At 65.1% G+C, this 57,671-nt stretch carries 47 protein-coding genes and 1 riboswitch; of the genes, 27 read left to right on the top strand and 20 right to left on the bottom strand.

Annotated elements, in window-relative coordinates; all coding sequences use genetic code 11:
• Window positions 1-70: 70 nt before the first annotated feature.
• Together JKG68_RS17875 and JKG68_RS17870 are read right to left on the bottom strand one after the other, a co-directional pair.
• Window positions 71-721, bottom strand: coding sequence for a class I SAM-dependent methyltransferase (locus tag JKG68_RS17875; RefSeq protein WP_202062248.1), 651 nt, complete (start codon window positions 719-721; stop codon window positions 71-73).
• Window positions 718-1,869 carry a glycosyltransferase family 4 protein gene (locus tag JKG68_RS17870; protein WP_246515557.1) on the bottom strand — a complete coding sequence of 384 codons (1,152 nt, stop codon included), beginning with the start codon at window positions 1,867-1,869 and terminating at the stop codon, window positions 718-720. The genes JKG68_RS17875 and JKG68_RS17870 overlap by 4 nt, the downstream gene beginning before the upstream one ends.
• 109 nt (window positions 1,870-1,978) lie before the next feature.
• On the opposite strand from JKG68_RS17870, the gene JKG68_RS17865 reads away from it, so the two are divergent.
• From JKG68_RS17865 to JKG68_RS17840, 6 genes are all read left to right on the top strand, one after another.
• Window positions 1,979-2,308 (top strand): SWEET family sugar transporter, encoded by a 330-nt coding sequence (locus JKG68_RS17865; RefSeq protein WP_202062243.1) that lies wholly within the window; start codon window positions 1,979-1,981, stop codon window positions 2,306-2,308.
• Between the two features lie 27 nt (window positions 2,309-2,335).
• Window positions 2,336-3,493, top strand: coding sequence for a DNA topoisomerase IB (locus tag JKG68_RS17860; RefSeq protein WP_202062242.1), 1,158 nt, complete (start codon window positions 2,336-2,338; stop codon window positions 3,491-3,493).
• A 65-nt stretch (window positions 3,494-3,558) separates the two neighbouring features.
• A complete protein-coding gene (locus JKG68_RS17855) occupies window positions 3,559-4,437 on the top strand; it encodes an MBL fold metallo-hydrolase (protein WP_202062240.1) in 879 nt (292 codons plus the stop codon).
• A 71-nt stretch (window positions 4,438-4,508) separates the two neighbouring features.
• Window positions 4,509-5,945, top strand: coding sequence for a cytochrome ubiquinol oxidase subunit I (locus JKG68_RS17850; protein WP_202062238.1), 1,437 nt, complete (start codon window positions 4,509-4,511; stop codon window positions 5,943-5,945).
• 11 nt (window positions 5,946-5,956) lie between these two features.
• On the top strand, window positions 5,957-7,006 hold the full coding sequence (gene cydB / locus JKG68_RS17845) for a cytochrome d ubiquinol oxidase subunit II (RefSeq protein ID WP_202062236.1): 1,050 nt from the start codon (window positions 5,957-5,959) through the stop codon (window positions 7,004-7,006).
• The gene (locus tag JKG68_RS17840) at window positions 7,006-7,155 is read left to right on the top strand and encodes a hypothetical protein (protein WP_202062234.1); all 150 of its coding nucleotides are present in this window, start codon (window positions 7,006-7,008) and stop codon (window positions 7,153-7,155) included. The genes cydB and JKG68_RS17840 overlap by 1 nt, the downstream gene beginning before the upstream one ends.
• Window positions 7,156-7,237: 82 nt before the next feature.
• Here JKG68_RS17840 and JKG68_RS17835 read toward each other — a convergent pair whose 3' ends face one another.
• Window positions 7,238-8,119 (bottom strand): hypothetical protein, encoded by an 882-nt coding sequence (locus JKG68_RS17835; RefSeq protein WP_202062232.1) that lies wholly within the window; start codon window positions 8,117-8,119, stop codon window positions 7,238-7,240.
• Between the two features lie 395 nt (window positions 8,120-8,514).
• Here JKG68_RS17835 and JKG68_RS17830 point away from each other — a divergent pair, with 395 nt between their 5' ends.
• The 8 genes from JKG68_RS17830 to JKG68_RS17795 all read left to right on the top strand — a co-directional run bounded on the left by JKG68_RS17830 (window position 8,515) and on the right by JKG68_RS17795 (window position 20,772).
• Window positions 8,515-10,284, top strand: coding sequence for a type I secretion system permease/ATPase (locus tag JKG68_RS17830; RefSeq protein ID WP_202062230.1), 1,770 nt, complete (start codon window positions 8,515-8,517; stop codon window positions 10,282-10,284).
• Window positions 10,285-11,610, top strand: coding sequence for an HlyD family type I secretion periplasmic adaptor subunit (locus JKG68_RS17825; protein ID WP_202062228.1), 1,326 nt, complete (start codon window positions 10,285-10,287; stop codon window positions 11,608-11,610).
• A gap of 286 nt (window positions 11,611-11,896) precedes the next feature.
• Window positions 11,897-14,098 (top strand): alpha,alpha-trehalose-phosphate synthase (UDP-forming), encoded by a 2,202-nt coding sequence (locus JKG68_RS17820; protein ID WP_246515561.1) that lies wholly within the window; start codon window positions 11,897-11,899, stop codon window positions 14,096-14,098.
• A 22-nt stretch (window positions 14,099-14,120) separates the two neighbouring features.
• The gene (gene otsB / locus JKG68_RS17815; protein ID WP_246515555.1) at window positions 14,121-14,873 is read left to right on the top strand and encodes a trehalose-phosphatase; all 753 of its coding nucleotides are present in this window, start codon (window positions 14,121-14,123) and stop codon (window positions 14,871-14,873) included.
• A 1-nt stretch (window position 14,874) separates the two neighbouring features.
• Window positions 14,875-16,683 (top strand): glycoside hydrolase family 15 protein, encoded by a 1,809-nt coding sequence (locus tag JKG68_RS17810; RefSeq protein WP_202062225.1) that lies wholly within the window; start codon window positions 14,875-14,877, stop codon window positions 16,681-16,683.
• A 62-nt stretch (window positions 16,684-16,745) separates the two neighbouring features.
• Window positions 16,746-17,726 (top strand): glucokinase, encoded by a 981-nt coding sequence (locus tag JKG68_RS17805; protein WP_376773168.1) that lies wholly within the window; start codon window positions 16,746-16,748, stop codon window positions 17,724-17,726.
• A 73-nt stretch (window positions 17,727-17,799) separates the two neighbouring features.
• The gene (locus JKG68_RS17800) at window positions 17,800-18,915 is read left to right on the top strand and encodes a succinylglutamate desuccinylase/aspartoacylase family protein (RefSeq protein ID WP_202062221.1); all 1,116 of its coding nucleotides are present in this window, start codon (window positions 17,800-17,802) and stop codon (window positions 18,913-18,915) included.
• Between the two features lie 285 nt (window positions 18,916-19,200).
• Window positions 19,201-20,772, top strand: coding sequence for a peptide chain release factor 3 (locus JKG68_RS17795; RefSeq protein ID WP_202062219.1), 1,572 nt, complete (start codon window positions 19,201-19,203; stop codon window positions 20,770-20,772).
• A 352-nt stretch (window positions 20,773-21,124) separates the two neighbouring features.
• On the opposite strand, the gene JKG68_RS17790 is transcribed toward JKG68_RS17795, so the two are convergent.
• The 6 genes from JKG68_RS17790 to JKG68_RS17765 form a co-directional block, all read right to left on the bottom strand.
• Complete coding sequence (locus JKG68_RS17790; RefSeq protein WP_202062217.1) at window positions 21,125-22,591, bottom strand: PAS domain S-box protein; 1,467 nt, start codon at window positions 22,589-22,591, stop codon at window positions 21,125-21,127.
• Window positions 22,592-22,657: 66 nt separating this feature from the next.
• Window positions 22,658-23,599 (bottom strand): sugar kinase, encoded by a 942-nt coding sequence (locus tag JKG68_RS17785; RefSeq protein WP_202062215.1) that lies wholly within the window; start codon window positions 23,597-23,599, stop codon window positions 22,658-22,660.
• A gap of 113 nt (window positions 23,600-23,712) precedes the next feature.
• A complete protein-coding gene (locus tag JKG68_RS17780) occupies window positions 23,713-24,621 on the bottom strand; it encodes an N-acetylglucosamine kinase (protein WP_202062213.1) in 909 nt (302 codons plus the stop codon).
• A gap of 45 nt (window positions 24,622-24,666) precedes the next feature.
• The gene (locus JKG68_RS17775) at window positions 24,667-25,557 is read right to left on the bottom strand and encodes an N-acetylmuramic acid 6-phosphate etherase (protein WP_202062211.1); all 891 of its coding nucleotides are present in this window, start codon (window positions 25,555-25,557) and stop codon (window positions 24,667-24,669) included.
• Window positions 25,558-25,659: 102 nt separating this feature from the next.
• Complete coding sequence (locus JKG68_RS17770) at window positions 25,660-26,685, bottom strand: serine hydrolase domain-containing protein (RefSeq protein WP_202062209.1); 1,026 nt, start codon at window positions 26,683-26,685, stop codon at window positions 25,660-25,662.
• Between the two features lie 7 nt (window positions 26,686-26,692).
• Window positions 26,693-27,790 carry an anhydro-N-acetylmuramic acid kinase gene (locus JKG68_RS17765; RefSeq protein ID WP_202062207.1) on the bottom strand — a complete coding sequence of 366 codons (1,098 nt, stop codon included), beginning with the start codon at window positions 27,788-27,790 and terminating at the stop codon, window positions 26,693-26,695.
• Between the two features lie 141 nt (window positions 27,791-27,931).
• Between JKG68_RS17765 and JKG68_RS17760 the strand changes: the two genes are divergently transcribed.
• The 4 genes from JKG68_RS17760 (at window position 27,932) to JKG68_RS34275 (ending at window position 31,709) form a co-directional block, all read left to right on the top strand.
• On the top strand, window positions 27,932-29,431 hold the full coding sequence (locus JKG68_RS17760; RefSeq protein ID WP_202062205.1) for an ABC transporter substrate-binding protein: 1,500 nt from the start codon (window positions 27,932-27,934) through the stop codon (window positions 29,429-29,431).
• Window positions 29,432-29,499: 68 nt separating this feature from the next.
• Window positions 29,500-30,447, top strand: a complete 948-nt coding sequence (locus JKG68_RS17755; protein WP_202062203.1) for an ABC transporter permease — start codon at window positions 29,500-29,502, stop codon at window positions 30,445-30,447.
• 3 nt (window positions 30,448-30,450) lie between these two features.
• Window positions 30,451-31,275, top strand: a complete 825-nt coding sequence (locus tag JKG68_RS17750; RefSeq protein WP_202062201.1) for an ABC transporter permease — start codon at window positions 30,451-30,453, stop codon at window positions 31,273-31,275.
• The gene (locus JKG68_RS34275) at window positions 31,272-31,709 is read left to right on the top strand and encodes a GNAT family N-acetyltransferase (protein WP_202062199.1); all 438 of its coding nucleotides are present in this window, start codon (window positions 31,272-31,274) and stop codon (window positions 31,707-31,709) included. The genes JKG68_RS17750 and JKG68_RS34275 overlap by 4 nt, the downstream gene beginning before the upstream one ends.
• 4 nt (window positions 31,710-31,713) lie before the next feature.
• Here JKG68_RS34275 and JKG68_RS17740 read toward each other — a convergent pair whose 3' ends face one another.
• The 5 genes from JKG68_RS17740 to JKG68_RS17720 are packed head-to-tail and all read right to left on the bottom strand — an operon-like array spanning window position 31,714 to window position 36,637.
• Window positions 31,714-32,781 (bottom strand): Gfo/Idh/MocA family oxidoreductase, encoded by a 1,068-nt coding sequence (locus tag JKG68_RS17740; protein ID WP_202062197.1) that lies wholly within the window; start codon window positions 32,779-32,781, stop codon window positions 31,714-31,716.
• 14 nt (window positions 32,782-32,795) lie between these two features.
• Window positions 32,796-33,929, bottom strand: a complete 1,134-nt coding sequence (nagA, locus tag JKG68_RS17735) for an N-acetylglucosamine-6-phosphate deacetylase (RefSeq protein ID WP_202062195.1) — start codon at window positions 33,927-33,929, stop codon at window positions 32,796-32,798.
• Window positions 33,929-34,987, bottom strand: coding sequence for an SIS domain-containing protein (locus tag JKG68_RS17730; protein WP_202062193.1), 1,059 nt, complete (start codon window positions 34,985-34,987; stop codon window positions 33,929-33,931). Before JKG68_RS17730 ends, nagA begins: the two co-directional genes overlap by 1 nt.
• Window positions 34,974-35,759, bottom strand: a complete 786-nt coding sequence (locus JKG68_RS17725; protein ID WP_202062191.1) for a GntR family transcriptional regulator — start codon at window positions 35,757-35,759, stop codon at window positions 34,974-34,976. Before JKG68_RS17725 ends, JKG68_RS17730 begins: the two co-directional genes overlap by 14 nt.
• The gene (locus JKG68_RS17720) at window positions 35,756-36,637 is read right to left on the bottom strand and encodes a glucosamine kinase nucleotide-binding domain-containing protein (protein ID WP_202062189.1); all 882 of its coding nucleotides are present in this window, start codon (window positions 36,635-36,637) and stop codon (window positions 35,756-35,758) included. The genes JKG68_RS17725 and JKG68_RS17720 overlap by 4 nt, the downstream gene beginning before the upstream one ends.
• A gap of 367 nt (window positions 36,638-37,004) precedes the next feature.
• Between JKG68_RS17720 and JKG68_RS17715 the strand changes: the two genes are divergently transcribed.
• The 4 genes from JKG68_RS17715 to JKG68_RS17700 all read left to right on the top strand — a co-directional run bounded on the left by JKG68_RS17715 (window position 37,005) and on the right by JKG68_RS17700 (window position 41,290).
• Window positions 37,005-38,294, top strand: coding sequence for an ABC transporter substrate-binding protein (locus tag JKG68_RS17715; protein ID WP_202062188.1), 1,290 nt, complete (start codon window positions 37,005-37,007; stop codon window positions 38,292-38,294).
• A gap of 75 nt (window positions 38,295-38,369) precedes the next feature.
• Window positions 38,370-39,332, top strand: coding sequence for a carbohydrate ABC transporter permease (locus JKG68_RS17710; RefSeq protein WP_210346368.1), 963 nt, complete (start codon window positions 38,370-38,372; stop codon window positions 39,330-39,332).
• 7 nt (window positions 39,333-39,339) lie between these two features.
• Window positions 39,340-40,173, top strand: coding sequence for a carbohydrate ABC transporter permease (locus JKG68_RS17705; protein ID WP_202062187.1), 834 nt, complete (start codon window positions 39,340-39,342; stop codon window positions 40,171-40,173).
• A gap of 25 nt (window positions 40,174-40,198) precedes the next feature.
• Complete coding sequence (locus JKG68_RS17700) at window positions 40,199-41,290, top strand: ABC transporter ATP-binding protein (RefSeq protein ID WP_202062186.1); 1,092 nt, start codon at window positions 40,199-40,201, stop codon at window positions 41,288-41,290.
• A gap of 97 nt (window positions 41,291-41,387) precedes the next feature.
• Here JKG68_RS17700 and JKG68_RS17695 read toward each other — a convergent pair whose 3' ends face one another.
• The 4 genes from JKG68_RS17695 to JKG68_RS17680 all read right to left on the bottom strand — a co-directional run bounded on the left by JKG68_RS17695 (window position 41,388) and on the right by JKG68_RS17680 (window position 47,244).
• Entirely contained in the window at window positions 41,388-42,089 is a 702-nt protein-coding gene (locus JKG68_RS17695) for a thiamine ABC transporter ATP-binding protein (protein WP_202062185.1), read from the bottom strand.
• A complete protein-coding gene (locus JKG68_RS17690; protein ID WP_202062184.1) occupies window positions 42,076-43,650 on the bottom strand; it encodes an ABC transporter permease subunit in 1,575 nt (524 codons plus the stop codon). Before JKG68_RS17690 ends, JKG68_RS17695 begins: the two co-directional genes overlap by 14 nt.
• 8 nt (window positions 43,651-43,658) lie before the next feature.
• A complete protein-coding gene (thiB, locus tag JKG68_RS17685; protein ID WP_202062183.1) occupies window positions 43,659-44,663 on the bottom strand; it encodes a thiamine ABC transporter substrate binding subunit in 1,005 nt (334 codons plus the stop codon).
• 68 nt (window positions 44,664-44,731) lie between these two features.
• A riboswitch (TPP riboswitch) is annotated at window positions 44,732-44,838 on the bottom strand.
• A gap of 54 nt (window positions 44,839-44,892) precedes the next feature.
• Window positions 44,893-47,244 (bottom strand): Tex family protein, encoded by a 2,352-nt coding sequence (locus JKG68_RS17680; RefSeq protein WP_202062182.1) that lies wholly within the window; start codon window positions 47,242-47,244, stop codon window positions 44,893-44,895.
• A gap of 184 nt (window positions 47,245-47,428) precedes the next feature.
• On the opposite strand from JKG68_RS17680, the gene JKG68_RS17675 reads away from it, so the two are divergent.
• The 4 genes from JKG68_RS17675 to JKG68_RS17660 all read left to right on the top strand — a co-directional run bounded on the left by JKG68_RS17675 (window position 47,429) and on the right by JKG68_RS17660 (window position 53,690).
• Window positions 47,429-48,742, top strand: a complete 1,314-nt coding sequence (locus JKG68_RS17675; RefSeq protein ID WP_202062181.1) for an Hsp70 family protein — start codon at window positions 47,429-47,431, stop codon at window positions 48,740-48,742.
• 90 nt (window positions 48,743-48,832) lie between these two features.
• Entirely contained in the window at window positions 48,833-51,619 is a 2,787-nt protein-coding gene (ppc, locus tag JKG68_RS17670) for a phosphoenolpyruvate carboxylase (RefSeq protein ID WP_202062180.1), read from the top strand.
• A 361-nt stretch (window positions 51,620-51,980) separates the two neighbouring features.
• Window positions 51,981-52,892: a dihydrodipicolinate synthase family protein gene (locus tag JKG68_RS17665; protein WP_376773166.1), complete on the top strand. Its 912-nt coding sequence runs from the start codon at window positions 51,981-51,983 to the stop codon at window positions 52,890-52,892.
• A gap of 18 nt (window positions 52,893-52,910) precedes the next feature.
• On the top strand, window positions 52,911-53,690 hold the full coding sequence (locus JKG68_RS17660; RefSeq protein ID WP_202062178.1) for an SDR family oxidoreductase: 780 nt from the start codon (window positions 52,911-52,913) through the stop codon (window positions 53,688-53,690).
• Window positions 53,691-53,738: 48 nt separating this feature from the next.
• Here JKG68_RS17660 and chrA read toward each other — a convergent pair whose 3' ends face one another.
• Together chrA and JKG68_RS17650 are read right to left on the bottom strand one after the other, a co-directional pair.
• A complete protein-coding gene (gene chrA, locus JKG68_RS17655; protein ID WP_202062177.1) occupies window positions 53,739-55,136 on the bottom strand; it encodes a chromate efflux transporter in 1,398 nt (465 codons plus the stop codon).
• Between the two features lie 12 nt (window positions 55,137-55,148).
• The gene (locus tag JKG68_RS17650; protein WP_202062176.1) at window positions 55,149-55,937 is read right to left on the bottom strand and encodes an LOG family protein; all 789 of its coding nucleotides are present in this window, start codon (window positions 55,935-55,937) and stop codon (window positions 55,149-55,151) included.
• A 485-nt stretch (window positions 55,938-56,422) separates the two neighbouring features.
• Here JKG68_RS17650 and JKG68_RS17645 point away from each other — a divergent pair, with 485 nt between their 5' ends.
• On the top strand, window positions 56,423-57,619 hold the full coding sequence (locus JKG68_RS17645) for a fumarylacetoacetate hydrolase family protein (RefSeq protein ID WP_202062174.1): 1,197 nt from the start codon (window positions 56,423-56,425) through the stop codon (window positions 57,617-57,619).
• Window positions 57,620-57,671: the final 52 nt, after the last annotated feature.

Genomic DNA, 57,671 nt, shown 5'->3' with positions numbered 1-57,671 from the left:
TGGGGAGGAAAGATGCTTTTCGATAAAAATCGAGCGTCCTGCAGGTTGCCCCTATGCGCAAAAGCGCCGCTTAGGGTTGCCGAAACCGCCAGACGCTGGACTTCTTGACGTCGGCATCCTCGAGGGTGCGGGTGACCGGCACCTCGTAGACGGCGAGGTTGTCCAGCCGTTCCTTCGGCAGATAGCTGCGCCCCGGATCGCCGATCAGAACGGTGGCGCCCCGCCGGCTCAAGGCGAAGAGCCAGTCGATGACCCGGGCCGCCAGGTCGCGTTCGTAGCAGATGTCGCCGGCAAGCACCGTCTCCCAGCCCTGATCCTTGCCGACGATATCGGCCTGGAGAGGCGATACGGCGACCCCGTTGGCGCCCGCATTGATGCCGATGGCCGCGATGGCAAAGGGGTCGATGTCGCAGGCCGTCACCTCGGCGGCGCCGGCCTTCATGGCCGCGATGGCCACGAGGCCGGACCCGGACGCAAAATCCAGAACGCGCCGGCCCCGCACCGTTTCCGGGTGATCGAGGATGTAGCGGGCAAGCGCCTGCCCGCCGGCCCAGGCAAAGGCCCAGAAGGGCGGCGGCAGGCCGATCCGGCCCAACTCGTCCTCGGTCTTCTGCCAAAGCTCTGTCGCTTCGTCGGCCACATGGAGAGAGATCTCCGGCGCGTAGGGAACGGGACGAAGGCGGGTCTCGGCATGGATGAAGGCGCCAGGGTCGGTGATCATGAGGCCAACATGGAGCGGTAAAGCCGTTTGACGTCGTCCATCACGTCCCGTTCCGTGAAGCCGTCGAGAACCCGCGCCCGGGCGGCCTCGCCCATGCGGGCGACGAGATCCGGCCGGGCGAGCAGGGCGAGCAGGGCCTCCGTCAGGCCTGCCGCCTCGCCGGGATATACGAGCCGCCCCTCCACCCCGTCGCGCACCAGGGTGCGGCAGCCGGGAACGTCCGTGGTGACGATGGCGCGTCCGCAGGCCGCCGCCTCCAGAAGGGTGCGCGGCAGGCCCTCTCCCCCGCGGGAGGGGAGGCAGGCCACATGATGGTCCCGCCAGACGGCCGCGATGTCCTGCGTCACCCCATGCCAGGCGATCCCGGGCTCCGCGCTCCAGGCCCTCAAGGTTTCCTCCGGGATCGCCTTGGGGTTCGAGGGATCGGGGGCGCCGTAGAGGGAGAGCTCGACGGCCGCGCCCTTGGCGCGGGCGGCCCGCACCGCCTCGACCGCCACATCGATCCCCTTGGACCAGAGCATGCGGGCGACCACCGCGACCTTCAGGGACGGCCCGGGGGGCAGCGGCGCGGGCCGCAGGGCCTCGGGGTCGATGCCGGCTCCGCCGAGAACCGTGACCTGCGGGCCTGCCGGATCGAGGCCGAGCAGCTTGGGATCGTCCGTGTTTTCGAACAGGTAGCGGGTTCGGCCCGTCTCCAGCCCCCGCACCAGCAGGCGCACGGCCCTTTGCGACAGCCGGGAAAGGGTATCGGTCCGCGCCCCCAGAAGGCCCGAGCCCGTCAGAGCATAGACCCGGCGGCCCACGCCCGCCATGGCGGCCGCAAAGCCGCCGACCAGGATGCTCTTGAGCGCGATGCAGTGCACGAGATCGGCCTTCTCGGCCTTGAGAATGGCGGCCAGCTGCCCGGCCGCGTAGCCCGCCGCCATGGGGTTCAGGCTGCGCCGCTCCGCCTCGAGCGGGATGACCTTTGCGCCCGTGGCCTCGATGGCCTCCCGGTGGGAGCGCACCCGCGTGACCACGGCGACCGCGAGCCCCAGCTCGCGGGCGGCCCGGGCCATGGGGAGGAAATGCGAGGCGAAGAACCAGTCCTCGGTGACCACGAAGACGAGCTTGCGGCCTTGGACATCGGGAACGGCAAGGGATGACAAGGGACGATCCGGTTGAAACGGTTGCGCCCTTCTAGCCGCAGCGGGCGCGCGAGGGAACTCCCCCCGTCGGGGGTCGTTGCCGTCGACTTGGGCAACAGGGAACATGAATATGGCGGATTGGCTACCGACCGTCCTGGCCACCATCGCGGGCATCCTCTCCACCTCGAGCTTCGTGCCCCAGGTGGTGAAGGCCTGGCGGGAGCGCGACACGGCGGCGATTTCCAAGCACATGTACTTGGTCACCGTCACGGCCTTCGTGCTGTGGTCCGTCTACGGCTTTCTCATCGGCAGCTGGCCCATCGTGGTCTTCAACCTGCTCAGCTTGGTTCTGAGCGGCATCATTCTCGTTCTGAAAATCCGCAACGACCGGGAGAAATCCCGTAAAGACCCCCATGCGTCGGCATCGCGCAGGGAACCCGGCATGGCGCGGCCCGGTTGACGTCTTGCGCTTCACTCAAGGCAAGACATGCTGCTGGATCAAACCCCGACCGAAAACATCGTCGACCCGCGCGATGCCGCCGAGACCGCGGGGCTGCTTTACGTCTCCGACGAGGAGCCCGGCATAAGGCGCCGGAAATCCGGCAAGGGCTTCACCTATACCGGCCCCGGCGGCAAGAAGATCGACGACAAGGCAACGCTTGATCGCATCAAGTCGCTCGCCATTCCGCCCGCCTATACGGATGTGTGGATCTGCGCGAGGGCCAACGGCCACATCCAGGCCACCGGCCGCGACGCCAAGGGCCGCAAGCAGTACCGCTATCATCCGGCGTTTCGCGAGGTTCGCGAGAGCACCAAGTACGAGCACATGCTCGAATTCGCCAAGAGCCTTCCGGCGATCCGCAAGACCATCGACGAGCATATGAGCCTGCGCGGCCTGCCGCGCGAAAAGGTTCTGGCGACCGTGGTTCATCTGCTCGAGAACACGCTCATCCGCGTCGGCAACTCCGATTACGTCAAGCAGAACAAGAGCTACGGCCTCACCACCCTTCGCGATCCGCACGTGAAGGTGGAGGGCGGCGCGCTGCGCTTCCAGTTCAAGGGCAAGAGCGGCAAGACCTGGAAGCTGCAGGTCAAGGACAGGCGCATCGCCAAGATCGTGAAGGCCTGCCAGGACCTGCCCGGACAGGACCTGTTCCAGTACCTGGACGAGAGCGGCGAGCGCCAGTCGATCACGTCGGCCGACGTGAACGCCTATCTGAAGGAGATCACCGGACGCGACATCACCGCGAAGGATTTTCGCACCTGGGCCGGAACGGTGCTGGCGGCCCTGGCTCTTGCCGAGTTCGAGGAGTTCGACAACCAGGCCATGGCCAAGAAGAACATCCGTTCGGCCATCGAGAAGGTGTCGTCCCGGCTCGGCAACACGCCGAGCATCTGCCGCAAGTGCTATGTGCATCCGGAGGTGTTCTCCTCCTATCTCGACGGGGGGCTGCTCCTGGAGATCAAGGACGAGATCGAGACGGAGCTGCGCGAGGAGCTGCCTTCCCTCAAGCCGGAGGAGGCCGCCGTCCTGACGCTGCTGCAGGAGCGCATCTCCCGCGAGGTCAAGCAGGAGGCTGAGAAGAAGCCCGCCAAGCGCAAGCGTGCGCCCGCCGGCAAGGGGCAGCCGGAGATGCGGGTCTAACGCTCGAACGTTTTCATGCCTCCTGGCGTTAGGGCTTCGCCATATTTCATCAGCGAGGATCGTCCATGCGCGTCCATCATCTCAACTGCGGTTGCATGTGCCCCATCGGCGGCAAGCTCTGGGATGGGGTCAGCCGAGGGATGACCGCGCAGCTCGTATGCCATTGCCTTCTCGTGGAGACGGACAGCAGCGGCCTCGTTCTGGTCGACACCGGCTTCGGCTCGCGGGATGTGGAGGATCCTTATGGGCGCTTGAGCCCGCTCTTCATCCACACCAACCGCATTCAGTTCGACCATCGCCACACGGCCCTGGAGCAGGTGCGACGCCACGGCTTCTCGCCCCGCGATGTGCGCCACATCGTGCTCACCCACCTCGATTTCGACCATGCCGGCGGCCTGGAGGATTTTCCGGAGGCGAGGGTTCACGTGCTGCAGGCGGAAGCGGATGTTGCGGAGGACCGGCAAGGCATGATCCAGAGCCGCCGCTACCGGCCCGAGCAATGGGACGAGGTTCGCAACTGGCGCTTCTACAATCCCGGCGGCGAACGGTGGTTCGGCTTCGATGCGGTGCGCGATCTCGACGGACTGCCGCCCGAGATCCTGATGGTTCCCCTGCCTGGGCATACGGTGGGTCACGCGGGCGTTGCCATCGATACGCCGGACGGATGGCTGCTCAACGCGGGCGACGCCTATTTCCACCGCCACGAAATGGATCCCGAGCCCCATTGCACGCCCGGCCTTGCGGCCTATCAGCGGATGATGGAGATGAACCGGCCGACCCGGCTCCATAACCAGGAGCGCCTGCGCGAACTGGCCAATGACGGGCGCAGCGATGTCAGGATCTTCTGCAGCCACGACCCCGTGGAGCTCGAAGCCCTCTCGCGGTTGAGCACCGGATGGCGGCCGACGGCGGCAGGATCAGGCTCCGGTCGACGGGCGCATTAGCGCACTCCCTCTGGTCCCGGCCTGCCGCTGCCCTAAAAGCAGGCATGACCGTTGATGAGGGGAAAGTGGACATGGAATTCGATGCCCTGATGCTCTCGCGCATCCAGTTCGCGTTCACGATTGCCTTCCACATCATCTTCCCGGCCTTCACCATCGGTCTTGCCAGCTGGCTCGCGGCGCTCGAATTCAACTGGCTGCGCACGGGCAACCCGCTCTACCGCAATCTTTTCCGCTTCTGGGTGAAGGTGTTCGCGGTGTCCTTCGGCCTCGGCGTCGTGTCGGGCATCGTCATGAGCTATCAGTTCGGCACGAACTGGTCGCGCTACTCGGAATTCACCGGCAACGTGCTGGGGCCGCTCATCGCCTACGAGGTCTTCACGGCCTTCTTTCTCGAAGCGGCGTTTCTCGGCATCATGCTCTTCGGCTGGGAGCGCGTGGGCGACCGCCTGCATTTCTTCGCCACCTGCATGGTGGCCCTGGGCACGCTGCTCTCCGCCTTCTGGATTCTCTCGGCCAATTCCTGGATGCAGACGCCCGCCGGTTACGCCATCGAGAACGGCAAGGCGATTCCGGTCGATTGGTTCAGCATCGTCTTCAACCCGTCCTTCCCCTTGCGCTACGCGCACATGGTCCTGGGCTGCTATCTGACGACGGCTTTTGCGGTTGCCGGCATGTCCGCCTGGATGCTCCTGCGCCATCCGCACGATGCGCCCGAGGCAAAGCTCGCGGGCTCGCGGCGCTCCATGTCCATGGCCCTGTGGTTCGCCACCATCTTCGTGCCGGTCCAGATCATCATCGGCGACCTGCATGGGCTCGGCGTGCTCAAGTACCAGCCGACCAAGCTTGCCGCCATCGAAGGCAATTGGAACCGCATGGACAACATGCCGCTTCGCCTCTTCGCCATTCCCGACGAGGTGGCGGAGACGAACCATTACGAGATTGGCATCCCGAAGATCGGAAGCTGGATCCTCACCCATGCCTATGACGGCGTCGTGCCGGGCCTGAAGGATGTGCCGCCCGAGGAGCGCCCGCCCGTGTGGCCCGTCTTCTTCTCCTTCCGCATCATGGTGGCCATCGGGTTCGCCATGCTGGGGATCGGCCTCTGGAGCCTGTATCTGCGCTGGAAGGGCACGCTGTTCACCAACAGGCTGTTCCTGACCGCCGCCATGATCATGACGCCGTCGGGCTTCGGCGCCGTGCTGTTCGGCTGGTTCACCGCCGAGATCGGCCGCCAGCCCTATGTGGTCTATGGGCTTCTGCGCACGGCGGATGCGGTGTCGCCCGTGTCGGCCGGCGCCGTCACCGCATCGCTCCTGACCTTCGTGGTCGTCTACGCCTTCGTGTTCGGCTTCGGCTCCTATTATCTCGCCAAGCTCCTGCGCCGCGGCCCCGATCCGGTCGAGGACATTCGCGGCGAGGATCTGGGCAAGAAGCCCAAGCGGCCGTTCTCGGTGCCGGACGAAGGCCTCGAAGGCAAGCCCGGCGACAAACCCCTGCCAGCGCGATAGGAGGCGGCACCATGTTCGGTTTCGGAACGGAATATGAAGGCCTCGCCTTCTGGCTGCCCCTGATCTGGGCCGGGCTCATTGCGGTCGCGGTCGCCATGTATGTGATCGTCGACGGCTTCGATCTCGGCGTGGGCATCCTCTTCAAGGCCGCCCGCGACGAGAACTGGCGCGACCGGATGATGTTTTCCGTGGCGCCCATCTGGGACGGGAACGAGACCTGGCTCATTCTCGGCGGCGGCGGCCTCTTTGCCGTGTTCCATGTGGCCTATGCGGTGCTCATGCCGGCGCTCTACGTGCCGATCATCCTCATGCTGATCGCCTTGATCTTCCGGGGCGTCGCCTTCGAGTTCCGCTTCAAGGCGGACCGGTCGAAATTCCTGTGGGACAACGCGTTCTTCTTCGGGTCCCTGTTCGCCACATTCTTTCAAGGGATGGTGCTGGGCGCCTTCGTGCAGGGCTTTGCCAATGACGGGCGGCAGTTCACCGGGGGCACCTGGGATTTCCTGACCCCCTTCAGCCTGCTCACCGGCGTGGGCCTGATCTGCGGCTACGGGCTTCTCGGCTCGACCTGGTGCGTGATGAAGACCACGGGCGAGCTGGAAATCTGGGCCCGCCGCGTGGCGGTGCGGTTTCTCATCGCCACGATCATCGCCATGGGGGCGGTGTCCCTGTGGGTGCCGTTCCTCGGCAGGGAGATCGAGACGCGCTGGTTCACCTGGCCCAACATCGCCTTCCTGGCGCCGATCCCGCTGATCACGGCCTATCTCGCCTACCGGCTCTTCCGCGACCTGGAGGAGGGGCGCCACTACCGGCCGTTCTTTCTGGCCATCGGCATGTTCCTGCTCGGCTATCTGGGTCTCGGCGTCAGCCTATTCCCCTATAACGTGCCGCCGAACCTCACGGTGTGGGACACGGCGAACACGGTGGATTCCCAGCTCTTCGCCCTTGTGGGCTTCAGCATCGCCATGCCCATGACCTTCGCCTACACGGCCTATGCCTATTACGTGTTCCGCGGCAAGGTGGCCGAAGAGATCTCGGGCGGCGGCTACGGGTATCATTGATGCGCACGCAATCGCGCGAAGACCCGGTGAGCCATGGCCGGCCGCAGGGGCGCATGAAGCGCCTGCTCTGGTTCGTATCGATCTATGCGGCGAGCCTCGCCGGATTCACCGCGCTGGTCTATGGCCTGCGAGGCCTGGTTCCCCATTAAGGCTCGCCGCATTGAGACTTGCCCCACGGCGGCTTGGCCGATGCCGGCCTTTCGTCGGGCCGGCATCCGTTCGCGTCGGGGTTTACCGGTACGTGCCGATGAAGCCCTTGTCCGTGAGCACCACCCAGCGGGTGCCGCGGCGCTGGATCGCCTCGACGCGGCCCACGCCCGGCAGGATGCCGCCCGGCATGACCTCGTAGAGGCGCCGGTTCCGGCTCTCCACGAGCGCCGCGCCGTTATAGACCTCCCGCAGCACCCAGCCATCCACAGGCTCGGCCTTGGCCGGCGGCTCCATCTTGGCAGGAGACTCGGTCTTGACGGGAAGCTCGACCTTGGCCGGCTTGGGGGCCGGAGCATCGTCGCGGGCGGCCGTCTCGGCAGCGGGAGGCGCCGCAGGAGCGGCGGCCGGTGCCGGCTTCGCGTTCAGTCCCGCGAGCGTGGTCATGATCTGGCTCTCCATCCGGTCGAGCCTGCCTTCGAGGGCCGTGAGCTTCCTGCCGGGCTCCTGAACCGCAATGGCAAGACGCTCCACCTTGTCGGCGAGCTTGGCCTGTCCGGAGGCGGAGGCCGTGGATGCGGTATGCTCCACGTCCTTGGCCGCGGCCATCGCGTTCCTCAACGCATCCAGATCGCTGCTGAGCCGCGCCAGGATCTCCTGGCTGCGGGCCGTCTCGATCTCGAGCTTGCGGATGGCGCCCTCATTGGCCAGGGTTCCCATGTAGGACGCGGACCATCCGGCCCCGACCAGGAGCAGGGCCACGGCGGCCTGAGCTGCGAGCATCGCCGGAAAGGGGCGTCCGCCGGCCGGTTTGCCGGAGCTGTTCGAGGGCAGGGAGGCTTCGGGCTTCAGGCCCTGCTTGGCGCTCTTGATGGCTTCGGCCAAGGCGGCGCTGGCCGTCGGGTCGATCTGGACGGCTTTGGCAGATGATTCGCGCTGATCTTTGGAATGGTTCTTGGCGTCCATAATCCGACCTCATTTCCAGGTCAGAGACGATTAACCACGAAAGTTTACCAAAGCGTTACGTTTTGGTTAGGTGCTTACGTTGCATCCATGCCCGGACACAGGGCGATGTAACATCGCGCACAGACGAACAAATCTTTTTATTGACATAGTTACATGGAATAGGGTTACAAAAGGTGGCTTAACGGAAGGCGACACCTTTGGGGGCACCTCCATAGCCGTAAGAGTAAGAGAAAAAGGGGCGTCAGCCCCTAAAATCAATAAGATTGCTCTTTCGGCTCAGAGCCCGACATCACAGCCATCGCGGGATGGCAAACATTGTGCTAGGGTATATCCTTGCATGATGGGACTGCAAACAGGATGGCGCCGGGTCACTGGTCTGCCTATGGAAAGAACACATGAAGCAGGCATCGAGAAATCGGGAAGAAAGCACAGAGGTCCAAGACGCTCTGAGGTCCTGCCTTCCCTCATTCACGGGGGTTGCCGTATTTTCGGCAGTCGTCAACCTTCTGGCCCTGACGGGCTCGGTCTACATGCTCCAAGTCTATGACCGGGTGCTGTCGAGCCGGAGCATCCCGACCCTGATCGGCCTCTCCCTGATCACCCTGGCGGCCTTTGCGCTCTCCGGCGGCCTCGACATGCTGCGCAGCCGGATGCTGGCGCGCATCGGCGCCCGCTTCGACGAGCTCCTGTCGCACCGGGTCTTCGACCTTGTGGCCACGATGCCGCTCAAGGGCGCCAAGCAGGCCGAGAGCATGCAGCCCATCCGCGATCTCGATACGATCCGCGGCTTCCTGTCGAGCTTGGGTCCCACGGCCCTGTTCGACATGCCCTTCCTGCCGATCTTCCTCATCGGCTGCTTCATGATCCATCCGGGCATCGGCGTCATGTCGGTCTTCGGCGGCGTGGTCATCGTGATCCTGACGATCTATACGGACGCCAAGAGCAAGGGCCCGTCCTACGAGGTGACGAGGAGCGGCGCGGAGCGGCACGTCCTGGCCGAGTCCAGCCGCCGCAACGCGGAGACCATCCGGGCCAACGGCATGCTGGGCTTCCTGGCCAAGCGCTACGACGAGGTGCATGTGCGCCACGTCAACGACGGACTGGCCGCAAGCGAGTCCTCGGCCGGCATCAGCGCCTTCGCCAAGGTCTTCCGCATGGTGCTCCAGTCGGCCATCCTGGGTCTTGGCGCCTATTACGTGATCCAGGGCGAGATGTCGGGCGGTCTCATGATCGCCGGCTCGATCCTGATGTCGCGTGCTCTGGCTCCCATCGAGATCGCGGTCGCGCACTGGAAGGGCTTCACCGCCTCCCGCCAGGCCTACCGCCGCCTCCAGCACATCATGTCGATCGTGCCGGCTCAGGGCCAGCGCATGCCGCTGCCCGCCCCGAAGTCGACCCTGACGGTGGAAGAGGTGTATGTGGGCGCCCCGGGCGCTTCGCTCCCGATCGTCCAGGCCGCCTCCCTTCAGCTTCAGGCCGGCCAGGGCCTGGGCCTCATCGGCCCGAGCGCCTCGGGCAAGTCGACCCTTGCCCGCGCCCTCGTCGGCGTGTGGCCGACCTTGCGCGGCGAGATCCGCCTCGACGGCGCGGCCCTCGACCAGTGGGAGGCCGATCCGCTCGGCCGCAACATCGGCTACCTGCCCCAGGATGTGGAGCTGTTCGAAGGCACCGTCGCCGAGAACATCTCCCGCTTCCAGCCGGACGCCAAGCCCGACGACGTGATCGCGGCAGCCCAAAGCGCCGGCGCCCATGAGCTGATCCTCAACCTCCCCGACGGCTACGACACCCGCCTCGGCGAAGGCGGAGCCTCCCTGTCGGGCGGCCAGCGCCAGCGCGTCGCCCTGGCTCGCGCCCTCTACGGCAACCCGTTCCTGGTCGTGCTCGACGAGCCGAACGCCAGCCTCGACGGCGCCGGCGACGAAGCCCTGAACCAGGCTATCCTGTCGGTGAGAAAGCGCGGCGGCGTCGTCGTGGTCATCACCCACCGCCCGGCCGCTCTCGGCCAGGTCGATCAGGTCGCCATCATGGAAGAGGGCCGGATCAAGGCCATGGGGCCGCGGGACGAGGTTCTGCAGTCCGTCATGAAACGCAATGCGGCGCCGGCACCCGTGCGGCCGCAGCAGGCCCCGGCAGCCCAGGCTGCGAACCTGCGAGAGGTTGGTTAAATGTTGGTCATTCAAGCTCCACAAAAGAAGCCCTCCGCCCACCAGCGGGTCCTGCGCCAGTCGGCAATCGCAGGCGTGGCCATGATCGGCCTCTTCGGCGGAACGATCGGCCTATGGGCTGCCACCTCGACCCTGTCGGGCGCCGTCGTCGCGGGCGGCCAGTTCGTGGTCGACACCAGCGTCAAGAAGATCCAGCACTCGACCGGCGGCATCGTCGGCGAGCTGAAGGTCAAGGAAGGCGACCGGGTTTCGCAAGGCGACCTCCTGGTGCGCCTCGACGAGACGATGACCCGCGCCAACATGCAGGTCGTGTCGAAGCAGCTCGACGAGTATATCGGCCGCCAGGCCCGCCTCGAGGCTGAGCGCGACGGCGCCTCCTCCGTTCCCATGCCCGAGGAATTCGCCCATCGCCTCAAGGATCCGGCGGTTCAGAAGATCATGTCGTCCGAGCGGACCCTGTTCGATGCCCGTCGCGCCTCGCGCGATGCGCAGAAGGACCAGCTCAAGAAGCGCATCACCCAGTCCCGGGACGAGATCACGGGCCTGAGGGCGCAGCAGCAGGCGAAGGTCCGCGAGGCCGAGCTGATCGTGGACGAGCTGAAGGGCGTCCGCGAGCTCTACCAGAAGAACCTGGTGCAGCTCCCGCGCCTGAACGCCCTCGAGCGCGATGCCGCGAGCATCGAAGGCCAGCGCGGCCAGCTCATCGCTTCGGTGGCCCAGGCTGAGAGCCGGATCGCCGAGACCGAGTTCCAGATCATCCAGATCGACGAGCAGATGCGCGCGGAAGCCATGCAGGAGCTGCGCGACATCCAGGGCAAGGTGGCGGAGTACACCGAGCGGAAGGTGGCGGCCGAGGATCAGCTGAAGCGCATCGACATCCGGGCGCCCAGCGACGGCTATGTCCACCAGCTCAACGTTCACACCATCGGCGGCGTGATCTCGCCGGCCGAGCCGGTGATGAACATCGTTCCCGTGAACGACAAGCTCGAGCTCGAAGCCCGCGTTCTCCCCAACGAGATCGATCAGGTGAGGATCGGCCAGAAGGCGACGGTGAAGGTCCATGCCTCCAACGCGCGCAACATGCCGGACCTGCACGGCTCCGTCAGCCGCATCTCGGCCGACGTGACCCGGGATCAGCAGACCGGCACCACCTTCTACACGATCCGGATCGAGCTTCCGCAGAACGAACTCAAGAAGCTTGAGAACCTGCACCTCATCGCAGGCATGCAGGCCGAGGTCTTCGTCGAGGTGAACGAGCGCACCCCGTTCGAGTACTTCTTCAAGCCCATGCAGGAGCAGATCGCCCGCGCCTTCCGCGAGCACTGATCTCCTTCCGACCGGAACGAAGCAAAACGCGGCCGATGCAGGAGCATCGGCCGCGTTTTTATTGAATTCGGCCACAGGCGCCTGTCCTAAGGCTCGTTTTAAGCCTGGAAAGTTCGGCACGCGAGCCCATAACAGGGACGAGCGCCGCAATTCCTTGCGGCATTCCGTCGGGGGCAGGATTCAGGGGCCGGCCGCCAGGCTTCACGCCCGAGCCCTTGGCGAAGGTGTTGGCTTTCGTGAGGAAACAAGCGTCTTGAGGATCATCTTCCGCTTTGGCGGTATCGCAATGCTCGTGGCGGCCATCGTCATCCTGGCCGTCCTGCCCTTCGCGACATCGTTCGTGGAACAATGGTCGCGCCGGGACGTGGAGCTGCGCTCCCGGCTCGTGTTCAACTCCGTTCGGGACCAGGTGAGCGGGCTGCTGGCGCAAAACGACGCCCAGCGGGTGACCGGCCTGTTCGAGCGCATCGCCTCCGACGAGCGCGTGCTGGCCATCGGCTACTGCGACGGGCAGAATCTGCGCTTTCCGTCCGCCAACATGCCCAAGACCTTCTCCTGCGAGGAGGCCGCCCGGTCCGACGCGGAGAGCTTTTCCACCGTCAGGAACCAGGACCACAACATCCTGGTCAGCTCCTTCCCCCTGAATGCGGGCGGGCGCGCAGGGCACCTCGTCGTCCTGCACGACCTGAGCTACGCGGACCAAAGGGGCGGGGAGGCGCGAAACTATCTCTTCCTGGCACTTGCCGGCGTCGCCTTCGGGGCGGCGGCCCTTGCCGCCATGATCGCGGCCCTGATCATGCGGCGGTGGCTCGCCTCCATCCGGCAGGCCCTCGACAGCGCGCGCGCCGGCAGCGCCAACCCGCCGGCGGAAGAGAACATCATTCCCCTGGGCCAGGAAATCCGCGACGTGCTCCAGGAACTGGAGGCCTCCCGGCGAACCATCGATGCGGCGCATACGGACTGGAGCCCGGACACCCTGAGGGCGGCCCTGGCCAACGAGCTGTCGGGCTCGGAGGTGATCGTGGTCTCGAACCGCGAGCCCTATATCCACAACCGCACGGACGGCGGCGACATTTCCCTGCAGATCCCCGCAAGCGGCCTCGTCTCGGCGCTGGAGCCGGTGGTGCGCGCCTGCGGCGGCACCTGGGTGGCCCATGGCAGCGGAACGGCGGACCGGGACACGGTCGACGCCAACGACCGGGTACCCGTTCCCCCGAGCAACCCGTCCTATACGCTTCGCCGCGTCTGGCTCTCGGAGGAGGAGCAGGACGGGTATTATTACGGCGCCGCCAACGAGGGCCTCTGGCCCCTGTGCCATATCGCCTTCGTGCGGCCGATCTTCCGCGAGCCCGACTGGCAGCTGTACCGCTCGGTCAACGAGAAGTTCGCGGACGCCATCGTGGCCGAGGCCAAGCGCGAGGATCCGATCATTCTCGTGCAGGACTACCACTTCGCGCTCCTGCCGCGCATGATCCGTGACCGGCTCCCCCGGGCCACCATCGTGACCTTCTGGCACATCCCGTGGCCGAACGCCGAAACCTTCGGCATCTGCCCCTGGCGGGAGGAGATCATCGACGGGCTTCTGGGCTCCTCGATCCTGGGCTTCCACACCCAGGCCCATTGCAACAATTTCATGGATGCGGTCGATTCTTATGTGGAAAGCCGAATCGACCGGGAAAAGGATTCCGTGACCTTCGGCGGCGAGGAAACCCTGATCCGGCCCTATCCCATCTCCATCGAATGGCCGCCCACCGCCATGGAGGGCCAGAAGCCCGTGGAGGAATGCCGCCGCATCGTGCGGGAGCGCCTGGGGTTGCCGCAGGACATGCGCATCGGCGTCGGCATCGAACGGTTCGACTACACGAAAGGCATCCTCGACCGCATGCAGGCCATCGATGCGCTGATCGGCGAGCATCCCGAATGGCGCGGAAACTTCACCTTCGTCCAGGTGGCCGCCCCGACGCGCAGCAAGCTGGCCAATTACCGCCTGCTCCAGGAGGAGGCCGAGGCCCTGGCCCGCGAGATCAACGAGAAGCATGGCGGGGACGGCTACGAGCCCATCCGGCTCCTCATCCGCCACCACGAGCCCGATGAGGTCTTCGAGCTCTTCCGCGCCGCGGACCTCTGCATCGTGTCGAGCCTGCACGACGGCATGAACCTGGTGGCCAAGGAATTCGTGGCCGCCCGCGACGACGAGCAGGGCGTGCTCATCCTCTCGGCATTCGCCGGAGCCTCCCGTGAGCTGTCGGAGGCCCTGATCGTCAACCCCTACAACGCCCACGCCATGGGCGAGGCCATCAACCGTTCGCTCACCATGCCGGAGCCCGAACAGCGCGAGCGGATGCGGCTCATGCGCGACCAGGTCAAGGAGCGCAACGTTTATCGCTGGGCAGGGCAGATGCTGCTCGCCGCCTCCCGCCTGCGCAAGCAGCAGCGGATCCGGCGCCTGATCGCCAAGGGACGGAGGCCCGCGCCGGCCGATGCATGATGCTCCTGCTGGACAAGGTCCCATGCCCGACATGAACCAAGACTACGCCCTATTCCTCGATTTCGACGGTACGCTGGTGGATATCGTCGAGCGTCCGGACGCGGTGGTGGTGGACCCGGCCCTGCCGCGGATCCTCACCACCCTGCAGGACCGGCTCGGCGGCGCCCTCGCCATGATCAGCGGGCGTCCCATCACGTTCCTCGACGGGCGATTCGTGCCCCACCAATTCGACATGGCGGGGCTGCACGGGCTCGAGCACCGGATCGCCGGGCGTCTGTCCATGTGCGATCCCGATGAGCATCCGGCCCTGCGCGAGGCGGCCGAGCGCCTGAGCGAGATCGTCGCCGACAAGGCCGGCGTCCTCATCGAGGACAAGGGCTGCTCCGTGGCCATCCACTGGCGGCTGGCTCCCCATGAGAAAGAGTTCGCCCTGGCGACCGCCCATGCCGCCGTCGAGGCGCTCGGGAGCGACTACCGCCTTCAGCACGGCAAGGCCGTGGCCGAGATCCTTCCTTCCGCCGCCGGCAAGGGAAAGGTGATCGAGCGGTTCCTGCACGAGCCTCCCTACATGGGACGGCGGCCGATCTTCATCGGGGACGACTTGACCGACGAGAACGGATTCAAGACGGTGAACGCCCATGGCGGCTTGTCCATCCGCATCGGTGCGGGCGAGACCGTCGCCAAGGTGCGTCTTGGAACGCCTGCGGACTTGCGACATTGCCTGTCCACATGGGCTTTCGAGGGTTCGCTTCCTTTCATACGGGATGATCGTTGACATGAGTTCGCTAGACCTTGCCGTTATCGGCAATTGCACAATCTCGGCCCTGGTGGATCGCCGCGCGCAAATCGTCTGGAGCTGCTTTCCGCGCTTCGACGCGGATCCGGTCTTTTCCGCCCTGCTCGACTGCCCCGAAGGGCAGTCGGATGCGGACCAGAAGGGCGTCTTCGCCATCGACATGGTCGGCATGGTCACCTGCGAGCAGAGCTATCTCGAAAACACTGCGGTTCTCGTCTCGCGCATGACGGATTCCTTCGGCAACGTCCTCGAAGTCACGGATTTCGCGCCGCGCTTCAAGCATTACGACCGCACCTTCCGGCCTCCGATGCTGATCCGCAGGGTTCACGCCGTGAAGGGCCGTCCCCGGATCCGGGTGCGCTTGCGGCCCCATTACGATTGGGGCGGCTGCCCGCCGAACCTCACCCGCGGCAGCAATCACCTGCGCTTCGTGGGGCCGGCCTATTCGCTCCGGCTGACCACCGATGCATCGGTCTCCTACATCAACGACGAGCGGCCCTTCGTGGTGGACCGGCCCCTGTCGTTCTTCTTCGGCGAGGACGAGCCGCTCCGGTCCGAGACGGATTCCACCGCCAGGGCCTTTCTCGACAGCACGGTGGATTTCTGGCGCGACTGGGTGCGCTCCCTGTCCATCCCCTTCGACTGGCAGGAGGCGGTGATCCGCGCCGCCATCACGCTCAAGCTGTGCAACTACGAGGAGACGGGCGCCATCGTGGCGGCGCTCACCACCTCGGTGCCGGAGGCGCCGCACACCCAGCGCAACTGGGACTACCGCTACTGCTGGCTGCGCGATGCTTATTTCGTCATCCAGGCCCTCAACCGCCTCGGCACCACCAAGACGATGGAGGAGTATCTTACCTACATCACCAACATCGTCGACGACATGGAGGCCATCCCCGAGCAGAAGGACATGCCGCCGCTCTTCAGCATCACCCGCTCGCCCGATCTGGAAGAACGCGAGGCGACGGCTCTGGCAGGCTACCGGGGCATGGGCCCGGTGCGCGTGGGCAACGCGGCCTATACGCAGATCCAGAACGACGCCTATGGCAGCATCGTGCTCGCCTCGGTTCACGCCTTCCTGGACAAGCGCCTGATCCGCAGCGGCAACCGGGCCCTGTTCTCCCACCTGGAGAAGCTGGGGCAGCGGGCCATCGAGGTCTTCGACCAGCCCGACGCGGGCCCCTGGGAGCTGCGCACCAAGGCGGCCGTGCATACCTTTCCGAGCGTGATGTGCTGGGCGGCCTGCGACCGGCTCATCAAAATCGCCGAGGCCATGGGCCGCGAGGACCGGGCGGCCTTCTGGCGCGAGAACGCCGACCACATGCACCGGGTCATCAACGAGCGCGCCTACAACCCGGAAAAGGGCACCTTCGTGTCCTCCTTCGACGGCGCGGACCTGGATGCGACGCTGCTTCTTCTCGCCGAGCTCGACTTCGTGAAGCCGGATGACCCGCGCTTCATCGCCACCGTCAAGGCCGTGGGTACGAAGCTGCGCCGGGGCGACCTGCTTCTGCGTTATGATGTGGAAGACGATTTCGGCCTCATGCATACGGCTTTCATGATCTGCGGCTTCTGGTACGTGGATGCCCTGAGCGCCATCGGCCGCAAGGACGAAGCCAAGGAATTGTTCGAGCACATCTTGAGCCTGCGCAACTCCTTCGGCCTCTTCTCCGAGGATGCGGACTTCACCACCGGGGAGCTGTGGGGCAACTTTCCGCAGACCTATTCCATGGTGGGCCTCATCAACTCCGCCGTGCGCCTGAGCCGGAGCTGGGAAGAGGCGGTCTAGCCGTGATGGTCGGGTGCGCGAGGCGGAAAGGACGATAGGCTTCGATGTTCGCATTTCCTGTTCTGCTCGGCGATATCGGCGGCACCAACGCCCGCTTCGCCGTTCTGCCCGCGCCCGGAGAGGCGGTTCAGCTGCTGCCGCGGACGCTCACGTCGCAGACGCCCGATCCGGTCGGCGCCATCAGGATCGCCCTCGAAGGCTATCGGGGCCCCGCGCCCCGCTCGGCCATCATCGCGGTGGCGACCCGGGTGGACGCGCCTGCGATCCGCCTCACCAACGCCCATTGGGTGATCGATGCGGCGGCGATCGGCACGGCGCTCAACCTGGAGCGGGTGACCCTCGTCAACGACTACACCCCCGTTGCCGCGTCAGTCACGGTGCTCGACGAGGCCAAGGGCGACCTGGCTCCCCTTGGGAGCTTCCCGCCGGCCGGCTCCGGGGCCCGCGTGGTGCTGGGGCCCGGCACGGGTCTCGGCGCGGGCGCCCTGGTGCCCGTGGAGGACCGCTTCGCCATCCTGGCGACGGAGGCGGGCCATATGGAGTTCGGCCCCACCACCGAGGAGGAGACCGCCCTCTGGCCCCATCTGGAGCGGGTGGGCGGGCGCGTGACGGCGGAGGTCGTCCTGTCCGGCCCCGGCCTGTTCCGCATCGCCAAGGCGCTGGCGGCCCATCGCTGCGTGGAATGCTCCTTCACCCTGCCCAACGACGTTCTGGCCGCCGCCCGCGCGGGCGACGCCTTGGCCAAGGACGCCCTCGACATCTTCGCCCGGTGGCTCGGGCGCTTTGCGGGCGACCTGGCGCTCACCTTCGAGTCGTCCGGCGGCGTCTTCATCGCCGGCGGCATCGCGCCCCGCATGATCGACTTCCTGCAGGCCGGCGGCTTCCGGGAGGATTTCGACCGAAAAGCGCCCCACGATGCCTGGGCCCGGAAGGTGCCGGTCTACGCCATCATCAACCTGGAGCCGGCCCTTCAAGGGCTCGCCGCCATCGTGACGCATCCGCAGCGCTTCGTGTTTCAGTCCCAAGGGTGGCAGGCGGCCTGACATATTCCGCAAAGGAATGTAGACGTTCCCATCCCTGGCGGGGCCGCAGCCCCGAACCCATTCGATCGGCCCCATGAGAACAGAACAGATCCCCCTTTCGCCGCTTGCCCCCGGGGCGAGCCTCTCGCTAACCGTCCAGCGCTTCGGCGAGGCCGGCGCCCGCCCGCGCATCTATGTTCAGGCCTCGCTCCATGCGGACGAGATCCCCGGCATGATCGCGGCCCACCACCTGCGCCAGCGCCTGATCGCCCTCGAGGCCGAGGGCCGGATTCGCGGCGAGATCGTTCTCGTGCCGTCGGCCAACCCCATCGGCCTCGCCCAGCGGGTGCTGGGCGACCATATCGGGCGCTTCAATCTGAGCGATGGGTTCAACTTCAACCGGGGCTATCCGCACCTCGTCCCGAAGGTGGCCGAGCGCATCGAGGGCAAGCTGACGGCGGACGGGGAGGCGAATGTCCGCCTTATCCGCGAGGCCCTGCGCGCCGAGCTCGAAGCCTGGGAGACCGCCAATCCGGCCGAGGCGATGAAGAAGGCTCTCCTGGGACTGGCTCTGGAAGCCGACGTGGTGCTGGACATGCACTGCGATGCCGAGGCTGCCGTGCATCTCTACACCCATACCCGCTCGGAGGAGGAGTTCGCGCGCCTCTCGGCCCTCATCGGCGCCCATGCTTACCTGCTGGCCGAGGAATCGGGCGACGAGCCTTTCGACGAAGCCTGCAGCCGCCCCTGGGCGGAGCTGGCGGACCGTTTCCCAGACCATCCCGTTCCCTTCGGCTGCCATTCCACCACCCTGGAGTTCCGGGGCGAGCGGGACGTGAGCCACGACCTGGCGCAACAGGATGCGGCGGCGCTTGTCGATTACATGATCCTGCGGGGCGCCATCGCGGGCGATGCGCCGAGGGTGCCGGAGCCCCTCTGCGGGGCGACGCCGCTCGCCGCCTCCGAGCCGGTGCCGGCTCCGGCCTCCGGCATCCTGGTGTTCAGGGCGGATGTGGGCAGCCGGGTAAAGGCCGGCGACGTGATCGCCGATGTGGTCGATCCGCATACGGGCAGCGTGGTTCAGGCCCCGGCCCCTTGCGACGGCGTGATGTTCGCCCGCATCTCCCAACGCTTCGTCACGCAAGGCATGCGGATCGCCAAGGTGGCCGGCACCGAAGCCAAGCGCACCGGCAAACTGCTCAGCGCCTGATGCCGCACAGGCAAAAAGAAAGGCCGTCCCGGGGGACGGCCTTTCCATTGTCGGTTCCACGGCCCCGAAGAGCCGCCCTTAAAGGTGCGTTACGCACAAATCTCGGCAGAGGCCAAGATCCAGGTCGCGGCAACCGGGGAACGTAGGGTATGACAATGAGACACTGGATCACCTCCTTTCGTTATTGACGGGAAACCCCCATATGGGGTGAGAAGAGACATGCGAAAGGGCCGGGCGCTGCGGCGTTCTGTCCCTTACCCTCGATCCCAGAGAATTCTTAAAGCCATGACCGACCTTCCGGCCCCTGTGGGCCGCCGCCGAACCTTTGCGATCATCTCCCACCCGGACGCGGGCAAGACCACGCTCACCGAAAAGCTGCTGCTGTTCGGAGGCGCGATCCAGCTCGCCGGCGAGGTGAAGGCCAAGAAGAACCGCGTCTCCACCCGCTCCGACTGGATGGGGATCGAGAAGGAGCGCGGCATCTCCGTCGTAACCTCGGTCATGACCTTCGAGTACGGCGATTGCGTCTTCAACCTGCTCGACACGCCGGGCCACGAGGACTTCTCGGAGGACACCTACCGGACGCTCACCGCCGTCGACTCCGCCATCATGGTGATCGACGCCGCCAAGGGCATCGAGGCGCGCACCCGCAAGCTCTTCGAGGTGTGCCGCATGCGCGACATCCCCATCGTTACCTTCATCAACAAGATGGACCGGGAGGCGCGCAGCCCCTTCGACCTCCTCGACGAGATCGAGAAGACGCTGGCCCTCGACACGGCGCCCGTCACCTGGCCGATCAGCCAGGGCAAGAGCTTTGCCGGCACCTTCGATCTTCGCCGCAACATGGTGCGCCGCATCGACACGGACGAGGAGCCGACAGAGGTTTCCGGCCCCGAGGACGGCAAGCTCATGAGCCTGCTGCCGCCGGAAGAGGCGGATGCCTGGCAGGAGGAGGTGATGCTCGCCCAAGAGGCCTGCAAGCCCTTCGACCTGGAGGCCTTCCGCGAGGGCCATCTCACGCCCGTGTTCTTCGGCTCCGCTTTGCGCAATTTCGGCGTGCGCGACCTCATCGACGCGCTGGCGGCCTACGCGCCGCCGCCGCGCGGCCAGGAGGCGGACAAGCGCCTCGTGGAGGCGGGCGAAGGCCGCATGACCGGCTTCGTGTTCAAGATCCAGGCCAACATGGACCCGAACCACCGCGACCGCATCGCGTTCATGCGCATCTGCTCCGGCAGGCTCCAGCGCGGCATGAAGGCCAAGCTCGTGCGCACGGGCAAGCCCATGAGCCTGAACACGCCGCAGTTCTTCTTCGCGCAGGACCGTGCCATCGCGGACGAGGCCTGGGCCGGCGACGTGGTGGGCATTCCCAACCACGGGACGCTGCGCATCGGCGATACGCTCACCGAGGGCGAGGACATCGTGTTCCGCGGGGTGCCGAGCTTCGCGCCGGAAATCCTGCGCCGCATCAAGCTGCAGGATGCCATGAAGGCCAAGAAGCTGCGCGAGGCCCTGCAGCAGATGGCGGAGGAGGGCGTCGTTCAGCTCTTCGTGCCGCAGGACGGCTCCGGCGCCATCGTGGGCGTGGTGGGGGCGCTGCAGCTCGACGTGCTGAAAGAGCGCCTGAGCGCCGAATACGGCCTGCCCATCGATTACGAGCCCACGCGCTTTACCATCTGCCGCTGGATCACGGCGGACGACCGGGTGGAGCTCGACCGCTTCATCGACAGCCACCTGTCGTCCATGGCCCGCGATCTCGACGATGCGCCGGTGTTCATGGCGGCCAACACCTTCAACCTGCAATACGAGATGGACCGCTACAAGGCGATCCGGTTCTCGGACGTGAAGGACTACCAGTAGAAGGCCGCGTGACGCTCGGGCGTCGTTGAGCGACCGATGCTCCCGTCATCGCCGGCCTTGTGCCGGTGATGACGTTCCGCTGAGGCGCAGCGCTTCCGTGCATCGGGATGGCCGGGACGTGGAAGGTGTCTTCCCCGGCGGCCGTGAGGCCGGGAAGGGGATCCATGGTGCTGAGCCCGTGCGTGGATTCCCTTCCCCTCCAGCGGCTCTGCCGCTTCCGGCCGGGAATGACACTGAAGGTGGTGCCCCTGTCATCCTAAGGCCAAGCGTAGCGAGGGAAGGGGATCCACGATCAGGCTCAACCCTATGGATCCTCTCCGCTTTCGCATCCTTCCGGGAAGACACCTCCGGATCAGGCGTTCAACTGGCTGAGCGGCAGGTCGATGCGCACCTGCAGGCCCTCCGGGCGCCAGTCATAGGCGATGGCGCCGCCCAGCTGGTCCGTGACGCTCCTGCGCGCGAGCTGCGAGCCGAAGCCCTCCGCCTTCGGAGGCCCGGAAATCGTGGGCCCCTTTTCCTCCTGCCACAGCAGGGTGAGCATGGCGCCCTTGATCCAGGTGATCCGCAGATGGCCGTCGGGCACCGAGAGGGCGCCGTATTTCGAGGCGTTGGTGGCAAGCTCGTGCAGCACCAGGGTCAGGATCGTCGCGGCTTTCGGGCCGATGCGCAGCGACGGGCCCTCGAAGGTCATCTGCGAGGGCGAGCCCTGGTTGACGTGAGGCGCCAGGATGGCCTCGACGATCCCGGCGACCGAGGTCTCCCCGTCGCTCGGCTCGCTGCCGGTGATCGCGGGGCGGATCAGCTCATGGGCCCGGGCCAGGGCTTCGATGCGCCCGCGCAGGGCCGCCGCCATCTGCTTCGGCGTTTCCGCCGTGCGCGCCGTCAGCGCCACCATGCCGCTCGTCATGGCGAAGAGGTTCTTGACCCGGTGATTGAGCTCCTGCACCAGAAGCTGCCGGACTTCCTCGTCCCTGCGCCGATCCGTGATGTCGATGATCGTGCCGAGCAGCCGGGAGGGCCTCAGCTCCCCGTCGACAACCTCGTAGAGCATGCGGCCGCGGCTCACGATCCAGCGGACGTCGCCATTGCGGTGAACCACGCGATGCTCGGCGTGCAATCCCCCGCCCGAGCGGGGATCGCTCAAGGCGCCCACGCCGCCCACGACCCGCTCGCGATCCTCGGGGTGAATGGCCGAGAGCCAGAATTCATAGGTTGCCGGCTCGTTCTTCGGCAGGCCGAAGATCTCCTTCTGCCGCTCCGACCAGAAGATCTCCCCGGTGCGGGCATTCCATTCCCACAGCCCCAGTTCGGTGGCCTCGACCGCAAGCGCCAGGCGCTCGTTGTGAAGGGCGGCCTCCCGGGCCTGAAGGTCGGCCTCGCTGCGGGCCCTGACCCGCTCCGTCACATTGGCCGCAAGCGCCAGGATCCCGCTGATCTGGTCCTCCCCGCCCCGGACCGGCAGCAGCTTGATGTCCCAGTAGGTGGTCGTGCCCGGGGTCAGCATGAGGGAGGCGTCCTTCAGCTCCTGCGGCTCGCCCGTCTCGAAGACCCTCTGGCGCAGGGCCCGGATCTCAGGGGTGTAGCGATCGCCCATGACGTCGGACACGGTCCTGCCGATGAGGTCCTCGTCGGCCATGCCCATGGCCGACCGGAACAGCCGGTTGGCGAAGGCGAAGATCTGCTGCGGCCCCAGCGTGACCGCAATCGCCAGAGGCACGTTCTCCAGGAGCTCGGACAGCGCCTCCCGGCTGAATCCTTCCGCTCCTCCCTGAAACCGGATCTCATTGAGTCCATGGGCCCAGGGCTGAAAGGGACTCACGCGGGTATCCTTCTGGTAAGAGCGATGGTGGCAGGCGGAGAAGCCGGTAAATGTAATGTTAAAGCTTTAGCCGGCTTTTGCCAGATCTGTTTTCTCGGAGGAACCCGAGGCAGAGGGCGCCTTTTCGGGGAACAGCGCCTGCACCCGGGCGATATCGTCGGCGGTCGGCAGGCTCGCCTCGTTGCCGAGGTGCTGAATGGCGTGGGAGGAGGCCCCGCGGGCGAAGATGAAGTGCTCGCGCCAGGGCAACTCGGGCCGCGCCATGGCGGAGTAGACATAGGATCCGTGGAAGATGTCGCCGGCGCCGTTGGTGTCCACCACCTTCTCGAACGGAACGTCGAGGGCCGGCAGAACGCCCTCCTGGCCGGTCTCGTCGTACCAGACGAGGCCGCGCTCGCCCAAGGTCACGCCGCCGATCTTGCAGCCGCGGCTCTTGAGGTAGGCGAGCATCCCGGCCGGCGTCAGGTTCATCTGCTCGCACAGGCGTTCGGCCACGATGGCCACATCGATGAACTCCAGGAGCTCATGGGTGTTGGAGCGCAGGCCCCCGCCGTCGAGGGAGGTGAGGATGCCGGCCTCGCGGCAGGCCTTGGCGTAGTGCATGGCGGCGTCCGCCTGGTGGCCGTCGAGGTGCAGGGCCTTGCAGCCCTGAAGGTTCAGGGGCGGCACCGGATGCAGGTAATGATCGTCGCGGCAGCGCACGATGGCGCGCTTGCCCCCATGCGGCATGATGAAGGACAGGGAGGACTCGGCCACTTTCCGGTGGTGCACCGAGATGCCGTACTTCGCCGCCATGTCGATGAACATGCGGCCGAGCCAGTCGTCGGCGATCGAGGTCAGAAGATCCGGGGGCAGACCCAGCTTGGCGCAGGCGAAGGCGGCCGTCACCGCGTTTCCGCCGAACGAGATCGCATAGTCCCGCGCCACGGTCTTCTCGTCGCCGGTCGGAATCTCGTCCGTCAGGAACGTCACGTCGATATAGGTCTGGCCTACGAAGAGAGCATGCATCGCTAAAACTATCGTCTTGGATCTGGTTTCGCCGCTGAAGTCTTGGACGAGAGGGGCCGATTGCGCAAGTCATTCCCGGCCCGGTTTCGGGATCTGCCAAGCTTGACGAAAGGTCAAGCCCTATGGAGCGTGGCGGCGAGGCGCGCGGCGGTCAGCGCCGCGTCCAGATCGGTGGCGATGAACTCGACCGGCGCCGCCAGATCCTGCCGGAAACCGTTGGACAGGACCGGATGCAGGCGCGTGCTCCCGCCCACCAGCGCAACGGGCCGGGGGCCGAGGCGCTTGATGAGGGAATTGGCGAGGCGGGCAAGCTCTCCCCCGGCTTCCCGCAAGATCCGAAGGGCGGTCTTGTCGTCGGCTCCCGCGGCCTCGCCCACGGCGCGGGCCAGCGAGCCGATCTTGCCCCGGTCGCCGCCATAGACGAAGGAGCGCACCACGTTCCAGTCCGTGCCGCCGAGCGCACCCGCCAGGCAGGTGCCAAGGGTGGTGGTCCAGCCCTCGCCGGGGCTTTCCTCCTCCGCCCGCAGAACGGCCTTCAGGGCCTCCCGGGCGATCCAGAAGCCGGAACCGCCGTCGTCGATGAGGTTGCCGCGCCCGCCGACCCGGATCACGTCCTTGGTCTCGGACAGATAATAGCCGATGGAGCCCGTGCCGCTGTAGACGAGGATGCCCTCGCCGAGGGCGAAATAGGCGAGATAGGCGATCCACATGTCTTCCGCCACGAAGACCCGGTCCTGGGGCAGCTCGAAGGTTTGCGCGAACAGGGCCCGCATGGTCGCCTCGGCGGGGGTGTCGCGGGTGAGCCCCGTGATGCCGGCGACGATGCCGAGCGGCCTGCCGGTCTTGAGCACCGCTTGAGCCATCTCGATGACGATCTGCCGGGCCCGCTCTTCCGCCGCGGCCGAGAAAAGATGGCCCGTCAGGGGAGCCACGGAGCCCTGGGCGATGCAGTGGCCGCTCCCATCCGCCAGCCGCCAGCGCGTGGCGGTTCCGCCCGCGTCGATGCCAAGCCCCAGCCCCATGACATCCTGCCTTCTTGTTTCTAGCCAGCTGCCTGGCCGCTGCTCTTATTCCGACTTGGAGAAGTCCGCCAGGGCTTTGCGCAGATTGCCGTCGCTGCGCTCGAGCGCGCCTTGCGCCTCCGATGGGATTGCGCCCATGGCGATGAGAACGGCGGTCTTCAGGTCGCCGCCGGCCTGCAGGATCGCGTCCGCTGCCGTGCCCTCGTCGCAATCGGTGATCTGCATCACCATGATCTCGCTGCGGTTGCGCAGCTTGGCGTTCGTGGCCCGCATATTGACCATGAGACCGCGATAGACCCGGTCCAGGCGCACCATGATCAGGCTGGAGAGCAGATTGAGGATGATCTTCTGCGCCGTGCCCGCCTTCATGCGGGTCGAGCCGGCAATGACCTCCTCGCCCGTATCGGCCAGGATCGGATGGGAGCAGGCCTCGAGGATCGGCGCGTCCGGATTGTTGGAGATGCCGATGGTCTGCGCGCCTCGGGCCGCCGCTTCCTTCAGGGCCGCAATCGTGAACGGAGTCCGGCCGCTGGCCGCAACGCCGATCACCACGTCGTTGGGCCCGATATCGTTCTTGCGAATGCCCTCGACGCCTTCCTCTACGGAATCCTCGGCGTTTTCGACCGCCTGCATGATGGCGCCCACGCCGCCGGCGATGAGATAGACCACCCGGTCGTCGGGCCAGTTGAAGGTGGGCGGCAGCTCGGTGCCGTCCTGAACGCCGATGCGGCCCGATGTGCCGGCTCCCGCATAGACGAGCCGTCCGCCGCGGCGCAGGCGCCCGACCGCTTCTTCGGCCGCCGCCGCGATGGCGGGAAGCGAGGGCCTCACGGCCGCAACGGCGGAGAGCTGTCCCTCATAGAAGGCGGACAGGACGTCGAGGCTCGGCCATGTGTCGAGGTCCTGGAAGCGGGTACTGAAATGTTCTGTCGCCATTATGCCAACTTTCTTCCAGACCAATATAGGACCAGTTCTCAACCTCAACAATGGCCGACAGAAGAGCGAAAGCAGCCCGCGGACGAGTTTTCCTCGGCATTCTTAGAGTTGCGCATGCTCATCGAACAACGCGATCACCCGCTCGCCCGTTGCACGGCGCAGCCCCAGGATCCCGCTGTCCTTATGCCTGCTCGGATGAACGCGATTCGTCAGGAGGGACCAGGCAAGCCCACGCTCGAAATCGACCCATAATCCGGTGCCGGTAAAGCCCGTATGGCCGATGGCATCCGGAGAGCAGGCATCGCCGCCGTGCCAGCCGGCATGGCAGGCTTCCCAGCCGACCGTGCGCTTGTCCGACTCGCGCGTGCGGATGGCTTTGATGGATTCGGGCGAGAGAGCCGAGCCGTCGAGGAGCGAGCGGGCAAAGTCGAGCACGCCGTCGATCGTGCCGAACAGCCCCGCATGGCCCGAGGCGCCGCCGAGCGCAAAGGCGTTTTCGTCATGCACCTCGCCGCGGATCACGCGGCCGCGCCATGTGTCCCTCTCGGTTGCGGCGCACAGCTTCGGATCGGGACGAAACGATAGTTCTTCAGGCAAAGGCTGGTCGATCAGCGCCTGCCCCGTGATGCGCTCGATGGCGATGCCGAGCAGCATGTAGTTGATGTCGGAATAAACGGGCGGTCCTGCCTGCCACACGCGCTGCAGGATGAAGGCGCGCAGCGTGCCGGGGTCCTGGCCGTAGGTGTAGAGCGGCTCGACGGCGGGCAGATGCGTCTGATGGGCCAGGCACTGGCGGAAGGTGAGGCGCCGCTCGGCGGCGTTCATGTCGTACTGGCGCAGATCCGGGATCGCTTTCACCAGGGGATCGTCGAGCGAGATCCTCCCTTCCTCCACCAGCTGCAGAACGCACGTCGTGGTGAAGATGACCTTGGTGAGAGACGCCAGATCGAACCAGGTCGTGCGGGAAACGGGCTCGCGCTGGGGGTCGATCTGTGCCGCGCCCGCCCATTGCACGGCACGGTCGCCATCGGACGTGACGACGCCGAGGACCGCGCCCGGGATGTTGCCGGCCTCGATGGAAGCCGCAGCCGGCGCAAAAGCCTGCTCGATCAAACCTGTCGGAGGCATGGCAGGCTCACGCCGCGCGGTGCAGTTCGCCGCCGGGCATGGGATGGGGCACGCCGGTGGTTGTCGGAAGGCTCAAAGGCAGCCCCAGGGTGGACCGCACGGCCAGATAGCCGAAGGCCTGCGCCTCCAGGAAGTCGCCGTCCCAGCCCACCGCTTCGACCGAATCGACGGCGACGCCGAGCTCCTCGTGCAGGCGCCTCATGAAATGCCCGTTGCGCCGCCCGCCGCCGGTAACGAGCCAGCGCTGAGGCGCGCGCGGAACATGGCGCAGCGAAGCGATGACGGACTGGACCGTGAACTCCGCCAAGGTCGCAGCGCCATCGTGGTCGGACAGAGCCTCCACGCCCTTGGCCCGCGCATGAAAATCCTGGCGGTCGAGAGATTTGGGGGCAGGGCGGTCGAAGAAGGGATTGCCCATGAACGCGGCGACGAGTGTCTGGTCCGCCGTGCCGGATGCGGCCAGCTGCCCGTTCTCGTCGAAGCCGAGGCCGCGCCGGCGGGAGACGAAATCGTCGAGAAGCGCGCTCGCCGGGCCGGTATCGAAGGCGATCACCACGTCGCCGTCGATATAGGTGACGTTTCCGACGCCGCCGAGATTGAGGATCATGATCGGCTGCGAAAGCTCGCTTGCGAGAGCCCGATGATAAAGGGGAACGAAGGGCGCCCCTTCGCCGCCCGAGGCCACATCCGCATGGCGGAAGCGGTAGACGGTGTCGATGCCGAGGGCCTCGGCAACCCGGGAGCCGAGACCGAGCTGACGCGTGAACCGGGCTTCCGGCCGGTGATACACGGTCTGCCCGTGAAAGCCGATCAGGCTCACATCCTTTGCCTGAATGCGGGCTTCCGCCATGAAGCGGCGCACGGCGTCGATATGCGCGTCCGTCACCGCCTGCTCCAGTTCCTCCAGCGGCTCGCTCTGGGCGCGAGCGGGCTCGGCAATCAGGGCTTGCAGGGTCTTTCTGAGATCGTCCGGATAGGAGAAGGTCCGGCCCGGTCCCGGCCGGACGACGGTGTCCCCGTCCGTTTCCACGATGGAGACGTCGATGCCGTCCATGGATGTGCCGCTGATCACGCCGATGGCTTTGACGGGGGGACGCTGCGACATCGTTCTCTCCAGAATGCTCCGACTCTTTCGAGGACCATAGCACAGGCGATGAACTGGTCCAGAGTGGTATGAGATTGGACCATGACAGGTCCGCGGCGATGGCCTATAAATCCCCTGCGGCTTCCAAGGGAGAAATGACGCATGGTCAGGTCAGCACTGCGCAGTGCAATGGGCGCAGGTTTCATGGTGGCGGCAATGGCCTCCGCCTCGGCTCAGGTTCTGGAGATCGGGGCGGATGCAAGCCCCACCGGACTCGATCCGCATCTCATCACCGCTTTCCCGAGCTTCATGGTGGTGAACGGCAATATCTACGAGGGCCTCACCGCCATCGACAAGGATCTCAAGACCGTTCCCAGTCTCGCGGAGTCCTGGTCCATTTCGCAGGATGGCAAGACCTATACGTTCAAGCTGCGCTCAGGCGTGAAATTCCATGACGGCTCGGACATGAATGCCGAGGATGTGGTGTCCTCGATCAAGCGCCTGCAGAGCAAGGACATCGCCTCACCGCTGGCAAGCCGCCTCTCGGCCGTGGAGAGCGCCAGCGCGGTCGATCCCCAGACCGTCGAGCTGAAGCTCAAGGAGCCGTCCGCGGCCCTTCTGAGTTCCCTTGCCACCATCGCCATCGTGCCGAGCGCCATGGAGGCGAACAAGGACGCCCTGCAGAAGACGCCGGTCGGCACGGGCCCGTTCAAGTTCCAGGAATGGCAGCCGAACGGCTTCATTCTTCTCACCAAGAACGAAGCTTATTGGGAGAAGGGCCTGCCGAAGCTGTCGGGCCTCAAGTTCAACATCGTGCCTGAATCGGCCACCCGTCAGGTGGGCCTGAGCAACGGGCAGTACGCAATGCTGCCCAACATCGACGCGGCCACGGCCTTGCAGCTCAAGGGCAAGCCGAACGTGAAGCTCGCCGAGACCATGGACCTCGCCTACACGCTCATCGGCATGAACGTGTCGAAGCCCCCCTTCGACAACCCGAAGGTGCGCGAGGCGGTCAACTACGCGATCAACCGCCAGGAGATCGTGGACGCCGCCCTCTTCGGCGCCGGCGTGCCGGGCGGCCCGCTCTCGCCGGCTCTGAAATCCTGGGCGCTCGATGTGAAGCAGTTCGCCTGCTACACGCACGACCCCGCCAAGGCCCAAGCCCTGTTGAAGGAAGCGGGCGTCTCCACCCCGGTTGCCGTCTCCATGAAGGTTCTGCCGCGCCAGGACATCAAGGACATCGCCCAGGTGGTGCAGGAGCAGCTGAACAAGGCTGGCTTCAAGGTCGAGCTGGTCAACCAGGAGCAGGGCCAGTTCATCCAGGATTGGCGCAACAGCAACTTCGACATGTTCGCCTCCCTCAATGCGGGCCAGCCCGATCCGGACGAGTATTTCTACCGCACCTTCCGCACCGGCGGCTCGACCAACGTGTTCAAGTATTCGGACCCGGAGGTCGATGGTCTTCTCGACCAGGCGCGCACCCTGCAGGACCAAGCCGCCCGCAAGGCGGCCTATGACAAGGTGCAGCAGAAGCTCGCCTGCTCGGGTCCCGCCGCGCACCTGACCTACGGCACCCTGTTTTCGGCCATGAACAGCAAGCTGCAGGGTTACGAGGTCATGCCGAACCGCTCGCTTCGGGCCCTGCGCAACGCATCCTACTAACCGACGCCCGCCGCCTCGGCGCTGTTCTCGCAGCGCCGGGGCTTTTCATTTCGGAGAGCCTGTTTCGCATGAACCGAGTCCTGCTCGCGCGCCTCATCGATCTGGTCATCGTCCTCTTCGGCGTATCGGTCATCGTGTTCCTGATGATCCGGCTGATCCCCGGCGATGCGGTGGCGATCATGCTGGGGGCGAATACGGAGATCACGCCCGAGCGCATGGCGGAGCTCAACCGCCGCGTCGGGCTCGACCGGCCCATCGTCGAGCAATACCTGCTCTGGGCAGGCTCGGCCCTGCGCGGCGATTTCGGCACGTCCCTCTGGACGGGACGGCCCGTTGCAGCCGAGATCCTCCTGCACCTGTGGCCGACCTTGGAACTGACGTTCCTGTCCCTCCTTATCGGCGCGGTTCTGGCGGTTCCCGTCGGCTGCCTCATGGCGCAGACACGCGGCGGCGCTGCGGATGTGGCGATGCGCGTGACCGCCATCGCGGGCCTGACGATCCCGTCGTTCTGGCTCGGGATCGTGCTGATCCTTCTTCTCTCCGCATGGGCGCCGGGCTTTGCTTCCCTGGGCTACGTGCCGTTCTCGGACGACCCCCTCGGCAATCTGCAGCGCATGATGCTGCCCGCCTTCGCCTTGGCGCTGCCGATCCTCGCCAATCTCTCGCGCCTCGTGCGCTCGGCCATGCTCGATGCCCTGGGCCAGGATTACATCCGCACCGCGCGGGCCAAGGGTCTGGCCGAGCGGAAGGTCGTCTACAAGCATGCCCTGCGCAATGCTTTGATCCCGTTTCTCACCAGCGTCGGCATCATGACAGGCTATCTTCTCGGCGGCGCCATCGTGGTCGAGCAGGTTTTCGCCATCCCGGGTCTCGGCCGCCTGATCCTCGGCGCCATCGCCGAGCGCAACTACCCCCTGATCCAAGCCACCATCCTGGTCGTGACGGCAGGCTTCGTGGTCGTGAACTTTCTGGTCGACTTCCTCTACATCATCGTCGACCCCCGCGTGAGAGCCTGAACCGTGCAGCGTCTCGCCAAGAACAAGCTTCTGACCTTCGCGGTCGTCCTGGTGGCCGTCCAACTGATCCTTGCCCTCGGTGCGCCCCTGTTCGCACCCTACGATCCCATGGCGCAGAGCGTCGCGAGGCGCCTGCGCGGACCGACCGAGCTGAACTGGTTCGGAACCGATCAGCTGGGCCGCGATGTGCTCACCCGCATTCTGTACGGCTACCGCACCTCGCTCATCGCCTGCCTGCTCGCCGTCGGGATCGCTCTGCTCGCGGGAGGGGCGCTCGGCCTCGTCGCTGCCTACTATCGCGGCTGGCTCGACCGGATCATCATGCGGATCATGGATGTGCTCTTCGCCTTTCCGGTCATGCTGCTCGCCATCGGCATCATCGCGGTTCTGGGGCCGCATACCTACAGCGCGGCCGCCGCCATCGCGGTGGTCTACACCCCGATCTTCGCCCGGCTTCTCCGCGGCCCCGCGCTCGTGCTGTGCGAGAGCGAGTATGTGGCCGGCGCCCGCGCCATCGGGGCGTCCGATGCCCGCATCATCTTCCTGCACATCCTGCCGAACCTCGCCTCCGTGATCCTGGTTCAAACAAGCCTTCTGCTCTCGGCCGCCATTCTGGTGGAGGCCTCGTTGTCGTTCCTCGGCCTCGGCACCCAGCCGCCCACGCCGTCGCTCGGCCTGATGCTGTCGGAAGGCCGCAACTTCCTTATGCTCTCCCCCTGGAGCGCGGTCTTCGCCGGGTTTGCGATCCTGTTCCTGTCCTTCGGGTTCAACCTTTTAGGGGATGCCCTGCGCGACACCCTCGATCCGCGCCTCAGAGGACAGCCGTGAACGTGCGGGCTGCCAGGGCCGAAGACGTGCCGGAACTGGCGGCGATTGCCGAACGGTCCTACCGGGCAGCCTTTGCGGGCATCCTGGAAGCGGATCTGCTTGAGAGCCGGAACGCCGCTTTCTTCGCCGGGCGCTTCGCCGCTTCATGGGAGCGGATGCTGGTTGCCTTCTCGAATGACGAGCCTGTCGGGTTCCTCCTCATGACCCGGGATCACATCGACATGCTGTTCATGGACCCTGCCGCGAGCGGCAAGGGCGGCGGAGCGGTGCTGCTGAAGCGGGCGGAGGCCCTTGGAGTCCGGAGTCTCGAATGCTTTCGCGACAACTGGGGCGCACGCCGCTTCTACGAACGCCATGGCTGGCTGGCCGACCGCGAGTATGAACGCGAGTTCGCCGGTCGAAACCGAAGCTTCGTGCTTTGCGTGAAGCGCTGACGGTTCAGAGCGTCACCACCTTGCCGGTCCGAACCGCCTCGTCCGCCGCGAGCACGATGCGCAAGGAACGGACGGCGTCGTTCATATGATCCGTCAGATCGACATCTTCCTGGATCGCGCGCAAGAGGAAGCGCTGCTCCCGCTCGCAGAGCCCGTCGTGATCCGGCTCGTCCGTGGTGCTGATCCGCTCGTCCGCCTTCGCGAAGGATCCGTCGTCCTTTAAAGCGGCATGGTGGAGCAGGATCTGGTTGGTCTTGGTGTGGGCATTGATGTCGTCGGAGCGGATGTCGCCCACGGTCTCGGCCATGACGATGCTGACGCTGCCCTTCGGACCGATCACGTCCTTCACGAAATAAGCCGTCTCGCTCATCATCGGGCCCCATCCGGCCTCATACCAGCCGACCGACCCGTCATCGAAGGTCACGTGGAGATGGCCGTAATTGTACATGCCCTCCGGCATGTCCTCGGTCAGCCGCGCTCCCACGCCGTGAACCTGCACGGGCTTGGCCTTCGTGATCTGGCACATCACGTCCACATAATGAACGCCGCAATCGACGATGGGCGACAGGGATTGCAGCAGGCGCTTGTGGGCGTCCCAGGCTGTGCCGCTCGATTGCTGATTGAGGTTCATGCGGAACACGTGAGGCGCACCCAGCGTCCTGGCAATCTCGATGAACTTGATCCAGGACGGATGGTGGCGAAGGATATAGCCGATGACGAGCTTGCGCCCGGTGCGCATGGCCGTATCCACCACGCGCTGCGCATCGTCGACCGTATCGGCAAGGGGCTTTTCCACGAACACATGGGCGCCCGCCTCCATGGCCCGAATGGCGTAGGGCGCGTGGGTGTCCGACCAGGTGTTGATGGAGACCACGTCCGGCCTCGTGGCCGCCAGGGCCTCATCGAAATCGGTGAAGCGTGACGCATCGCGCAGAGCCGCCGGGAGATCCATTGCGTCGATGTTGCGCGTGCAAAGGCCGGCAATCTCGTAGCCCTCGATCCGCGTATAGGCGAGGGCGTGGGACAGGCCCATATTGCCGAGCCCGACAACCAGAACTCTTTGTGCGTTCATCTAAACCTCTGTGGTCAGCTGCTTTGCCCGTCTATCCAAGTCTGCCGCACGTGCAGGCTCTCATCGAGCAGAACGAGGTCTGCGCGATAGCCGGGCGCGATGCGGCCCAGTTCGTGATCCAGCTTGAGGAATGTGGCTGGAACGAGCGACGCCATCCGCAGCACGTTGGGCAGGGCAAGGCCCAGCCTCCGCACGCTGTTGCGCACGGCGCTCGCCATGTCGAGATCGGACCCTGCGAGCGTCCCGTCCTCCGTCGTCAGCCTGCCGTCCTTGCGGTAGATCGTTCGGCCATGCAGCTCGAAGCTGGTAAGGTCGGTGCCCGTCACCGACATGGCGTCGGTCACGAGCATCATCCGCTCCGTGCCTTTCGCCGCAACCGCAACGCGCAGGGCCGCATCGCTCACATGGTGCCCGTCGACGATGAGCCCGCACCAGGTGTCGGGACTGTCGAGCGCTGCCCCTACGGGGCCCGGGTCCCGGCCCGCCAGAGGGGGCATGGCGTTGTAGAGATGCGTGAAGCCGCGCAAGCCGTGGCGGCAGGCTTCCATGACCGTTGCGTAGTCGCTTGCCGTGTGACCGGCGCAGATGAGAACGCCCGCTGCGGCAAGGCGCGCGATCGCCTCCATGCTGTTGCGCTCGGGCGCCAGCGTCACCAGGGTGCGGCCCTCCTTCAGGGAGGTCATGATGGCGATGTCCTCATCCTCCATCGGCCGCATGAAGTCGGGGTTGTGCACGCCCTTGCGCTCGGGGCTGATGAAGGGACCCTCGATATGGATGCCGAGAACGCCTGGTACGCGGGCGGACAATGCCGCGCGCATTGCCTCCATGGCTTGCACCATTGTCTCGCGGGTATCGGTGATGAAGGTCGGCAGCAGGCCGGTGGTGCCATAGGCCCGGTGCGCCTGCGCGATGGCCTTCAGGCCTTCGACGCTGCGCACGTCGTTGTAGAGCACGCCGCCGCCGCCATTGACCTGAACGTCGATGAAGCCGGGGCCCAACAGCCCTTCCACCTGGTGGCGCTCGATGCCCGCGCCCAGATCCTGCACACGGGGCAGTCCGAGGATGCGGCCCTGCTCGACCACGACGGCGCGGCCTTCGAGCATGTGCGTCCCGTCGAAGACGCGGGCTCCAACAAGGGCTGTGGCCATCAGACGGTCTCCGTCACCTTGCGCAGGCGCGGCGGATTATCCGGGTTGCGGCCGCGCGCCAGGGCAATGGCGTTCACGAGAGGGTAGAAGCTCTGAATGAGGGCAATCGGCGCAAGATAGGGATGGGTGTTGTCCACCGGCGGCAGCATGATGGTCGCCGGACCTTCGGCGGCGCCGGCCACCACGACCGGCACGCCTTGCTCGTTCAGCTTCGTCACCAGATCGTTGACGCCGCTCAGGGTTTCGTCCTGCTGGCTCAGCACCAGGATCGGGAAGTGATCTCCCGCCAGGGTCCAAGGGCCGTGCATCAGTTCCGCGGCGCTCATCGCCTCCGCATGAACGCCCGAGGTTTCCTTGAGCTTGAGGGCCGCCTCCTGCGCCACGGCAAAGCCCACGCCGCGTCCGACGACGAAGAGGTTGTTCGCCTTGGACAGGACGGGGAGCGCCGCCGACCAGTCGATGGCGGAAGCCTTGGCGAGAACGTCGGGAAGCGTGTCGAGCGCATCGAGAAGCGCCCGATCCTGCGTCCAGTGGGCGACGAGCTGAAAGCCCGCGGCCAGGGCCGCGATGAAGGACTTGGTGGCGGCAACGCTCTTCTCCGGTCCCGCATGAAGCGGCAGCACCACCTCGCAGGTGGAGGCGAGCGGCGAGGCGGTGTCGTTCACCAGCGCGACGGTCAGCGCGCCATCGTCCCGGCCGGCTTGTGCCAGATTGAGAATGTCCGGGCTGCGGCCCGATTGCGAGACGGCGAGGAAGAGCGCATCGCGCATTCGCGGGCGTGCCTCGTAGACGGAGGTCACGGAAGGCCCGACGGAGGCGGTCACGAGGCCGGAATGGATCTCGAGCAGATATTTGACGAAGGTTGCCGCATTGTCCGAGCTGCCGCGCGCGCAGGTGACGGCAAAAGGCGGCGGTGAGGCGCGAAGCCGCTCGCCCAGCTCCCGGCACAGGGGCGCATTGCTTTCGAGCAGATGCGCGACCACCTGCGGGGCTTCCTGCGCCTCGCGCAGCATGGCCGTCAGGGTAGCGGTTGAATCGTTCCGGTCAGGCGTCATCATTGTGCATCCGTTCGGGCTGGCTGATGGTCAGCTCGGCCACGAAATCATAGGCATCGCCCCGGTAGTAGGACGACGTGAACTCGACCACCTCGCCCGTTGCGGTGAACGAGCGGCGTTCGATGTAAAGCGCAGGGCTCTGAGGCGGAACGCCGAGCAGCGCGGCCTGTTCCTCGTTCAACAGAACCGCATGCAGCCTCTGGAGGGCGCGGGTCGGCATGAAGCCTTGATCGTGCAGCACGGCGTAAAGCGACTGCTTGACGACGGACGGATCGGGCAGAACCCGTGAGGGAAGAACCGCATTCTCGATGGCCATGGGAATGCCGTTCGCCAGGCGCAGGCGATTGACGCGGCTCACCAGATCGCCGGGTGAAAGGCCCAGCGCCATCAGCTCGTCCGTCGAGGCAGGACCGGTCGACCGGCTCAGCATGACGGCGGAGGATTTCAGGCCGCGGGCCGACATGTCGTCGGTAAAGCTCGACAGGCGGGACAGCGGCTGCTCCAGGCGCATCTGCGGCGCGATGAAGGTGCCCGATCCCCAGCGCTGGACCAGAACCCCCTTCTGCACCAGGCCGGTGATGGCCTTGCGGACGGTGACGCGGGAAATGCCGAGCTGCTTGGCCAGATCCCGCTCCCCCGGAAGGGCGGCATCCGCCTTGAGGGCGCCCTTGCGCACCGCATCCTCGATGGACTGCTGCAGCTGGAGGTAAAGAGGCGTCGGATTGCCCTCGTTCAGGGGGATGAAGGAGAGGGGGTCGCCGGACGCATCGCTCATGGCTGCCCTCCCGGCAACGCGGTGCGGGCGAGCAGAATGGCGCCGTCCAGCGCATCGGCCGCAGGCGGCCTGATGGCCTGCTGAACCGGCGGCGGGAGCCACGGCCGAAGGGGCTCCGCCAAGCCGCCGAAGAGGCACAGGGCAGGGGCGCCAAGATCGAGAAGGCGCGTGGCGATTCTTCCCAGTCCGGCGGCCGCGTCCGAGATGATGTCGATGCCCAACGGATCGCGCTTTTCGGCGTGCTGCAGAACGAGCGGGGCGTAGCGCCCGTAATCGCTCGGCCGGGCCTTGCCGACCCAATCCACCATGACCTCGAGATCGTTCTTGAATTCGGCCAACACCAGTGCCGAGAGCGGGGTGAGGGCGATGCGTCCGTCATGGGCCCAGATGGTGCGGCGCAGGAGCTCGCGCCCGATGGCGGCACCGCTGCCCTCGTCGGAGATCTCGTAGCCCCAGCCGCCCACATAATGGCACTGCCCGCTGACGCCGCCATAGCCGCAGGAGCCCGTGCCGACGATCAGGATCGCTCCATCCCCGCCTTTGAAGGCGCCGAGCCAGGCGGTATGCGCGTCGGTATCGATCTCGATGGACGCGAAGGGATGGGGGCGGGACAGGAGGCGTTCGACAGCGCTGGTCTGGCCTGCGCCGGCAGCCCCCATGCCGGCATGGATCTGCTTGAGGCGATCCTCCTGCAGGCCTGCCTGAAAAAGGGCTTCGCGGCAGGCCGTCAGAATCGAGGCCCAGACGAGATCCGGATCGAGCCGGATGTTGGAGGGTCCGCCCGTTCCTTCCCCCAAAAGGTTTCCTTGCGCATCGCGCAGCCTGGCCCGGCACTTGGTGCCGCCGCCATCAATGCCAAGGAACAGGGATTCGGTCATTGCAGCCGATCTCGGGGAAGCGAACTCACGGAGCGGCACAATGCCACTTAATGTCCAGTTCGGGAAGAGGTGCCGGGCGGCAATACCCAGGTGCTTTGCGGATAACGCTCCCCGACAGGGGATCGGCGAGAGCGCCAGGCCGGCGAAAAAGACCATAGCGATTTTCAGAGGATGCTCTCAAAGAAGAGTTGTGTTTGAATTTTGCCGATACCAATATGAGGTCACTTGTCCAAGGCGCTTTGAGGTGGAACAGTCAGGCTCGACTGCCGGGAAAGCCCGAGAATGCAATGGAAATTGCACGGGACAAACACAGGGACTTATTCGAAGGGCGGCTCCAGCGCCCTTGGTCAATGGAGGACAAAAAACGATGACGACGCTTCATTCGAGAGCTTTCCTGCGCCGCGCGGGGCAGCTGCTCGCGACCGCCTCGGTGGCTGCGGCCGCTCTTGCTTTCGCCAATGCCGCCTCGGCCCAGACGCTCACCATCGAGAGCTGGCGCAATGACGATGCGGATGTTTGGAACACCAAGATCATCCCCGCCTTCAACAAGGCGCATCCCAACATCAAGATCCAGTTCAAGGCCGATCCGCCGACTGAGTACAACGCTGCGCTCAATGCGCGCCTTGCCGGCGGAACGGCCGGGGACCTCATCACCTGCCGGCCTTTCGACGCTTCTCTCGACCTGTTCAAGAAGGGCAACCTTGCCGCCGTCAACGACGTGAAGGGCATCGAGAACTTCTCGGACGTGGCGAAGAGCGCCTGGTCGACGGACGACGGCAAGACCACCTTCTGCATGCCGATGGCATCCGTGATCCACGGCTTCGTCTACAACAAGGAAATCTTCGACGAGCTGAAGCTGACGCCGCCCAAGACCGTGGCCGAGTTCCATGCGGTGCTCGACAAGATCAAGGCCGACGGCAAGTACACGCCCATCGCCATGGGCACGGCCGATCAGTGGGAAGCCGCCACCATGGGCTTCCAGAACATCGGCGTGAACTACTGGAAAGGCGAGGAGGGTCGCAAGGCGCTCATCGAAGGCAAGCAGAAGTTCACCGACAAGCCTTACGTGGATACCTTCAAGGAACTGGCGAGCTGGGCTCCCTACATGGGCGACGGCTACAAGTCCCAGAAGTATCCGGACACGCAGAACCTGTTCACCCTGGGCCGCGCGGCAATCTATCCGGCCGGCTCCTGGGACGTTCCGATCTTCCGCAAGCAGGCCGACTTCGAATTCGACGCCTTCGCTCCGCCCGTGGTGAATGCCGGCGACAAGTGCTACATCAGCGACCACACCGACATCGCCATCGGCATCAACGCCAAGTCGAAGAACGTCGAGGCGGCCAAGACCTTCCTGTCATGGGTGGCGTCGCCCGAATTCGCCGAGATCTACGCCAACGAGCTGCCGGGCTTCTTCCCGCTCTCCAAGGCCAAGGTCGACGTGAAGGATCCCGTGGCGGCCAAGTTCGTGGGCTGGCGCGGCACCTGCGAAAGCTCGATCCGCAACTCCTACCAGATCCTGTCCCGCGGCACGCCGAACCTCGAGAACGAACTTTGGAACGTGAGCGCCCAGGTGATGAACGGCACCATGAAGCCCGCAGAGGCCGCCAAGAAGGCCGAGGACAGCCTTGCCGGCTGGTATGAGCCGCACAAGAAGTAAGCGCTGAAAGAAAGCCGTGGCGGGCCGCTTCTCCAAGTGGCCCGCCATCCCTTTTCCTCTTCGACCCAGAGCAGCATGACGGATCTCACGGCCTCTAGCGTGCAGTCTGCGGACGCGGCTCCCACCCGCTCGCGCTTTCCTGTCCACATTGCGGTGTTCCTTGCGCCTGCGCTGGTGATCTACTCGCTGTTCTCGATCTACCCGCTGTTCGACACGATCCGCCTCAGCCTCTACGCCGGCGACGAGACGGGCGCGCGCAGCTTCGTCGGCCTTCAGAATTTCCACACGCTCCTGACCGACCCCAACTGGTCCGGCCAGTTCTGGAACGCCTTCCAGAACAACCTGATCTTCTTTCTGATCCACATGGTGGTGCAGAACGGCATTGGCCTGGGGCTTGCCATGTTGCTGAGCCTGCCGCGCCTGACGGGCGGCAGCGTCTACCGCACGCTGATCTTCCTGCCGACCATGCTGTCGGTGGTGATCATCGGCTTCATCTGGCAGCTCATCCTCAATCCGCTCTGGGGCATCGCGCCGAGCCTCCTGAAGGCGGTCGGTCTGGGAAGCCTCTTCGGCCCCTGGCTGGGCCAGGAATCGACGGCGCTGCTGACGGTGTCGCTCATCTCGGTCTGGCAGTTCGTCGGCATTCCCATGATGCTGATCTACGCGGCCCTTTTGAACATTCCCGACGATCTCATCGACGCCGCGACGGTTGACGGCGCAGGCCCCTTCAGCGTGTTCTGGTTCGTGCGCCTGCCTCTGATCCTGCCAACCCTCGGCGTGGTGTCTATCCTGACGTTCGTCGCCAACTTCAACGCCTTCGACTTGATCTACGCCATCAAGGGCGCCTTAGCCGGCCCGAACTTCTCCACGGACATTCTCGGCACTTTCTTTTATCGCACATTCTTCGGCTTCCAGCTCCAGGTCGGCAGCCCGACCATGGGGGCTGCGGTGGCGACCGCCATGCTGGTCATCATTCTGATCGGTGTGCTGATCTACCTTTTCGGCGTGCAGCGGCGGCTGCAGCGGCACAGCTTCTAAAGGATCGATGGCCATGACTGTTCGACCCGGCCGCATCGCCGTCCATATTGCGCTGATCCTCTACACGATCCTGGCCCTGGGGCCGATCCTTCTCATCCTGATCAATGCCTTCAAGACACGCCGGGCGATCTTTGCCGATCCGCTCGGCCTCCCCAATGGGCAAACCTTCACGACCATCGGCTTCGACCGGGTGTTCGCGAACTCGGATTTCGGCCTTTACTTCTTGAACAGCCTAACGGTCACGGTGGTGTCGCTCGTTCTGATCGTCCTCATCGGCGCGATGGCGGCCTGGGCGCTGACCGAATACCGCTTTCGCGGCAACACGCTGATCGGCCTTTATCTCGCCGTCGGCATCATGGTGCCGATCCGCCTCGGCAGCGTCAGCATCCTGCGGATGATGGTGGAGCTGGACCTCGTCAACACCCTGACGGCGCTGATCCTCGTTTATGTGGCTCAAGGGCTGCCGCTCGCCATCCTGATCCTCGGCGAATTCATCCAGCAGATCCCCAAGGACCTGCGCGATGCCGCCCGCTGCGACGGTGTGAGCGAGTACCGCATCTTCGGCAGCATCATCTTGCCCCTGATCAGCCCGGCCATCGCGACGGTGGCCGTCTTCACTATGGTGCCGGTCTGGAACGATCTTTGGTTCCCGCTGATTCTGGCGCCCGGCGACGGCAAGCAGACGATCACGCTCGGCGTGCAGCAGTTCATCGGCCAGTACGTGACGGACTGGAACGCGGTGCTGGCCTCTCTGACTCTGGCGGTGGCGCCCGTTCTCGTCCTCTACCTTCTGTTCTCCCGCTATCTCGTTCGCGGCCTGACGGCCGGCGCCGTGAAGTGAAGTTTCATTCCAGGAATTGACCGCAATGGCTGACGTTTCCCTGCATGGTGTTGCCAAGTCTTTCGGAGCAACCGAAATCCTGCGGGACATCAACCTGTCCGTGGAGGATGGGGAGTTCGTGGTGTTCGTCGGCCCGTCGGGCTGCGGGAAGTCCACGCTGCTCCGGATTATTGCCGGCCTGGAAACCGTGAGCGGCGGCGAGATCCGGATCGGCAGCCGGCGGGTGAACGAGCTGCCGCCGGCGGACCGCAAGATCGCCATGGTGTTCCAGTCCTATGCGCTCTACCCGCATATGACCGTCTTCAAGAACATGGCCTTCGGGCTGAAATTCGCCAAGACCGACAAGGGCGAGGTGGATCGCCGGGTGCGGCAGGCAGCCGAGATCCTCAAGCTGACGCCGCTTCTCGACCGCAAGCCCCGCGAGCTGTCGGGCGGCCAAAGGCAGCGCGTCGCCATCGGTCGGGCCATCGTGCGCAATCCCAGCGTCTTCCTCTTCGACGAGCCCCTGTCGAACCTGGACGCGGCGCTTCGGGTCAATACGCGCCTGGAGATCGCCAAGCTGCACCGGGATCTCGGCGCCACCATGATCTACGTCACCCACGATCAGGTCGAGGCCATGACGCTCGCCTCCAAGATCGTGGTGCTGAACCAGGGCCGGATCGAGCAGGTGGGCGCGCCCCTCGAGCTCTACCGCTCCCCGCGCAACCTGTTCGTCGCCGGCTTCATCGGCTCTCCTCGGATGAACTTCATCAAGGGACAGGTGCTGCGCGTGAACGGCACCGGCGCCATCCTGGGCTTTGCTGGCACCGAAGCAGCCGTTGAGGTGAGGCCCGACAGCGTAAAGCCCGGCGATACCGTGACGGTGGGAATCCGGCCCGAGCACATGACCGAGGGGGGAGCCGAGACCGCCTCCCTGCGCGGCACCATCGACGCGGTGGAACAGCTCGGCGAGTCGAGCTACGTCTACATGAAGCTGGCGAGCGGGGATGACGTGATCGTCAGGGCCCCGGGCGAGACCGATGCGACGCCGGGCGGGGCCTATACGGCCCATGTGCCGAGCCGCGCCTTGCATGTCTTCGACGCTGCCGGAATGTCTGTGCTGGCCGGGCGAGCCTGAGAGCCTGCCGGACGGTCGGACGTCATGCCGAGGCCTCAGGGATAGGCCTGAGGGTCTGTTGACCTGGAGGCGGGCGTCCGAGGATTGCCGGGCAGCGTCACGAGTCGGATACGGCGGCTGCGATCCTGGGAGCTAGGGAGCTGTTCAGAACCGCAGCGGGCGGTCCTGACGCCACGACCTTGCCGTCCGCGACAAAGACCATCTGATCGGCCACGTCGGCAACATCCTCTGGCGTGTGGATCGTCATCAGCATGGTCACGGAGCGTTTGCGCCGCAGCTTGTCCGCCAGCAGGATCATGTCGCGGCGTAGTCCCGGATCGAGGCTGCTGAACGGCTCATCGAGGAGGATCAGCGGGCGTCCCGAGACAAGGGCGCGGGCCAGGGCCACGCGCTGACGCTGCCCGCCCGACATCTCGCCCGGCTTGCGGCTCGCGAAACCGTGCAGGCCGACGGAGTCGAGCATTTCCGCGATGAGGTGCTTCTCATCGGCCGTCAGGCGCAGGGAAGGGCGAAGGCCAAGCCCTACATTCTGCGCGACGCTCAGATGGGGAAACAGGTTGTGATCCTGGAAGACGATCGCCATCGGTCGCTTGGCCGGCTCGAGCGGCATAAGATCCTGGCCGTTGAAGGCGAGCGTCCCGTCTTCCGGTGTCTCGAAACCGGCGATCATGTGCAGCAGGGTCGTCTTGCCGCCCCCGGACGGGCCGATGACGGCGCACAGGCTTCCCGCCTTTACCGACAGGGAGTAGTCGGCTGCGAAATCCGGCCAGGTCAGGCGGCAGTTCTCAATCACCAGCATGGGACATTCGACCTGAAAGATGGGCGAGAACAAAGGCGACGAGGACGATGAAGAGGCCGATGGCCGATGCCTCATCCAGCCGATAGGCGCCAAGGCGCTCGTAGAGAAGATAGGGCAGGGTCGTGAGTTCCGTGCCGCCGAAAAGGGCGATGATGCCGAAATCGCCGAACGACAGGGCCATGGCCAGGGCAAAGCCTGCCGCGAGCGGTCGCTTCAAGGCGGGCCAATCCATGATCGTCAGCTTCGCCCAGCCGGTGATGCCGAGAGAGGCCGCGACCCGGCCATAGCGCTCCTCCACGGTGAGAAGCCGGGGCGCAACATAGCGATAGGCAAAGGGCACGGCCGCAAGCCCGTTGATGAGCGGCAAAAGGATGAGCCCCGCCGCGGAGGGATCCGCGAAGCGCTGGATCATCAGAAAGAGGCCTGCGGTCAGGGCGAAGGGCGGCACCGCAAGCAGGGTGTCCGGCAGGAAATCGTACAGGGCGGCAACCCGCGGCGAGCGCATGGCAATGCGCCGCCGACGCGCCGCGGAGGCAAGGGCAACCGCCAGCAGGCAGGCCACCGAGGCGGCGAGGGTTGCGATGGCCAGGCTCGTCGCAAAGGCCTCAAGCAGATCGGCGCCTAAGACATCGACCATGTTGCGCAACCCCGTGAGAACGCTCAAAGCGAGCGGGCCGATGAAAAGGACCCCGATGGCCAGCATCAAGGCATCGGCGATTTTCAGGCTGCGAGCCTTCGCGTCAGGGCGTCGGACCAGGGCTCGGATCGTGTGGCCTACCGGAGGTCGCGTGAATGCCCAGTGGAGAAGACCCGTCATCGACAGGCAGATCGCGAGCTGGATCAAGGCGAGCCAGGCCACACGGCCGAAATCGAGATCGATCTTGAGCGCTTCATAGATTGCCACCTCGAGGGTGGAACGGCTCGGCCCGCCGCCGAGCGCCAGCACGATGGCAAAGCTCTTGAAGCACATGAGGTAGATGAGACCGGCGATGCCGGGAAGTTCCGCGCGCAGAACCGGCCAGTCGAGATGCCGGAAAACCTGGACCGGCGTGAAGCCGAAAGTGGCCGCCAGGCGCCAATGCTCGGCAGGCACCTGATTCAATCCGTCAAGCGTGATCCGGGCCACGAAGGGAGCGTTCAGGAACACGTGGGCGATGAGAATCCCGGGGTATCCGAAGATGCTGAAGCCTTCTTCCCACCCGAGGAACGCCAGCGCTTCGGCAAGCCATCCGCTCCGGCCATAGACGGCAAAGACGGCGAAGACCGCCACGATAGTCGGCATCACCATCGTGGTTCCCAGGGTTGCCAGAACGATATCCCGGCCCGGGAAGCGGCGCCGGGCCAAAGCGAGCGCCAGCCCGATTCCAAGCACGAGCGACAGAACGGTCGAGAGCGCGGCCTGAATCACGGAGAAAGCCAGCACGCGGCCGAGATAGGGACCGATGGAGAGAAGCGGGGGCGTCCCTCCATCGAACGTTGCCAAAGCAATGAAGCCGCCCGCAACCAGGCCCAGGATGGCAAAGGCCACGAGGCTTCCGGGATGGGGCAGCCTGATCGTCATGGGCTTGTTCAGCGCGCCGTGGCGTTGAGCCAGGCGTCGGTGAAGGCGCGGCGTTTCTGCTGCACTTCCTCCGGCGTGAAGAGAAGCGCCTGGCTCGGCTGGATCATGCCCTTCAGGGCTGCCGGGGTGCCAGACGGAGGGTTCTTGGCCGGGTACATCCAGTTGGTTTCAGGAATGGCCGACTGGAACGGCTCGCTGAGGATGAAAGCCATGAACTTCTTGGCCAGGTCCGGCTGCTTCGTGGTGCGGGTCATGCCGGCGAGCTCCACGTGAAGGTAGTGTCCCTCCGTGAAAGCGGCGGCCTTGTAGTTGTCCTTCTTCTCCGCGACGATGTGGTAGGCCGGCGACGTGGTGTAGGACATCACCATGTCAGCCTCGCCTTTCATGAAGAGCCCGTAGGCTTCCGACCAGCCCTTGGTGAAGGTCACGATGCGAGGCTTCAACTTGGTCCAGGCTTCGCCGGCCTCGTCGCCGTAGACCTTCTGCATCCACAGCAGGAGGCCGAGACCCGGCGCGCTGGTGCGGGGATCCTGCAGAACGATCTTCGGGCCATTGGGGCTGTCGACCAGCTCCTTCAGGCTTTTGGGCGGATTGGGCAGCTTGTTGGCGTCATAGACGAAGGCATAGTAGCCCCAGTCGAAGGGGATGAACGTATCGTCCTTCCATTCGATCGGCAGCGAAAGGTCCTTCACATCGGCGCCGTGCGGAGCAAAGAGATTGAGAGCCCTGGCTTCGGCCGCAAGGTTCATGTCGAGGCCGACGACCGCATCGGCCTTCGTGTTGTCGCCCTCCAGGCGCAGCCGCCCGAGCAGGCTGCCGGCGTCTTCGGCCGTAACCCAGTTGAGTTCGCAGCCGCAAGTTGCCTCGAACCGCTCCTTCACCGGCTTACCGGGACCGTATTTTCCGGCAAACGAGCTGTAGGTGTAGACGGTCAGAACAGGCTTCGTCTGCGCCTGGGCAAAGCCCGTGGCGATCCCAAGCGACAGAAGTGTGAGAAGAAGTCGGCGTAACATCAGGGGCGCTCCCATGCATGTGGCAGGCCGGGTTGGCGGCGCAAATTGCACGGGGCACAGCTTTTTTGGCGATGTCGCATGCTCATTCCCTCCGCCGGCATGACCCGGATCAGGTTCGACGGGTCGGTGGCCTGGCCACCTCTCAGCCTCGTCTGAGGCTCCCCGTGAGACGCTTTGCTTCTAGAACAGTTCAGGGGCGGCGACAAGCCACACCTGTCATGATCACCGATCAGCGGCGGTTGCCCTTATCCTTACCCGGAGCACTCGCCATGCCGGCCTTGCGCAGGGCATCGGCCAGCGCGCCGCCGGAGGAGGGGGCCTGCGCAACGGGCTTCCTGTCATTCTGCGAGCGATGCTTCTGGAAGGCGGCCCGGTTGTCTTCCTGGCGCCCCGCAGGCCGCTTCTCGGCCGGATCGCTCATGCGCATGGTGAGCGCGATGCGCTTGCGCGGGATATCGACCTCGAGCACCTTCACCTTCACGATGTCGCCGGGCTTCACCACGGTTCGCGGATCCTTCACGAAGGTGTCGGCGAGCGCCGAGATATGCACGAGCCCATCCTGGTGCACGCCCACATCCACGAAGGCGCCGAAAGCGGCTACGTTCGTGACAACTCCTTCCAGCATCATTCCAGGCTTGAGATCGCCAATCTTCTCCACGCCTTCCATGAAGGTGGCCGTCTTGAACTCGGGACGCGGATCGCGGCCGGGCTTTTCCAGCTCGCTCAGGATATCCTTGACGGTCGGAACGCCGAACTTCTCGTCCGTGAAACTCTGAGGGTTGAGCTTCTTCAGAACGGCGCCGTTGCCGATCACCACCTTGATGTCGCTCCTGGTGGCCTCCAGGATGCGGCGCACCACCGGGTAGGCCTCCGGGTGGACACCGGAGGCGTCCAGCGGATCGTCGCCGTTGGGAATGCGCAGGAAGCCTGCCGCCTGCTCGAAGGTTTTCGGTCCAAGACCTGAGACCTTGGTCAGGGCCTTGCGGGTTTTAAACGGGCCGTTGGTGTCCCGATGGCTAACGATGTTCTGCGCCACCCAATCGCCGAGACCCGACACGCGGGCAAGCAGCGGGGCGGACGCCGTGTTGAGATCGACGCCGACCGCGTTCACGCAGTCCTCCACCACCCCGTCGAGGGAGCGGGAGAGCTTGTACTCGGCCAGATCGTGCTGGTACTGCCCGACGCCGATGGATTTCGGATCGATCTTCACCAGTTCCGCAAGCGGATCTTGCAGGCGGCGCGCAATGGAGACGGCACCGCGCAGCGACACGTCGAGCCCCGGCAGTTCCTGGCTGGCATAGGCCGATGCGGAATAGACGGAGGCGCCGGCTTCCGAGACCATGATCTTGGTGAGCTGGAGGTTCGGATGCTTCGACACCAGTTCGCCTGCGAGCTTGTCGGTCTCGCGCGATGCGGTGCCGTTGCCGATGGCGATGAGCTCCACCTTATGCGCTCGGCAGAGCCGCGCCAGGGTGGCGATTGAGTCATCCCACTGGCGCTTGGGCTCGTGCGGGTAAATGGTATCGGTTGCCACAACCTTGCCGGTGGCATCCACCACTGCCACCTTCACGCCGGTGCGGTACCCTGGATCGAGCCCGAGCGTCGGCCGCGCGCCTGCGGGTGCGGCAAGGAGCAGGTCGCGCAGGTTGCCCGCAAACACCTTCACGGCCTCATCCTCGGCGAGCTGCCAGAGCTTCATCTTCATGTCGAGCTCAATGGAGAAGCGCAGCTTCGTGCGCCAAGCCCAGCGCACCGTTTCGAGAAGCCACTTGTCGCCATGGCGGCCCTGGTCGGAAATCCCGAAGGCCAGGGCCGTGCGGCCCTCGTAGCGGCTGACATATCCCGGCTCCGCGCTGTCCTTGTCCTCCTCCATGCGCAGATCGAGGATTTCTTCCTTCTCGCCGCGGAAGAGCGCGAGAATGCGGTGGGAGGGCAGCTTCGGCAGAGGCTCGGCGAAGTCGAAGTAGTCCGCGAACTTCGCGCCGTCCGTCTGCTTGCCGTCCCGCACCTTCGACGTCAGGCTGCCGCGCTCCCAATAAGTTTCACGCAGGGCACCCAGGAGCTCCGCATTCTCGGCAAAGCGCTCGACCAGGATGGAGCGCGCGCCTTCGAGCGCAGCTTCGGGGGTGGCAACGTCCTTCTCCGGGTTCACGAAAGCCGCCGCAGCCTGCTTCGGCTCGCGATGAGGCTCGCTCAGGAGCTGATCCGCCAGGGGCTCCAGGCCCGCCTCCCTGGCGATCTGCGCCTTGGTGCGCCGCTTGGGCTTATAGGGCAGATAAAGGTCTTCCAGCCGCGCCTTCGTGTCGGCGGTGTTGATCTGGAGCGCCAGTTCGTCCGTGAGCTTGTTCTGCTCGCGGATGCTGTCGAGGATCGTCTTGCGGCGGTCTTCCAATTCGCGCAGGTAGCGCAGGCGCTCGTCGAGCGTGCGAAGCTGCGCGTCGTCCAGGGTGCCGGTCACTTCCTTGCGGTAGCGCGCGATGAAGGGCACGGTCGAACCGCCGTCCAGCAGGTCGATGGCCGCCTTGACCTGCCATTCCTGAACATTCAGTTCGTTGGCGATGCGCTGACCGATGGATAGCATGGAAGTCTCCGATAAAGCCGAGGCGCGGCTTCTACGGTGCAGGAGGCTCCCGGGTCAACGGCCCGTTCACAGCGCCAGGGTCGCAGTGCCGATGGGGAAAGCGGATTTCCGATAATTCCCCTTGGCGGCTGAGGTCTTGCCGTATAGACCGTCCGGCCCCCCTGCCTGTCCGTTCGAGGCCGCCATGCGCAACTCCCGTGATTTTTCCATCGGTGTCGATTTCGGCACGAGCAACACGGTCGTGGCCATCGCGGATCCGGAGAGCCATGTGGAGGCGCTGACCTTCGAGCACGGGGGAGAGGATCTGAAGGTCTATGTGACGGCGCTCTGCTTCTGGGACGAGCGCCACGGAAACGGCCTGCGCACCGGGGTCGAGGGCGGTCCCTGGGCTATCGAGCACTTTCTCGAGGGGCTCCACGCGCACCGGTTCATCCAATCCTTCAAGACATTTGCTGCCAGCGCAACCTTCAAGGAAACCCGCATCTTCCGGGAGCGGTACGGTTTCGAGGACCTTTTGAGCGCTTTCCTGCGCACGCTCATGCGGCACGGCGGCTCCCGCCTGGATTGGAGCGCCCCCAATGTCGTCATCGGCCGCCCTGTGCGGTTCGCAGGCTACAATCCGGACGACGATCTGGCCATGCAGCGCTATCGGGCGGCCTTCGGCCGGCTTGGCGCGGAGCATGCCCGCTATGTTTATGAGCCCGTGGGAGCGGCCTTCTTCTACGCCCGGCAGTTGGACCACGATTCCACCGTGCTCGTGGCCGATTTCGGCGGCGGCACCAGCGATTTTTCGGTGATGCGCTTCTCGCGTGCCAATGGGACCCTGCGGGCCGAGCCCCTGGGGCATGCGGGCATCGGGCTCGCCGGCGACGCTTTCGACTACCGGATCGTCGACAGGGTCGTCTCGCCCCGCCTCGGCAAGGGCGGGCTTTACCGTTCGATGGACAAGATCCTGTCGATTCCCAACCACTACTACGCCAATTTCGCCCGTTGGAACCAGCTGGCCATGATGAAGGGCAGCGGCGACCTGAAGGAACTGCGCGAGCTTGCACGCGTCGCGTTGGAGCCTGAGCCGCTCGAGAAATTCATCGACATCATCGAATACGACCTGGGTTTTGCCCTCTACCGCGCCGTTTCCTCGGCGAAAGTTGCGCTCTCCAGCCAGGACGAAACGGAGTTCCGCTTCCAGGGCGAGGGCGTCGACATCCAGGCCCGGATCACCCGTGCCGACTTCGAGGCGTGGATCGCCGAGGATGTCGGCCGCATTGCCGGAACGGTCGACGAGGCTCTCGCCAAGGCCGGTGTGCGGCCGGAAGAGGTCGAGAGGGTCTTCCTCACGGGCGGCACCTCGTTCGTCCCTGCGATCCGCCGCCTGTTCGTGGAGCGCTTCGGAGAGAGCCGCCTGACCTCCGCAGACCAGTTCGAGTCAATCGCCTATGGCCTTGCGCTGATCGGCCAATCCGAAGAGCCGGAACGCTGGGCGATTACAAACGGATAGCCGCCTTTATAATTAAATTACGCTTGCCTGGCATGGACAAAGGGTTTTATTTCGCGGGTGCAGCAAACGTGCCTGAAGCGGGAGCGTCCCATGTCCCTGATCAACCCAGACGTCACCCCCGAAAAGGATTTCCCGCTTCGCGACGACATCCGGCTCCTGGGGCGTCTTCTCGGAGATACGATCCGCGAACAGGAGGGTGAGGCGGCCTTCGAGATCGTCGAACGCATCCGCCAGACCTCGATCCGCTTTCATCGGGAGGAGGATGAGGGCGCGCGACGGGAACTCGAGACGATCCTGAACAGCCTCTCGCGCGGGCGCACGAACCAAATCATCCGGGCCTACAGCTACTTCTCGCATCTGGCGAATCTTGCCGAGGATCAGCACCACGTCCGGCGTTCCCGGGCGCACGCCATGGCCGGGGCTCATGCCATGGCGGCTCCGGCCCCGCGGGAAGGAACGCTGGCCCGGGCCCTCAAGCTTACGCAGGAGGCGGGCATCAGCCAATCCGCCCTGCAAGCCTTCTTTGCCTCGGCGCTCGTCTGTCCCGTTCTGACGGCGCACCCTACGGAAGTGCGCCGCAAGAGCACCATCGACCGGGAGATGGAAATCTCCCAGATCTTGGCGCAGCGAGACCGTCAGCACCTGACCCCGGAAGAGGAGGGTGCGAGCGAGGAGTCCCTGCGCCGCGCCATCCTGACGCTTTGGCAGACCAGCATTCTGCGGCGCAACAGGCTGAAGGTGATCGACGAGGTCATGAACGGCCTGTCCTATTACGACTATACCTTTTTCAAGGAGCTGCCCCGGGTCTACGCCTCCCTGGAGGATCAGCTAGCGTCCATGGACCCTGTCTGGGAAACCGTGGAGCTCCCCTCATTCCTGCGCATGGGCAGCTGGATCGGCGGGGACCGCGACGGCAATCCGTTCGTGACGGCGGATGCCCTGCGTCAGGCCCTGCTGCTCCAGAGCAAGCATGCGCTCGGCTTCTACCTGGAGGAACTTCATTGCCTGGGCGCCGAGCTGTCCCTTGATGGACGATATGTGAACGTGTCCGAGCAGGTTCAGGAACTGGCCAAGGCGTCACCGGATCCTTCGCCCCATCGCCAGGATGAGCCCTATCGCCGTGCCATCAGCGGCATCTATGCGCGCCTGGCTTCAACCGCCGCCGCTCTCGGTCACGGCGACGTCGCGCGTCACGCAGTGGGCGATGCACCGGCCTATGGCAGCGTCGAAGAGTTCGCCGGCGATCTGTCGGTCCTGCATCGCTCGCTCTTGTCGAACGGGTCGGGCTCCCTGTCGCGCGGCCGCCTGCGCAAGCTGCGCCGCGCCGTCGATGTGTTCGGCTATCATCTGGCAAGCCTCGACCTGCGTCAGAACTCCGACGTTCATCAACGTGTCGTCGCCGAAATCTTCGAGAAGGCGATGCCCGGCACGGGCTACGAGGCCCTGTCGGAAGACAGCCGTGTTGCTCTGCTGCTGGAGGAGATCAGGACGCCAAGGCTCCTGACCTCGCCCTATCTCGAGTACTCGCCGGAAACAGCATCCGAACTCGCCATCGCTCGCGAAGCGGCCGAGGCCCATCGGCGTTACGGCCGCACTGCAGTGCCCAACTACGTCATCTCCAAAGCCAGCGACCCGTCGGACATCCTGGAGGTCGCCCTGCTCCTGAAGGAGGCCGGCCTCCTGCGGCCGCGTGAGGGGGAGATGCATATCAACATCATCCCGCTCTTCGAAACCATCGCCGACTTGCGCAACAGCAGCCATGTCATGGAGGCGCTCTTCGCGCTGCCCGATTACATGCGCTTGTTGCGCAGCCGCGGGCAGGCGCAGGAGGTGATGCTCGGCTACTCCGACAGCAACAAGGATGGCGGGTTCCTCACCTCCGGCTGGGAACTCTACAAGGCCGAGATTGAGCTGATCGAGGTCTTCAAGCGACATGGGGTGGCTCTTCGCCTCTTCCACGGACGCGGGGGCTCCGTGGGCCGTGGCGGCGGGCCGAGCTATCAGGCGATCCTGGCGCAACCCGGCGGGGCCGTGCAGGGCGCCATCCGCATCACCGAACAAGGCGAGGTCATCGCGGGCAAATACTCGAATCCCGATCTCGGACGCCGCAATCTTGAAATTCTTGCGGCCGCAACGCTCGAAGCCTCCCTGCTGCACTCGGGCCAACCCGCCCCGCGAGAGGAGTACCTCAAGGCGATGGAGGAACTCTCGAACAGTGCCTTCAAGGCTTACCGCTCACTCGTCTATGAGACGGAAGGATTTGAGCGCTACTTCTGGGAATCGACCGTGATCGGCGAGATCGCCAACCTGAACATCGGCAGCCGACCGGCCTCACGCACGAACTCGCGCCGCATCGAGGATCTTCGCGCCATTCCCTGGGTGTTCGGCTGGGCGCAGTGCCGCCTCATGCTGCCCGGCTGGTATGGGTTCGGCTCCGCGGTCAACGCGTGGCTTGAGAAGCGGCCCGACACGGGCTTGGCCCTGTTGCAGGAAATGTACCGCGAGTGGCCGTTCTTCCAAGCGCTGCTCTCGAACATGGATATGGTGCTGGCCAAGAGCAACATCGCCATTGCGTCCCGCTATGCGAAGCTCGTCGAGGACGAGGGGTTGCGCGAGGCCATCTTCCCGCGGCTGCGGCGGGAATGGGAGGATTCGATCCAGCAGTTGCTTGCCATCATGCAGCAGCAGTCCCTTCTCGACGGCAACCCGCTTCTGGCACGCTCGATCCGCAACCGCTTCCCCTATCTCGATCCGCTGAATCACCTGCAGATCGAACTCCTGAAGCGCCACCGCTCAGGCGATGCGGACGAACAGGTGGTGCAGGGCATTCACCTGTCGATCAATGGCATCGCAGCAGGGCTACGCAACAGCGGCTAAATTCGAAACAGAGTAGCGGGCCCGGGGCTGCGCCGGGTTGGTTGACCGCCGAGAGGATGCATTCTCGACCTGTCGACCAACAGGGGTGCACAATGGCCCGTGGTGCAAACCCACCTATACGGAGAAACAGAACCGCAAAGCCGAGCATATCGAGGAGTGCTAGGAGAGTCGGGGTCTCCCGGAGAAGGAAGCGGAGTGGCGCGCTTGGGCCACCGTCAACAAGCAGGACGGCGGCGGCAAGATGAGTGGCTCCGGCCGAGGTTGAGGTCGCATGAGGCAAATGCCCGAAGGGTAGTGCACCGGGCGGAAAGCAGGTGTATGGAGGAGCCCTGATCGCCCAAGCCCTGCCATGGAGGAAGCCTTGCTCACGAGTTCTGCCGCCGGCGTCTACGTCATCTGCCCCACGCCCTTCGAGAGCGACGGGCGGGTGGACACCGCCTCCACCGACCGGATGGTCGAGGCTTACCTGAAAGCCGGGGCCACGGGGCTCACCATCCTCGGCATCATGGGCGAGGCGCCCAAGCTCGCGGCCGATGAGGCGCTGGCCTTCGCCCGCCAGGTGATCGCGACCGTGGCAGGCCGCGTGCCCGTCATCGTCGGCGTCTCGGCGGCAGGCTTTGCGGCCATGTCCGGTCTCTCCTCCAAGGTGATGGATGCGGGAGCGGCCGGCGTCATGATCGCGCCGCCTTCGACCCTGAAGACCGACGATCAGATCGTGTCCTATTATGCCGATGCGGTGGAAGCCATCGGGGCTGACGTGCCCTGGGTGCTCCAGGATTATCCGCTCACCACCAACGTGGTCATGACGCCGAAGGTGATCATGCGCATCATCGAGCAGAGCCCCTCCTGCGTCATGCTCAAGCACGAGGATTGGCCGGGTCTCGACAAGATCACCGCCTTGCGCCGCGCAAGCGATGCCGGCCAAGTGCGCCGCGTGTCGATTCTGTGCGGCAATGGCGGCATGTTCCTGCCCTTCGAGATGGAGCGCGGGGCCGACGGCGCCATGACGGGCTATGCCTATCCCGAGATGCTGGTGGGGGTGGTCAACCTCATCAATCAGGGCAAGCGCCAGGAGGCGCACGATCTCTTCGACCGGCACCTGCCGTTAGTGCGCTATGAGACGCAGCCGGGCGTGGGTTTGGCCGTGCGCAAATACGTGCTGCAGCGGCGCGGCATCATCGCGTCCGACACGCTGCGCAAGCCGGGGCCGAAGCTGAGCCCGGAGACGATTGCCGAGATAGAATGGCTGATGGAGCGCATCGAGCGCTCGTAAGAAGGGAAGCTTTACATCATGAAAACAGGTTTGGACGGAAAGCGCGCGCTCGTTCTGGGTGCGAGCAAGGGGTTGGGCTTCGGTATCGCTCAAGGGCTGGCGGAGGAGGGCGCGCGTGTCGCCATCGCCAGCCGCACGATGGAAGGGTCGAAAGCTGCTGCCGAAAAGATCGGCAATGGCGTGCTGCCCTTCATCTGCGATACCGGCAAGGTCGACCAGGTCGATGCTCTGGTCAAGGATGTGACGGAAGCGCTCGGCGGCGTCGACATCCTCATCCTCAACAGCGGCGGCCCGCCGCCCGGCAAGGCGCAGGGCGTCTCCTCCGATCAGTGGCGTCAGTCGTTCGAGGCCATGTTCGTCAACCTCGTGCGGATCGCCGATCAGCTGCTGCCCGGCATGATCGAGCGCAAGTTCGGCCGCATCATCTCGGTGATCTCGTCCGGCGTGATTCAGCCGATCCCGAACCTCGCCATCTCGAATGCGATCCGTCCGGCGCTGGTCGGCTGGGGCAAGACCCTGTCGAGCGAGGTGGCGTCGTCCGGCGTCACCGTCAACGCCATTGCGCCAGGTCGCATCGCCACCGATCGCTTGAAGCAGCTGGATGCCGCCAATGCGGAGCGTACCGGCCGCTCTGTCGACGATGTGGCGGCAGCCGCTCGCGCCGGCATTCCGGCAGGTCGCTATGGCGAGATCGAGGAATTCGCCGCCGCGGCCGTGTTCCTTGCGAGCGAGGGAGCCTCGTTCATGACGGGCTCGATCCTGCGCGTCGACGGCGGGCAGATCTCGTCCGTGACCTGAAAAATCGGAACGTTGGGATGAGACGGAACGCCGTCTCATCCCTGGCCCTCAGGCGATGGCGCCTGCCATATAAAGAACGATCCCGGCCAATGACGTTGCAGCCAACGTCGGCAGCATCCCAATCTTGAACTGGAACATCGCCGCGATGGCCGCCGCCGAGAGCAGCAGCGCCCACAGGTTGACGCTTCCCCAAACCGGCGCATCGAAGCTGACGGGCCCCCATGCAAAGGGGGCGACCTCGCCAAAGATCGTGTGAATGCCGAACCAGATCGCCAGATTGAGGATCACCCCCACCACAGCAGCCGTAATGGCCGAAAGCGCGCCGCTTAAAGCTTGGTTGCCGCGCAGAACCTCGATGTAGGGAGCGCCCAGGAAAATCCAGAGGAAACAGGGGGCGAAGGTCACCCATGTGGCGAGAAGCCCGCCCAAGGTCCCCGCAACGAGCGGGCTCAGCGAGCCCGGATCTCGGAAGGCGGCCATGAAGCCCACGAACTGCAGCACCATGATCAGGGGGCCCGGCGTCGTCTCAGCCATGCCGAGCCCATCGAGCATCTCCCCGGGCTGCAGCCAGCCATAGGTCTCGACGGCCTGCTGCGCCACATAGGCCAGAACCGCATAAGCCCCGCCGAAGGTGACCATGGCCATCTTGGAGAAGAAGATCGCGATCTGGCTGAAGACATCACCTTGACCGAAGAGCAGCACGAGAGCCAGAACCGGCGTGAGCCACAGGGCAAGCCACAGAGCGGCCACGCGCAGGCTGCGCCCAGTATTCGGCTTCGCATGGTCAGATAACTCGTCACCAAGCAGGTTATCGTGTTCTTGAGCAAGGTTGCCATGACCACCGAGCTGGAACTGAGGCAATCCTGCTCTTCCGCCAAAAAAGCCCACCAAACCCGCTGCGAGAATGATCAGCGGAAAGGGCGCATCGAAAAAGAAGATCGCCACGAAGGCTGCGGCGGCCAATCCGATCAGGATACGGTTCTTGAGGGCGCGCCTGCCGATCCGCACCACGGCTTCCAGCACGATGGCGAGGACGGCTGCCTTCAAGCCGAAGAAAAGAGCCGAGACGAAGCCCACTTGGCCATAGAGCGCATAAATCCAGCTCAAGGCCATGATGGCGATAATGCCGGGCAGGATGAACAAGCCTCCTGCCATAATGCCGCCAGGAGTGCGGTGCATGAGCCAGCCTACATAAGTGGCAAGCTGCTGCGCCTCGGGTCCTGGGAGAAGCATGCAGTAATTGAGCGCATGCAGAAAGCGGCCCTCGGAAATCCAACGCTTTTCCTCGACCAAGATGCGGTGCATCACGGCGATCTGGCCCGCTGGCCCGCCGAAGCTCAGGGCTGCAACGCGCAGCCACACACGAAAAGCTTCGCCGAGGGAGACACCATGATTGGTTGGGGATTGAGCATCGGACTCGCGTGAGGTTTGCACTGTTTTGCTCACCACGTACGCCGTTCAAAAGTCCTGATCGGGTTGTCGTTCCATCGTTTGCACGACAAGGCCGTTGTCGATGAGGGTCGTCCACACGTCCTCGGCCGTATCGGCGAATCTGACGAATTCGCGATCGCCTTCGCTCACCATGCCATGCTCGAGCAGGGCATCGAACTTGATGACGGACTGCCAATAGGCCTTGTCGAACAGAACGATCGGCAGCGCCGGGGCCTTGCCCGTCTGGCGGAGGGTCAGGATCTCGAAGAGCTCATCCAGCGTGCCGAAGCCGCCGGGAAAGACCACCAGGGCATTCGCCCGCATGGCCAAGTGCATCTTGCGCATGGCGAAGTAGTGAAACCGGAAGGTCAGCTCCGGAGTCGAATAGGGATTGGGCTCCTGTTCGTGCGGCAGGGTGATGTTGAAGCCGATGGAGGGGGCACCCACGTCGGCCGCGCCCCTGTTGGCGGCTTCCATGATGCCGGGGCCGCCGCCTGTGGCAATCACATTGTCCCGGGTGCCGCTGGTGACCGTCAGGGCGCCTCCACGCTGCGATGCGACTGCGCCGAAGGCGCGGGCTTGCGCATACCAGAAGGGGTGTCGGCCCGGCCCATCCTCGCGGATGCGGGCACTGCCGAACACCACGATGGTGGAGCGTACCCCCCAAATGCGCAGGCTTTCCTCAGCCTTGGCGTATTCGAGCTGAAACCGAACGCCACGCATGGAATCGCCGAGGAGAAAATCCTGGTCCATCACGGCCAGCCGGTAGGATGGCGAAGTGTGATTGGCTTCCTTTGCAGGTGTGCGGTCATCCATGGGGGCGATCTCCTCCGGCTCGGGCATGCACAAAGCACGCCTTTGAAGCCAGGTTAATTCCCCATGGGCCCGTTCGGAAGCTCCTGGGGCCCTGAAGGCGGAATGCCCACCGGCTCAGCTGGACTGGGAGCCTCACTGGGCGTCGTGGGCGGAACCCCCACGGGCTCCTGCGGGCTCGGGATGCCGACAGGGCCGGGATCAGGGTGGACAGGCTGGGGTGTCGGGTTGGGAACATCAGGCTGCGGGGTTGGAGACGGCGTGTCGGACATGAGCCTGCATCCCTTTCTCGAAAAAGCGTGAGCGAAGCTTCAATCGCCCAGCAACGCTGTCGCAACGGAGGACGAACCATGTTGGTTCCGAGCTTTCCCCAACGAAGCCAAGGGAAATCATTTTCTCTATAGCCGCTTGTGTTTGTGCGGCTATATCTATGGCGCAGCAAGGAAAGAGGGCAGGAATCAGCCCTTATGGAAAGCGAGCGCCAGCCCATGGATGACCTGTCTTCGACGAACATTGCCCGTATTCTGCCTGCTGACGGATTCCAGGGGGCTCTCGTCGGGCGCGTCTGGCGGCCGGGCCTCGGGCCCTCCGTGGTTGCCGTGAGACAGGATGGGCTTTTCGACATTTCGGCCGCCTGCTCCACCGTAAGCGGCCTTGCCGCGATGGATGATCCGGCCGGGGTGGTGAGGGTATCTGAAGGGGAGAGGGTCGGGTCCCTCAAAGAGATCGCAGGCAATACGGCGCCTGACAGCCGGGACCCGTCGAAGCCTTGGCTCCTGGCTCCGGTCGACCTTCAGGTCATCAAGGCTGCGGGCGTTACCTTCGCGGTGTCCATGCTGGAGCGTGTCATCGAGGAGCGCGCCCGGGGGGATGCCAGCGCGGCCGCGGCCATCCGGGCCGAGGTCCTGCGGCTCGTCGGGGACGACCTGAGCCGCCTCAAGCCCGGATCCCCCGAGGCGATGGCCTTGAAGGACGTGCTCGTGGCCCAAGGCGCATGGAGCCAGTACCTCGAGGTGGGGATCGGCCCGGATGCGGAGGTCTTCACCAAGGCGCCGACCCTGTCTGCTGTCGGTGCGTTCATGGACGCGGGCCTGCATCCCAAGTCGACTTGGAACAATCCCGAACCGGAGGTGGTCCTGATCGTGACAGGACAGGGCCGGATCGTTGGCGCGACCCTGGGCAACGACGTGAACCTGCGCGATTTCGAGGGGCGCTCCGCCCTGCTCCTCTCCAAGGCAAAGGACAACAACGCGTCCTGCTCCATCGGTCCGTTCGTCCGCTTCTTCGATGAGACCTTTTCCCTCGACCATGTGCGTCAAACGACGGTGACGCTGACGGTCGAAGGGGAAGATGGGTTCAAGCTCGAGGGCTCTTCCTCCATCAGCAAGATCAGCCGTGACCCTGAGGACCTTGTGGCGCAGACCATCGGTCCCCACCATCAGTATCCCGATGGATTTGCGCTCTTCCTTGGAACCATGTTTGCGCCGACACAGGACCGGGACAATCCGGGCATGGGGTTCACCCACAAGACCGGAGACATCGTCACCATCGCGGCTCCGGAACTCGGAGCCCTGATTAACCGCATGAAGCCAAGTTCGGAATGCGAGCCTTGGACCTTTGGCATCAGTGCCTTCATGGCCAATCTGGCGCAGCGCAACCTCATCAACACCAAAACGGCAGGCTAACGATGACGAAGAACTATATTGCAGGCGATTGGGTCGCGGCCTCGGAGGCTTC

The organism is Microvirga aerilata (genome assembly GCF_016743775.1).
Classification (GTDB): domain Bacteria; phylum Pseudomonadota; class Alphaproteobacteria; order Rhizobiales; family Beijerinckiaceae; genus Microvirga; species Microvirga aerilata.
The sequence above is the reverse complement of the archived record's forward strand: the minus strand, read 5'-3'. Positions and strand labels throughout refer to the sequence as shown.

Bases quoted from the DNA above. Each gene is read 5' to 3' on its own strand.
- JKG68_RS17875 (WP_202062248.1), bottom strand. From the start codon at position 721: ATGATCACCGACCCTGGCGCCTTCATCCATGCCGAGACCCGCCTTCGT.
- JKG68_RS17865 (WP_202062243.1), top strand. From the start codon at position 1,979: ATGGCGGATTGGCTACCGACCGTCCTGGCCACCATCGCGGGCATCCTC.
- JKG68_RS17860 (WP_202062242.1), top strand. From the start codon at position 2,336: ATGCTGCTGGATCAAACCCCGACCGAAAACATCGTCGACCCGCGCGAT.
- JKG68_RS17855 (WP_202062240.1), top strand. From the start codon at position 3,559: ATGCGCGTCCATCATCTCAACTGCGGTTGCATGTGCCCCATCGGCGGC.
- JKG68_RS17850 (WP_202062238.1), top strand. From the start codon at position 4,509: ATGGAATTCGATGCCCTGATGCTCTCGCGCATCCAGTTCGCGTTCACG.
- cydB (WP_202062236.1), top strand. From the start codon at position 5,957: ATGTTCGGTTTCGGAACGGAATATGAAGGCCTCGCCTTCTGGCTGCCC.
- JKG68_RS17840 (WP_202062234.1), top strand. From the start codon at position 7,006: ATGCGCACGCAATCGCGCGAAGACCCGGTGAGCCATGGCCGGCCGCAG.
- JKG68_RS17835 (WP_202062232.1), bottom strand. From the start codon at position 8,119: ATGGACGCCAAGAACCATTCCAAAGATCAGCGCGAATCATCTGCCAAA.
- JKG68_RS17830 (WP_202062230.1), top strand. From the start codon at position 8,515: ATGAAGCAGGCATCGAGAAATCGGGAAGAAAGCACAGAGGTCCAAGAC.
- JKG68_RS17825 (WP_202062228.1), top strand. From the start codon at position 10,285: ATGTTGGTCATTCAAGCTCCACAAAAGAAGCCCTCCGCCCACCAGCGG.
- JKG68_RS17820 (WP_246515561.1), top strand. From the start codon at position 11,897: ATGCTCGTGGCGGCCATCGTCATCCTGGCCGTCCTGCCCTTCGCGACA.
- otsB (WP_246515555.1), top strand. From the start codon at position 14,121: ATGCCCGACATGAACCAAGACTACGCCCTATTCCTCGATTTCGACGGT.
- JKG68_RS17810 (WP_202062225.1), top strand. From the start codon at position 14,875: ATGAGTTCGCTAGACCTTGCCGTTATCGGCAATTGCACAATCTCGGCC.
- JKG68_RS17800 (WP_202062221.1), top strand. From the start codon at position 17,800: ATGAGAACAGAACAGATCCCCCTTTCGCCGCTTGCCCCCGGGGCGAGC.
- JKG68_RS17795 (WP_202062219.1), top strand. From the start codon at position 19,201: ATGACCGACCTTCCGGCCCCTGTGGGCCGCCGCCGAACCTTTGCGATC.
- JKG68_RS17785 (WP_202062215.1), bottom strand. From the start codon at position 23,599: ATGCATGCTCTCTTCGTAGGCCAGACCTATATCGACGTGACGTTCCTG.
- JKG68_RS17780 (WP_202062213.1), bottom strand. From the start codon at position 24,621: ATGGGGCTGGGGCTTGGCATCGACGCGGGCGGAACCGCCACGCGCTGG.
- JKG68_RS17775 (WP_202062211.1), bottom strand. From the start codon at position 25,557: ATGGCGACAGAACATTTCAGTACCCGCTTCCAGGACCTCGACACATGG.
- JKG68_RS17770 (WP_202062209.1), bottom strand. From the start codon at position 26,685: ATGCCTCCGACAGGTTTGATCGAGCAGGCTTTTGCGCCGGCTGCGGCT.
- JKG68_RS17765 (WP_202062207.1), bottom strand. From the start codon at position 27,790: ATGTCGCAGCGTCCCCCCGTCAAAGCCATCGGCGTGATCAGCGGCACA.
- JKG68_RS17760 (WP_202062205.1), top strand. From the start codon at position 27,932: ATGGTCAGGTCAGCACTGCGCAGTGCAATGGGCGCAGGTTTCATGGTG.
- JKG68_RS17755 (WP_202062203.1), top strand. From the start codon at position 29,500: ATGAACCGAGTCCTGCTCGCGCGCCTCATCGATCTGGTCATCGTCCTC.
- JKG68_RS17740 (WP_202062197.1), bottom strand. From the start codon at position 32,781: ATGAACGCACAAAGAGTTCTGGTTGTCGGGCTCGGCAATATGGGCCTG.
- nagA (WP_202062195.1), bottom strand. From the start codon at position 33,929: ATGGCCACAGCCCTTGTTGGAGCCCGCGTCTTCGACGGGACGCACATG.
- JKG68_RS17730 (WP_202062193.1), bottom strand. From the start codon at position 34,987: ATGATGACGCCTGACCGGAACGATTCAACCGCTACCCTGACGGCCATG.
- JKG68_RS17725 (WP_202062191.1), bottom strand. From the start codon at position 35,759: ATGAGCGATGCGTCCGGCGACCCCCTCTCCTTCATCCCCCTGAACGAG.
- JKG68_RS17720 (WP_202062189.1), bottom strand. From the start codon at position 36,637: ATGACCGAATCCCTGTTCCTTGGCATTGATGGCGGCGGCACCAAGTGC.
- JKG68_RS17715 (WP_202062188.1), top strand. From the start codon at position 37,005: ATGACGACGCTTCATTCGAGAGCTTTCCTGCGCCGCGCGGGGCAGCTG.
- JKG68_RS17710 (WP_210346368.1), top strand. From the start codon at position 38,370: ATGACGGATCTCACGGCCTCTAGCGTGCAGTCTGCGGACGCGGCTCCC.
- JKG68_RS17705 (WP_202062187.1), top strand. From the start codon at position 39,340: ATGGCCATGACTGTTCGACCCGGCCGCATCGCCGTCCATATTGCGCTG.
- JKG68_RS17700 (WP_202062186.1), top strand. From the start codon at position 40,199: ATGGCTGACGTTTCCCTGCATGGTGTTGCCAAGTCTTTCGGAGCAACC.
- JKG68_RS17695 (WP_202062185.1), bottom strand. From the start codon at position 42,089: ATGCTGGTGATTGAGAACTGCCGCCTGACCTGGCCGGATTTCGCAGCC.
- JKG68_RS17690 (WP_202062184.1), bottom strand. From the start codon at position 43,650: ATGACGATCAGGCTGCCCCATCCCGGAAGCCTCGTGGCCTTTGCCATC.
- thiB (WP_202062183.1), bottom strand. From the start codon at position 44,663: ATGTTACGCCGACTTCTTCTCACACTTCTGTCGCTTGGGATCGCCACG.
- JKG68_RS17680 (WP_202062182.1), bottom strand. From the start codon at position 47,244: ATGCTATCCATCGGTCAGCGCATCGCCAACGAACTGAATGTTCAGGAA.
- JKG68_RS17675 (WP_202062181.1), top strand. From the start codon at position 47,429: ATGCGCAACTCCCGTGATTTTTCCATCGGTGTCGATTTCGGCACGAGC.
- ppc (WP_202062180.1), top strand. From the start codon at position 48,833: ATGTCCCTGATCAACCCAGACGTCACCCCCGAAAAGGATTTCCCGCTT.
- JKG68_RS17660 (WP_202062178.1), top strand. From the start codon at position 52,911: ATGAAAACAGGTTTGGACGGAAAGCGCGCGCTCGTTCTGGGTGCGAGC.
- JKG68_RS17650 (WP_202062176.1), bottom strand. From the start codon at position 55,937: ATGGATGACCGCACACCTGCAAAGGAAGCCAATCACACTTCGCCATCC.
- JKG68_RS17645 (WP_202062174.1), top strand. From the start codon at position 56,423: ATGGATGACCTGTCTTCGACGAACATTGCCCGTATTCTGCCTGCTGAC.